The sequence below is a fragment of the Pseudomonas sp. H1_A03 genome, assembly GCF_054685145.1.
This window is the reverse complement of sequence record NZ_CP162829.1, coordinates 914,746-970,324: the sequence shown is the minus strand read 5'-3', so window position 1 is coordinate 970,324 and position 55,579 is coordinate 914,746. Positions and strand designations below refer to the sequence as shown.

The 55,579-nt window shown below is 60.0% G+C and carries 55 protein-coding genes (2 of these 55 running past the window's edge); 38 read left to right on the top strand and 17 right to left on the bottom strand.

What is annotated here, in order from left to right; all coding sequences use genetic code 11:
* Window positions 1–520: the beginning of a GspE/PulE family protein gene (locus AB4O35_RS04590; RefSeq protein ID WP_065946133.1), read on the bottom strand. The gene continues 1,160 nt to the left of window position 1, outside the view; the window shows 520 of its 1,680 coding nt (coding positions 1–520); it begins with the start codon at window positions 518–520; the stop codon falls past the left edge of the window.
* An 84-nt stretch (window positions 521–604) separates the two neighbouring features.
* Entirely contained in the window at window positions 605–943 is a 339-nt protein-coding gene (locus tag AB4O35_RS04585) for a hypothetical protein (protein WP_065874429.1), read from the bottom strand.
* A gap of 127 nt (window positions 944–1,070) precedes the next feature.
* Between AB4O35_RS04585 and AB4O35_RS04580 the strand changes: the two genes are divergently transcribed.
* Window positions 1,071–1,541 carry an Lrp/AsnC family transcriptional regulator gene (locus AB4O35_RS04580; RefSeq protein ID WP_010207358.1) on the top strand — a complete coding sequence of 157 codons (471 nt, stop codon included), beginning with the start codon at window positions 1,071–1,073 and terminating at the stop codon, window positions 1,539–1,541.
* Between the two features lie 86 nt (window positions 1,542–1,627).
* Here the strand turns inward: AB4O35_RS04580 and AB4O35_RS04575 are convergent, their stop codons facing one another.
* Window positions 1,628–2,995, bottom strand: coding sequence for a CYTH domain-containing protein (locus AB4O35_RS04575; protein ID WP_065874428.1), 1,368 nt, complete (start codon window positions 2,993–2,995; stop codon window positions 1,628–1,630).
* A 158-nt stretch (window positions 2,996–3,153) separates the two neighbouring features.
* Here AB4O35_RS04575 and argE point away from each other — a divergent pair, with 158 nt between their 5' ends.
* From argE to AB4O35_RS04555, 4 genes are all read left to right on the top strand, one after another.
* Entirely contained in the window at window positions 3,154–4,302 is a 1,149-nt protein-coding gene (gene argE / locus AB4O35_RS04570; RefSeq protein ID WP_065874427.1) for an acetylornithine deacetylase, read from the top strand.
* A gap of 133 nt (window positions 4,303–4,435) precedes the next feature.
* The gene (gene argA / locus AB4O35_RS04565; RefSeq protein WP_049711030.1) at window positions 4,436–5,734 is read left to right on the top strand and encodes an amino-acid N-acetyltransferase; all 1,299 of its coding nucleotides are present in this window, start codon (window positions 4,436–4,438) and stop codon (window positions 5,732–5,734) included.
* Window positions 5,735–6,357: 623 nt separating this feature from the next.
* Window positions 6,358–7,713: an OprD family porin gene (locus AB4O35_RS04560; protein WP_065874426.1), complete on the top strand. Its 1,356-nt coding sequence runs from the start codon at window positions 6,358–6,360 to the stop codon at window positions 7,711–7,713.
* 291 nt (window positions 7,714–8,004) lie between these two features.
* Window positions 8,005–8,643, top strand: coding sequence for a peroxiredoxin (locus AB4O35_RS04555; protein ID WP_065880219.1), 639 nt, complete (start codon window positions 8,005–8,007; stop codon window positions 8,641–8,643).
* A gap of 75 nt (window positions 8,644–8,718) precedes the next feature.
* Here AB4O35_RS04555 and AB4O35_RS04550 read toward each other — a convergent pair whose 3' ends face one another.
* Window positions 8,719–8,952, bottom strand: a complete 234-nt coding sequence (locus AB4O35_RS04550) for a hypothetical protein (protein WP_139132519.1) — start codon at window positions 8,950–8,952, stop codon at window positions 8,719–8,721.
* Here AB4O35_RS04550 and ssuE point away from each other — a divergent pair.
* The 6 genes from ssuE (at window position 8,951) to AB4O35_RS04520 (ending at window position 13,627) form a co-directional block, all read left to right on the top strand.
* Window positions 8,951–9,544, top strand: coding sequence for an NADPH-dependent FMN reductase (ssuE, locus tag AB4O35_RS04545; RefSeq protein WP_065874424.1), 594 nt, complete (start codon window positions 8,951–8,953; stop codon window positions 9,542–9,544). The two genes, AB4O35_RS04550 and ssuE, sit on opposite strands and share 2 nt — an antisense overlap.
* Window positions 9,545–9,639: 95 nt before the next feature.
* Window positions 9,640–10,608 (top strand): sulfonate ABC transporter substrate-binding protein, encoded by a 969-nt coding sequence (locus AB4O35_RS04540; protein ID WP_065946132.1) that lies wholly within the window; start codon window positions 9,640–9,642, stop codon window positions 10,606–10,608.
* Between the two features lie 25 nt (window positions 10,609–10,633).
* Entirely contained in the window at window positions 10,634–11,782 is a 1,149-nt protein-coding gene (ssuD, locus tag AB4O35_RS04535) for an FMNH2-dependent alkanesulfonate monooxygenase (protein WP_065946131.1), read from the top strand.
* A 9-nt stretch (window positions 11,783–11,791) separates the two neighbouring features.
* Window positions 11,792–12,580, top strand: coding sequence for an aliphatic sulfonate ABC transporter permease SsuC (ssuC, locus tag AB4O35_RS04530; RefSeq protein ID WP_065874421.1), 789 nt, complete (start codon window positions 11,792–11,794; stop codon window positions 12,578–12,580).
* Window positions 12,577–13,383, top strand: a complete 807-nt coding sequence (gene ssuB / locus AB4O35_RS04525) for an aliphatic sulfonates ABC transporter ATP-binding protein (protein WP_065880217.1) — start codon at window positions 12,577–12,579, stop codon at window positions 13,381–13,383. Before ssuC ends, ssuB begins: the two co-directional genes overlap by 4 nt.
* Window positions 13,384–13,411: 28 nt before the next feature.
* Window positions 13,412–13,627 (top strand): TOBE domain-containing protein, encoded by a 216-nt coding sequence (locus tag AB4O35_RS04520; protein WP_065946130.1) that lies wholly within the window; start codon window positions 13,412–13,414, stop codon window positions 13,625–13,627.
* A 118-nt stretch (window positions 13,628–13,745) separates the two neighbouring features.
* Here the strand turns inward: AB4O35_RS04520 and AB4O35_RS04515 are convergent, their stop codons facing one another.
* Together AB4O35_RS04515 and AB4O35_RS04510 are read right to left on the bottom strand one after the other, a co-directional pair.
* Window positions 13,746–14,387 (bottom strand): TetR/AcrR family transcriptional regulator, encoded by a 642-nt coding sequence (locus AB4O35_RS04515; RefSeq protein WP_065874420.1) that lies wholly within the window; start codon window positions 14,385–14,387, stop codon window positions 13,746–13,748.
* 247 nt (window positions 14,388–14,634) lie between these two features.
* Complete coding sequence (locus AB4O35_RS04510; protein ID WP_065874419.1) at window positions 14,635–16,011, bottom strand: glutamine synthetase family protein; 1,377 nt, start codon at window positions 16,009–16,011, stop codon at window positions 14,635–14,637.
* Window positions 16,012–16,619: 608 nt separating this feature from the next.
* Between AB4O35_RS04510 and AB4O35_RS04505 the strand changes: the two genes are divergently transcribed.
* From AB4O35_RS04505 to AB4O35_RS04475, 7 genes are all read left to right on the top strand, one after another.
* Window positions 16,620–17,978, top strand: coding sequence for a glutamine synthetase family protein (locus AB4O35_RS04505; protein WP_065874418.1), 1,359 nt, complete (start codon window positions 16,620–16,622; stop codon window positions 17,976–17,978).
* A 58-nt stretch (window positions 17,979–18,036) separates the two neighbouring features.
* On the top strand, window positions 18,037–19,401 hold the full coding sequence (locus AB4O35_RS04500) for an aspartate aminotransferase family protein (RefSeq protein ID WP_065874417.1): 1,365 nt from the start codon (window positions 18,037–18,039) through the stop codon (window positions 19,399–19,401).
* 195 nt (window positions 19,402–19,596) lie between these two features.
* On the top strand, window positions 19,597–20,691 hold the full coding sequence (locus tag AB4O35_RS04495; RefSeq protein WP_065874456.1) for a polyamine ABC transporter substrate-binding protein: 1,095 nt from the start codon (window positions 19,597–19,599) through the stop codon (window positions 20,689–20,691).
* 154 nt (window positions 20,692–20,845) lie between these two features.
* Window positions 20,846–21,940, top strand: coding sequence for a polyamine ABC transporter substrate-binding protein (locus AB4O35_RS04490; RefSeq protein ID WP_065874416.1), 1,095 nt, complete (start codon window positions 20,846–20,848; stop codon window positions 21,938–21,940).
* Window positions 21,941–22,004: 64 nt separating this feature from the next.
* The gene (locus AB4O35_RS04485) at window positions 22,005–23,147 is read left to right on the top strand and encodes an ABC transporter ATP-binding protein (protein WP_003176776.1); all 1,143 of its coding nucleotides are present in this window, start codon (window positions 22,005–22,007) and stop codon (window positions 23,145–23,147) included.
* Window positions 23,144–24,064 carry an ABC transporter permease subunit gene (locus AB4O35_RS04480; protein ID WP_065874415.1) on the top strand — a complete coding sequence of 307 codons (921 nt, stop codon included), beginning with the start codon at window positions 23,144–23,146 and terminating at the stop codon, window positions 24,062–24,064. The genes AB4O35_RS04485 and AB4O35_RS04480 overlap by 4 nt, the downstream gene beginning before the upstream one ends.
* On the top strand, window positions 24,061–24,945 hold the full coding sequence (locus tag AB4O35_RS04475; RefSeq protein ID WP_010207334.1) for an ABC transporter permease subunit: 885 nt from the start codon (window positions 24,061–24,063) through the stop codon (window positions 24,943–24,945). Before AB4O35_RS04480 ends, AB4O35_RS04475 begins: the two co-directional genes overlap by 4 nt.
* Window positions 24,946–25,077: 132 nt before the next feature.
* Here AB4O35_RS04475 and AB4O35_RS04470 read toward each other — a convergent pair whose 3' ends face one another.
* Complete coding sequence (locus AB4O35_RS04470) at window positions 25,078–25,719, bottom strand: HD domain-containing protein (protein ID WP_065874414.1); 642 nt, start codon at window positions 25,717–25,719, stop codon at window positions 25,078–25,080.
* 288 nt (window positions 25,720–26,007) lie between these two features.
* On the opposite strand from AB4O35_RS04470, the gene AB4O35_RS04465 reads away from it, so the two are divergent.
* Window positions 26,008–26,973, top strand: coding sequence for a GlxA family transcriptional regulator (locus tag AB4O35_RS04465; protein ID WP_065874413.1), 966 nt, complete (start codon window positions 26,008–26,010; stop codon window positions 26,971–26,973).
* Here AB4O35_RS04465 and AB4O35_RS04460 read toward each other — a convergent pair.
* Entirely contained in the window at window positions 26,951–27,304 is a 354-nt protein-coding gene (locus tag AB4O35_RS04460; RefSeq protein ID WP_065874412.1) for a carboxymuconolactone decarboxylase family protein, read from the bottom strand. The genes AB4O35_RS04465 and AB4O35_RS04460 overlap by 23 nt on opposite strands.
* A 99-nt stretch (window positions 27,305–27,403) precedes the next feature.
* On the opposite strand from AB4O35_RS04460, the gene AB4O35_RS04455 reads away from it, so the two are divergent.
* The gene (locus tag AB4O35_RS04455; RefSeq protein ID WP_065880212.1) at window positions 27,404–28,306 is read left to right on the top strand and encodes an AraC family transcriptional regulator; all 903 of its coding nucleotides are present in this window, start codon (window positions 27,404–27,406) and stop codon (window positions 28,304–28,306) included.
* Window positions 28,307–28,418: 112 nt separating this feature from the next.
* Here the strand turns inward: AB4O35_RS04455 and AB4O35_RS04450 are convergent, their stop codons facing one another.
* Both AB4O35_RS04450 and AB4O35_RS04445 read right to left on the bottom strand, forming a co-directional pair.
* Complete coding sequence (locus AB4O35_RS04450) at window positions 28,419–30,773, bottom strand: penicillin acylase family protein (protein ID WP_065946129.1); 2,355 nt, start codon at window positions 30,771–30,773, stop codon at window positions 28,419–28,421.
* 31 nt (window positions 30,774–30,804) lie between these two features.
* A complete protein-coding gene (locus AB4O35_RS04445; protein ID WP_065880211.1) occupies window positions 30,805–31,380 on the bottom strand; it encodes a DUF6436 domain-containing protein in 576 nt (191 codons plus the stop codon).
* 99 nt (window positions 31,381–31,479) lie between these two features.
* Between AB4O35_RS04445 and bipL the strand changes: the two genes are divergently transcribed.
* Window positions 31,480–32,421 (top strand): phospholipase BipL, encoded by a 942-nt coding sequence (gene bipL / locus AB4O35_RS04440; RefSeq protein WP_065946128.1) that lies wholly within the window; start codon window positions 31,480–31,482, stop codon window positions 32,419–32,421.
* Window positions 32,422–32,464: 43 nt separating this feature from the next.
* Here bipL and AB4O35_RS04435 read toward each other — a convergent pair whose 3' ends face one another.
* Complete coding sequence (locus AB4O35_RS04435; protein ID WP_065874407.1) at window positions 32,465–33,217, bottom strand: DUF2059 domain-containing protein; 753 nt, start codon at window positions 33,215–33,217, stop codon at window positions 32,465–32,467.
* Between the two features lie 131 nt (window positions 33,218–33,348).
* On the opposite strand from AB4O35_RS04435, the gene AB4O35_RS04430 reads away from it, so the two are divergent.
* Together AB4O35_RS04430 and AB4O35_RS04425 are read left to right on the top strand one after the other, a co-directional pair.
* On the top strand, window positions 33,349–33,981 hold the full coding sequence (locus tag AB4O35_RS04430) for a 2OG-Fe(II) oxygenase (RefSeq protein WP_065946127.1): 633 nt from the start codon (window positions 33,349–33,351) through the stop codon (window positions 33,979–33,981).
* Between the two features lie 2 nt (window positions 33,982–33,983).
* Window positions 33,984–34,478, top strand: coding sequence for a 2-thiouracil desulfurase family protein (locus tag AB4O35_RS04425; RefSeq protein WP_065946126.1), 495 nt, complete (start codon window positions 33,984–33,986; stop codon window positions 34,476–34,478).
* Window positions 34,479–34,516: 38 nt separating this feature from the next.
* Here AB4O35_RS04425 and AB4O35_RS04420 read toward each other — a convergent pair whose 3' ends face one another.
* Window positions 34,517–35,011, bottom strand: a complete 495-nt coding sequence (locus AB4O35_RS04420; protein WP_065946125.1) for a transporter substrate-binding domain-containing protein — start codon at window positions 35,009–35,011, stop codon at window positions 34,517–34,519.
* 134 nt (window positions 35,012–35,145) lie between these two features.
* Between AB4O35_RS04420 and AB4O35_RS04415 the strand changes: the two genes are divergently transcribed.
* The gene (locus tag AB4O35_RS04415) at window positions 35,146–35,586 is read left to right on the top strand and encodes a DUF4399 domain-containing protein (protein ID WP_065874403.1); all 441 of its coding nucleotides are present in this window, start codon (window positions 35,146–35,148) and stop codon (window positions 35,584–35,586) included.
* A gap of 64 nt (window positions 35,587–35,650) precedes the next feature.
* Here the strand turns inward: AB4O35_RS04415 and serA are convergent, their stop codons facing one another.
* Complete coding sequence (gene serA / locus AB4O35_RS04410; RefSeq protein WP_049711054.1) at window positions 35,651–36,880, bottom strand: phosphoglycerate dehydrogenase; 1,230 nt, start codon at window positions 36,878–36,880, stop codon at window positions 35,651–35,653.
* A gap of 205 nt (window positions 36,881–37,085) precedes the next feature.
* Between serA and AB4O35_RS04405 the strand changes: the two genes are divergently transcribed.
* From AB4O35_RS04405 to AB4O35_RS04390, 4 genes are all read left to right on the top strand, one after another.
* Window positions 37,086–38,480 carry an FAD-binding oxidoreductase gene (locus AB4O35_RS04405; RefSeq protein ID WP_065874402.1) on the top strand — a complete coding sequence of 465 codons (1,395 nt, stop codon included), beginning with the start codon at window positions 37,086–37,088 and terminating at the stop codon, window positions 38,478–38,480.
* 22 nt (window positions 38,481–38,502) lie between these two features.
* Entirely contained in the window at window positions 38,503–39,168 is a 666-nt protein-coding gene (locus AB4O35_RS04400; protein ID WP_049711056.1) for a fumarylacetoacetate hydrolase family protein, read from the top strand.
* 247 nt (window positions 39,169–39,415) lie between these two features.
* Window positions 39,416–40,342 (top strand): SdiA-regulated domain-containing protein, encoded by a 927-nt coding sequence (locus AB4O35_RS04395; protein ID WP_065891341.1) that lies wholly within the window; start codon window positions 39,416–39,418, stop codon window positions 40,340–40,342.
* Between the two features lie 120 nt (window positions 40,343–40,462).
* Complete coding sequence (locus tag AB4O35_RS04390; protein WP_065874400.1) at window positions 40,463–41,377, top strand: SdiA-regulated domain-containing protein; 915 nt, start codon at window positions 40,463–40,465, stop codon at window positions 41,375–41,377.
* 64 nt (window positions 41,378–41,441) lie between these two features.
* On the opposite strand, the gene rpiA is transcribed toward AB4O35_RS04390, so the two are convergent.
* The gene (rpiA, locus tag AB4O35_RS04385) at window positions 41,442–42,113 is read right to left on the bottom strand and encodes a ribose-5-phosphate isomerase RpiA (protein ID WP_065874399.1); all 672 of its coding nucleotides are present in this window, start codon (window positions 42,111–42,113) and stop codon (window positions 41,442–41,444) included.
* 136 nt (window positions 42,114–42,249) lie between these two features.
* On the opposite strand from rpiA, the gene ilvA reads away from it, so the two are divergent.
* Genes ilvA through AB4O35_RS04370 form a run of 3 tightly spaced genes read left to right on the top strand, consistent with a single transcriptional unit; the run spans window position 42,250 to window position 44,686 of the window.
* Window positions 42,250–43,764: a threonine ammonia-lyase, biosynthetic gene (ilvA, locus tag AB4O35_RS04380; protein ID WP_460149562.1), complete on the top strand. Its 1,515-nt coding sequence runs from the start codon at window positions 42,250–42,252 to the stop codon at window positions 43,762–43,764.
* Between the two features lie 40 nt (window positions 43,765–43,804).
* Entirely contained in the window at window positions 43,805–44,218 is a 414-nt protein-coding gene (locus tag AB4O35_RS04375) for a DUF2269 family protein (RefSeq protein ID WP_065874397.1), read from the top strand.
* Complete coding sequence (locus AB4O35_RS04370; RefSeq protein WP_065874396.1) at window positions 44,219–44,686, top strand: DUF2269 family protein; 468 nt, start codon at window positions 44,219–44,221, stop codon at window positions 44,684–44,686. It begins immediately after the preceding gene.
* Between the two features lie 131 nt (window positions 44,687–44,817).
* Here AB4O35_RS04370 and AB4O35_RS04365 read toward each other — a convergent pair whose 3' ends face one another.
* Window positions 44,818–45,474 carry a histidinol-phosphatase gene (locus tag AB4O35_RS04365; protein WP_065880203.1) on the bottom strand — a complete coding sequence of 219 codons (657 nt, stop codon included), beginning with the start codon at window positions 45,472–45,474 and terminating at the stop codon, window positions 44,818–44,820.
* Between the two features lie 143 nt (window positions 45,475–45,617).
* Between AB4O35_RS04365 and AB4O35_RS04360 the strand changes: the two genes are divergently transcribed.
* Together AB4O35_RS04360 and ptsP are read left to right on the top strand one after the other, a co-directional pair.
* Entirely contained in the window at window positions 45,618–46,097 is a 480-nt protein-coding gene (locus AB4O35_RS04360) for an RNA pyrophosphohydrolase (RefSeq protein ID WP_049713461.1), read from the top strand.
* Between the two features lie 22 nt (window positions 46,098–46,119).
* The gene (gene ptsP / locus AB4O35_RS04355; RefSeq protein ID WP_065874394.1) at window positions 46,120–48,399 is read left to right on the top strand and encodes a phosphoenolpyruvate--protein phosphotransferase; all 2,280 of its coding nucleotides are present in this window, start codon (window positions 46,120–46,122) and stop codon (window positions 48,397–48,399) included.
* Window positions 48,400–48,546: 147 nt separating this feature from the next.
* On the opposite strand, the gene AB4O35_RS04350 is transcribed toward ptsP, so the two are convergent.
* A complete protein-coding gene (locus AB4O35_RS04350; RefSeq protein WP_065874393.1) occupies window positions 48,547–49,293 on the bottom strand; it encodes an NRDE family protein in 747 nt (248 codons plus the stop codon).
* 121 nt (window positions 49,294–49,414) lie between these two features.
* On the opposite strand from AB4O35_RS04350, the gene AB4O35_RS04345 reads away from it, so the two are divergent.
* The 3 genes from AB4O35_RS04345 (at window position 49,415) to AB4O35_RS04335 (ending at window position 51,961) form a co-directional block, all read left to right on the top strand.
* Window positions 49,415–50,197 carry a sulfite exporter TauE/SafE family protein gene (locus AB4O35_RS04345; RefSeq protein ID WP_065874392.1) on the top strand — a complete coding sequence of 261 codons (783 nt, stop codon included), beginning with the start codon at window positions 49,415–49,417 and terminating at the stop codon, window positions 50,195–50,197.
* A 65-nt stretch (window positions 50,198–50,262) separates the two neighbouring features.
* On the top strand, window positions 50,263–51,075 hold the full coding sequence (gene lgt, locus AB4O35_RS04340) for a prolipoprotein diacylglyceryl transferase (RefSeq protein WP_065874391.1): 813 nt from the start codon (window positions 50,263–50,265) through the stop codon (window positions 51,073–51,075).
* Window positions 51,076–51,127: 52 nt separating this feature from the next.
* On the top strand, window positions 51,128–51,961 hold the full coding sequence (locus AB4O35_RS04335; RefSeq protein ID WP_065874390.1) for a thymidylate synthase: 834 nt from the start codon (window positions 51,128–51,130) through the stop codon (window positions 51,959–51,961).
* A gap of 127 nt (window positions 51,962–52,088) precedes the next feature.
* Here the strand turns inward: AB4O35_RS04335 and cadR are convergent, their stop codons facing one another.
* Window positions 52,089–52,529 carry a Cd(II)/Pb(II)-responsive transcriptional regulator gene (gene cadR, locus AB4O35_RS04330; protein WP_049711068.1) on the bottom strand — a complete coding sequence of 147 codons (441 nt, stop codon included), beginning with the start codon at window positions 52,527–52,529 and terminating at the stop codon, window positions 52,089–52,091.
* 85 nt (window positions 52,530–52,614) lie between these two features.
* Between cadR and AB4O35_RS04325 the strand changes: the two genes are divergently transcribed.
* On the top strand, window positions 52,615–54,867 hold the full coding sequence (locus AB4O35_RS04325; RefSeq protein WP_065946124.1) for a heavy metal translocating P-type ATPase: 2,253 nt from the start codon (window positions 52,615–52,617) through the stop codon (window positions 54,865–54,867).
* A 16-nt stretch (window positions 54,868–54,883) separates the two neighbouring features.
* A protein-coding gene (locus tag AB4O35_RS04320; RefSeq protein WP_065874388.1) for a LysR family transcriptional regulator crosses the window boundary here: on the top strand, window positions 54,884–55,579 show its 5' portion. It continues 168 nt past the right edge of the window; 696 of the gene's 864 nt are visible here — the first part of the coding sequence; it begins with the start codon at window positions 54,884–54,886; its stop codon lies off the right edge, out of view.

Genomic DNA, 55,579 nt, shown 5'->3' with positions numbered 1-55,579 from the left:
CGCTGGCGCCAAGGTTGAGCAGGTCGACATTGCCAGGGGCCGCGACCTTTTGATCGGCGCCGCTGACGGACTTGGCCAGCCGGTAAAACTCGCCGATACAGCGGGCGATGTCCTGGGGGTTGGCGACCACCCGCTTGATCGAGCGCTTGAGTACCTGGGCGAGCCCGGCTTCCCAGCTGGTGATGTGAGGCTGGGCGCTGGCGACGGTGACGGTCTGTGCGTCCACCGCCACCGCCAGGATGGCATGGCGTTGAGCGAAGGCGTGGGACATCAGCGGCACGACCGTCGCGACGTCGATCTTCAACGGGTCGATGCGCAGGTAAGGTTGCCCGGCATGCTGGGCAAGCCATTCGGTCAGTGTTTCCAGGTTGGGGCCAAGGGCTGCGATGCTTTCCAAGGGATGCTGGGTGTTGCTGGCCGGTAGCGCCGACAAGCGTTGCGCTATCTCGGGTGTGATCAGTTTTCCGTCGACCAAAGCCGGCAACAGCTGGTGCAGTTCCAATCGTTGGTCAGCGGGCATGAAGATTTTCCTGGATGGCAGTGGGCGTAAATCCCAGGCTAGCCAGCCCCTGAATATCTGCCTCTCAGGGTGTATTGCAGATTTTTACCGAGCGACCGCCACCATCGCTTGAGGCCCCGTAGAGTCAGCTGACCACACATTCAGCGCGCACACGTTGATCAGGTTTCGAATCTTTTCACCGATTACCTGAGCGCGGTGCCAGCTCAGGCCGTCCATCACAATGCCGATGTTCAGCAGGTCATGCTCCCTGTTCACTGTGACGTGTCGCGGTGTCAAAAACTGCAGCGCGAAATAGTTGAGCACTCGGCACAGCACATCCGGCTCCGCCTCGGCGACGATCTGGTAATGCGCCTGACAATGGGCGTTGTTGACGGCCCAAGCGTCGACGCGAGTGACAGGGTGAGTGGTTTCGACGGCGTGCATGGGAAAGCTCCAGATTCGACTGGAGAAATTTTTACATTCGCCATGGGAGATTTCTTATCTAAGATGAGCCTGTTTTGCGAATAATCGAATCAATCAATTCAAGATAAGCGCCATAGAAGGTATTTATATGCACAGCGAGCTGGACGCCTACGACCGCCGTATCCTGGCCCTGCTGCAAGAGGACGCCTCGCTTTCCAGTGCACAAATTGCCGAACAGGTGGGCCTGTCCCAGTCGCCCTGCTGGCGGCGCATCCAGCGGCTCAAGGAAGAGGGGGTGATTCGCGGCCAGGTCACCTTGCTCGATCGCAAGAAGATCGGTCTCAATACGCAGATATTCGCCGAGGTCAAACTCAACGCCCACGGCCGTTCCAACTTCACTGAGTTCACCGACGCGATTCGCGGCTTTCCGGAAGTGCTGGAATGTTATGTGCTGATGGGGGCGGTGGATTTTCTGTTGCGAATTGTCACTTCGGACATTGAGGCGTATGAGCGGTTTTTCTTCGAGAAGTTGTCGATGGTGCCGGGGATTCAGGAGGTTAATTCGATTGTGGCGCTATCCGAGATCAAGTCCACGACCAGCCTGCCAGTATTGCGCTGATCGAGCCGGCCTCATCGCGGGCAAGCCCGGCTCCCACAGGGAATGCATTCCAAATGTGGGAGCCGGGCGTGCCCGCGATGGCGATATTACAGACGCAGAAGGGTCTTCCAGGCACGGTTCTGATACACCGCAATCGCCTGATGCATCCGCGCATCCAGCGACTCATCGGTGATCGGCTGGTTGGCCAGTTGCGCCAACTTGTTCAGCTCGCCATACAGGCGGTCCAGTTCCGGAACGTCGACCACGTTACGCGCATGGTGCAGCCAGGCCTGGATGCGTTCGATACGCGGCAGTTGCTCAGCCAGGTCTTCCGGCTGCTGCTGGTAGCGCGGCAGTTGCAGGGCGACAGCATCGTCGGCCAGCAGGCGCGGCAGCCAGTTGGTGATTTGCGCAGCGCCCTGGCGATTGCCGCGCACGTTGCGGTCGGCGGTCCAGGTGCGGGCCAGCAGCCAGCGCGAAGTGCTCAGTGAGAACAGGCCCCAACGCACGTCTTCCAGTTCTTCGGCGAACTGTTCCGGCGCGGCTTTACGGATGTCTTCATCGTCGTCACCGGCTTGTACCAGTGGGCGCCAGTCTTCCAGAAGAGCATCGAGTGCGCTGCGCAGTTCGCTGGTGGATTGACGCGGCGCGGCCTGGCCGAGGCTTCCGATCAGGGCACGCAGTTCGCCGAGGGTGTCGACCCAGTCTTGCAACAGGCGCCAGTGGCCATTGAAACGGTATTGCTCGGCCAGGCGTTGGCTGCTGCCGAGCAGGTGCCACATGATCGCAGCGAAGGCATCGTCCAGCGGCATTTCGGCGTGGATCTGCGGCGCCGGCAGGCTCAACGAGTAGCTGCTGGCGTCATACAGACGGTAGCCACGCTCGGCCTTGCTGATGTCGCAAGGCATCAGCGCCAGGGTCGCGGCCAGTTCGGCGGCCAGTTCCAGCAGGGCAGCCGGATCGCCTTCGCGCAGTTCCAGTTCCAGCTCGCAGATTTCTTCTTTCTGCTTGCCGACTACCACGTGGCCCAGGTCCAGGGCGGCTTCGATCACCACCTTGGCCTTGCCACGGCCCCAGGCGATCTCGGCGCGTTCACGCACGAAATCGGTGGTGAAGATCGGCTTGAGGGTCTTTTTGTCCAGCTCAGCCAGTTGCTCGGGCCAGCATTCTCCGTCGAGTTTCTTCACGTCGAGCTTGGCTTTGGGCAGGTCCCAGTTGTATTCGTTACGTTCCGACAAACCGGCGACGCTCTGACCACGGGTCTTGAGGGTCTGGATGATGTCGTCACCGTCCTTGCGCAGGCGCAGGGCGACTTTGGCCTGGGCCAGGTCGCGCTCAGGGGTGTCGAAATACTGGTTCATCAATTCACGGCGTTCCCAGCCACTTTTGTTGCGTTTTTTCAGTAGCGGGTGCTCACGCAGCGCGGCGAGTGTTTCGCGGCTGACGCGGAGCTTGATTTCGGTTTCTTTCTGCATGGCCGGAAAATCCAGGATCGGGAGCGCAGCCGGGAAAAAGAGTGGCTGCCAAGGTCGTGCAGTGTACAGGACTGAGCCCGGCAACGTGCCGCAACGGTTTATTGTGTCGTGCAGATGGCTCTATAGTGGGGCTCATCCGTGAAGTTGAGAGACCGCGCATGCCGTTACCCTCCATGAAAGAGCAGTTTGCCGCGCTGATTGCCGCGCCTTCGGTCAGTTGCACCCAAGCGGCTCTCGACCAGACCAACCGCCCGGTGATCGATTTGCTCGCCAGTTGGCTGGGTGACCTGGGTTTCGCCATCGACATCCAGCAAGTCAGCCCTGGCAAGTTCAACCTGCTCGCCAGTTACGGCAGCGGCCCCGGTGGGCTGGTGCTGGCCGGTCATAGCGATACCGTCCCTTATGACGCCGCGCTGTGGAAGACTGATCCGCTCAAACTGACGGAAGTCGACGGCCGCTGGGTAGGACTGGGCAGTTGTGACATGAAGGGCTTTTTTGCTCTGGCGATTGAAGCGGTGCTGCCGCTACTGGATCAACCGTTCAAGCAACCGCTGCTGATTCTCGCCACCTGCGATGAAGAGAGCTCTATGTCCGGCGCCCGCGCGCTGGCCGAGGCAGGGCGCCCGTTGGGCCGCGCGGCGGTGATCGGTGAGCCGACCGGGCTCAAGCCGATCCGCCTGCACAAAGGCGTGATGATGGAGCGCATCGACATCCTCGGCCAGAGTGGCCATTCGTCGGACCCAAGCCTGGGCCACAGTGCCCTCGAAGCCATGCACGACGCCATGGGCGAACTGCGCGGGCTGCGCCTGGCCTGGCAACGTGAGTACCGCAATCCGCAATTCAGTGTGCCGCAGCCGACCCTGAATTTTGGCTGCATCCATGGCGGCGACAACCCCAACCGCATCTGCGGCCAGTGTTCCCTGGAGTTCGACCTGCGGCCCTTGCCGGGCATGGACCCGCAAGTGTTGCGCGCGGCCATCCGGCAGAAGCTTGAGCCCTTGGCCGAGCGGCATAAGGTCAAGATTGACTACGCGCCGTTGTTCCCCGAGGTGCCGCCGTTTGAGCAAGCCGAAGACGCCGAGCTTGTGCGGGTTGCGGAACGATTGACCGGTCATCGTGCTGAAGCAGTAGCGTTCGGCACCGAAGCGCCTTATCTTCAGCGCCTTGGTTGCGAAACCCTGGTACTTGGCCCTGGCGACATCGCTTGCGCCCATCAGCCGGGCGAGTACCTCGAAATGTCACGCTTGACGCCTACAGTGCGTCTATTACGGGAACTGATCGAACATTACTGCCTGAAACCTGCATAAATTAACCTCTGCCCATTCGTACATAAGGAGAGTGAGCGTGTCGCCAAGCCTGTTCCGACGATAACCATCAGCCCGCTGTGCGCTTTCACGATTCATCCTTTTTCGGCTGCTTTTTATTACAGGCCCAGGTTCTATGCCCGACTACGTTAATTGGCTTCGTCACGCGTCCCCTTACATCAACGCCCACCGCGACTGCACCTTTGTAGTCATGCTGCCCGGCGATGGTGTGGAACATCCCAACTTCGGCAATATCGTCCACGACCTGGTGCTGCTCCACAGCTTGGGCGTGCGGCTGGTGCTGGTGCACGGTTCGCGCCCGCAGATCGAAGTGCGCCTTGAAGCGCGTGGCCTGACCCCTACTTACCACGAAGGCATGCGCATCACCGACGCGGCGACGCTGGAGTGCGTGATCGACGCGGTCGGCCACCTGCGTATCGCCATTGAAGCGCGCCTGTCGATGGACATGGCCTCGTCGCCGATGCAGGGCTCGCGCCTGCGCGTAACCAGCGGCAACTTCGTGACCGCGCGCCCTATCGGCGTATTGGACGGCGTGGACTATCACCACACCGGCGAAGTGCGCCGGGTCGACCGCAAGGGTATTAATCGCCTGCTGGACGAGCGCTCCATCGTGCTGTTGTCGCCGCTGGGGTATTCGCCCACTGGTGAGATCTTCAACCTGGCCTGCGAAGACGTCGCCACGCGCGCCGCCATCGACTTGGGTGCCGACAAGCTGCTGCTGTTCGGCGCCGACTTGGGCCTGATCGATGAAAATGGTCGCCTGGTGCGTGAACTGCGCCCGCAACAAGTGCCGGCCCACCTGCAGCGCCTGGGCAGCAACTACCAGGCCGAATTGCTCGACGCCGCCGCAGAAGCTTGCCGGGGTGGAGTAGGGCGCAGCCATATCGTCAGCTACGCCGAAGACGGCGCTTTGCTCACCGAGCTGTTTACCCGTGACGGCGGCGGTACGCTGGTGGCCCAGGAGCAATTTGAACTGGTGCGCGAAGCGGCGATTGAAGACGTGGGCGGCTTGCTCGACCTGATCAGCCCGCTGGAAGAGCAGGGCATCCTGGTGCGCCGTTCGCGGGAAGTGCTGGAGCGTGAGATCGAGCAGTTCAGCGTGGTTGAGCGCGAAGGCATGATCATCGCGTGTGCAGCGCTGTATCAGATCGCGGATTCGGATGCGGGTGAGCTGGCGTGCCTGGCAGTGAACCCGGAATATCGCCACGGTGCGCGGGGTGATGTGTTGCTGGAGCGCATCCAGACCCGAGCGCGGGCGCAGGGCTTGAAGACGTTGTTTGTCCTCACCACCCGTACCGCCCACTGGTTCCGTGAGCGGGGGTTTGTACCGAGCAGCGTGGATCGTCTGCCGTCGGCGCGGGCTTCGCTGTACAACTACCAGCGTAATTCGAAGATTTTTGAGAAGGCGTTGTAGGCCCGATTTCGGCGGTCAAGCAGGTCAACGTGTGAGAGGGGGCTTGCTCCCGATGGCGGAGTGTCAGTCGATAGTACTTGACTGGCTCACCGCTATCGGGAGCAAGCCCCTTCTCATTTCTATTCCTTCAGAAGTATTGATCAGGGCCGATACGATGGCAGGCACACCGTGAAACCAGCGGTGTTGACATCAAAAGAAAGTATTAGCGATACAAAAACTGTAACAAATTGACGGGAGGATGTGCGTTTCGCCATCATGGCGTCGCTTTTTTGATCGTGAGTGACGTATGAAGCCGTACAGTCAGACTAAACGGTCTAAAAAAGCGCTGGTAAATACCCTTTAGGAATAGCTTGTGTAACGTTCAGTCTACGTAGATTGGGTCGTTTCGCGAAAATGCTTATTCCTGAATCGTATGAAAAAGAATGAAATAATTCTTTTTGGGTGTATGAAAAACTCATTACCCTGCAGGGACCAAATCAACTGCGATTAGACGAAGGTAGTAGACACACAAGGTTACGATTGACTTGTCAGTCACTATGCGGCGCTAATCGCGCATCTGTGGATCGAGGGCGTCAGACCCGAGACCAAAGAAATACAAAAATTAGAAACGAGAGGAGCGGTACATGAATAAGTCCACCTTGGCTTTGGCTGTAGCTTTGGGCGCAATCGCCCAGCAAGCAGGCGCTGCCGGTTTCATCGAAGACAGCAAGGCCACCCTGGGTCTGCGTAACTTTTACATCAACACGGATAACCGTGACGGCTCTGCAAACCCGTCCAAGAACGAAGAGTGGGGCCAAGGCTTCGATCTGCGTTTTATTTCGGGCTATACCCAAGGCACCGTTCAGTTCGGCGTTGATGCAATCGGCTTGTACGGCGTTCGCCTCGATTCGGGCCGTGGCACCAGCGGTAACATCGCCGGTACTTCGTCCGGCGGCACTGTGTTCCCAAGCGACGGCAACCGTGCGGTCCACGATTTCGCCAGCCTGGGCGTGACCGGTAAGGTGAAGGTCTCCCAGACCGAGCTGAAGCTGGGCACCTTGCAGCCTAAGCTGCCAGTTATCGTGACCAACGATGGTCGTATGCTGCCGCAAACCTTCCAAGGCGGTCAGATCACCACCAACGACATCAAGGACTTGACCCTGGTTGCCGGCCAAGTCGAGAAGGCCAAGGGTCGTAACTCCAGCAACAACGAAAACCTGTCGATCGGCGGCGCCAACGGTGGCTCCAACTACAATGCCGGCAAGTTCAGCAACAAGTTCTACTACGCCGGTGGTGACTACAAGCTCACCAAGGACCTGACTGCCCAGTACTACTACGGCAATCTGGAAGACTTCTACAAACAGCACTTCCTGGGTCTGACCCACAACTGGTCGATCGGCCCGGGCGTATTGAAGTCTGACCTGCGTTATTTCAACAGCTCGGACGATGGTAAAAACGGCGACACCGCCGCTTACTTCTCCAGCGGTAACTACAACAACTTCAACGCCGGTAAAGGCAAGGTCGACAACAACCTGTACAGCGGCCTGTTCCTGTACACCGTTGCCGGTCACACCTTCGGTGGTGGTTATCAAGTCAGCAATGGCAGCAGCGACTTCCCTTGGTTGAACCAGGGCGATGGTTCGTCGGCTTACCTGACTACCGACATGCAGATCCAGAAGTTCGCCCGTGCTGGCGAGCGTACCTGGCAAGCACGTTACGCTTACGACTTCGCAAAAGTCGGTGTACCTGGCCTGACCGCTGGTGTTGTCTACCTCAAAGGTAGCGACATCGACACCATCGCCAACAACGCTGGTCGTGCTGAAACTACCGGCCAGTCCGAGTGGGAACGCGACATCACCGTTGCCTACGTGATCCCAGAAGGCCCGCTGAAAAACCTCGGCGTCGCCTGGAAAAACGCGATGTGGCGTACCGACCTGGCGAACACCCGTTCCCAGGACGAAAACCGCCTGATCGTCAGCTACTCGCTGCCACTGTTCTAGTAGCGTGAAGCTGTTGTAACTGTGTAAAACCTTGCCCGGTGCAACACCGGGCAAGGTGTCTTACTTTCAAGTCGGGCTAAACCCCCGCAAGCCCTTCCTGAACCCCTCTGTGTACAGCGTCTCAAGGCCTTCTCGAACCTTGGAATCGATGTTGCTCCTCGCCTGCTCCCACGTCCAATGAACAGATTTTTAATATTCCTTTATCGTCTAGATAAATCGATATTTATTCTTTTTAAATAATCCGCAATCCATGCACAGTGGGATCCATAAGCACTCACCAGGAGCACCACCATGAGCCTAAGACTGGGCGATATCGCCCCCGACTTCGAGCAGGATTCCAGCGCCGGTACGATTCGTTTCCACGAATGGCTGGGCGATAGCTGGGGTGTGTTGTTTTCCCACCCAGCGGACTTCACCCCGGTGTGCACCACCGAGCTGGGCTTCACCGCCAAGCTCAAGGACGAATTTGCTCAGCGCGGCGTCAAGGCAATTGCCCTGTCGGTCGATCCGGTGGACTCGCACCACACGTGGATCGAAGACATCAACGAAACCCAGAACACCATCGTCAACTTCCCAATCCTGGCGGATGCCAATCGTAAAGTGTCCGACCTCTACGACCTGATCCACCCGAACGCCAGTGACACCCTCACCGTGCGCTCTTTGTTCGTGATCGACCCGAACAAGAAGATCCGCCTGACCATCACCTATCCGGCCAGTACCGGCCGTAACTTCCACGAAATCCTGCGGGTCATCGACTCGCTGCAGCTGACCGACAACCACAAGGTCGCCACGCCCGCCAATTGGCAGGACGGTGATGAGGTGGTGATCGTGCCGTCGCTCAAGGATGAGGAAGAGATCAAGAAGCGATTTCCGAAGGGGTATCGCGCGGTGAAACCGTATCTGCGGCTTACCCCTCAGCCTAACCGCTGATACCGAATCGCGGGCAAGCCCGCTCCCACAGGGGAATGCGATCGACTGTGGGAGCCGGGCTCGCCCGCGATGGCGTCAGTCCATGCACCACAGAATTTGAGTTATACCGAAACACATAGCAGGGGTTTTCAGGCCGTTTTTACGGCCTTTTTTTTCGCCCGGAGATTCATAATCTGTATATGCATTTAAAGAATAAACAAATGAAAAAATAAGATTTAAAGATATATAAATCTGCTGATAAGGTCTGTTCCATCTTGGCGCCATCGCCACACAGCGAACCGCTGACACCTGCTCAAGGAAATCCTGCATGTTGGTCGTAACACTTGGAGGCAGTCCCAGCCAGCGTTCGCGCTCCGGGGTGTTGCTGGATAAAACCCGTCAGTGGTTGCAAGACAAAGGCGTGGAAGTGGTGAGTTACCAGATACGGGACTTCCCGGCTGAAGACTTGCTGCACGCTCGCTTCGACAGCCCCAAGGTCATCGACCTGCTGCAACAGGTGGCGAATGCGGATGGCCTGGTGATTGCCACGCCGGTCTACAAGGCTTCGTTTTCCGGCGCGCTGAAAACCGTGCTCGACCTGCTGCCCGAACGCGCCCTGGCCCACAAGATCGTGTTGCCGATGGCGACTGGCGGCAGCATCGCCCACATGCTGGCGGTGGACTACGCCTTGAAGCCGGTGTTGTCGGCGCTGAAAGCCCAGGAATTGCTCCACGGAATTTTTGCCGAGGACAGCCAGATCGCTTATGCCGAAGGCAGCGCACAAGCGCAGCTGGTGCCGGTGCTCGAACACCGGTTGCACGAAGCTCTTGAGCAGCTCCTCAGCGCCATGGCTCGTCGCCCGAAACCGCTGGACCCGCATGTGTTGAATGAACGTTTGTTGAGTGCTCGCTGGAGCATTTAAGCGGTACCCGACATCAAGTAACACTCACCTTACTCAGCCGCCAACGGCCAAGCAGGTGCAGCCAAAACCCTATTCGCATATTTGGAGAGAGCGCCATGCGCACTGTCATCTTGCGTCGTGGTCTGGTCGCACTGTTTGCTGCGGCTGTGTCCTTCGGCGCCATTGTTCAAGCTCAAGCCGCCGAGACCTTGCGTATCGGTTACCAGAAGTACGGCACGTTGGTGCTGCTCAAAGCCAAGGGCACCCTGGAAAAACGCCTGGCCGCCCAAGGCGTGAACGTGCAATGGACCGAGTTTCCCGGTGGGCCGCAATTGCTCGAGGGCCTGAACGTCGGCTCCATCGACTTCGGCGTGACCGGCGAAACCCCACCGGTGTTCGCCCAGGCGGCTGGTGCCGACTTGCTCTACGTGGCCTACGAGCCACCCGCGCCGACCAGCGAAGCGATCCTGGTGCCGAAAGATTCGCCGATCAAATCAGTGGCCGAACTCAAGGGCAAGAAAATCGTGCTCAACAAAGGCTCCAACGTGCACTACCTGCTGGTACGTGCGCTGGAAGACGCCGGCCTGAAATACACCGACGTGCAGACTGTGTTCCTGCCGCCCGCCGATGCACGTGCCGCCTTTGAGCGTGGCAGCGTGGATGCCTGGGTGATCTGGGACCCGTACCAGGCTGCCGCCGAGAAACAATTGCAAGCGCGCACCCTGCGTGACGGTACCGGCATCGCCGACAACCATCAGTTCTACCTGGCGACCAAGCCGTACGCCGAACAACACCCTGAAGTGGTCAAGGCGCTGATCGAAGAAGTCCGCGCCGTGGGCGAATGGTCCAAGGCCAACCCGCAGGAAGTGACTGAACAAGTCGCTCCGCTGCTCGGCGTGCCGGCTGACATCACCCTGACCTCGGTGAAGCGCCAAGGCTACGGTGCGCTGTTCCTGACCCCACAAGTGGTGGCGGCCCAGCAGAAAATCGCCGACACCTTCTACCAACTCAAATTGATCCCCAAGCCCTTGAGCATCAAGGACGTGATCTGGACACCACCCGCCGCCGTTGCCAAAGCGCCGTAATCCGATTTTTTCAGGAGACAACTCCATGAGCCTCAATATTTTCTGGTTCCTGCCTACCCACGGCGACGGCCATTACCTTGGCACCGCCGAAGGCGCTCGCGCCGTTGACCACGGTTACCTGCAGCAAGTGGCCCAGGCCGCTGACCGCCTGGGTTTCGGCGGGGTGCTGATCCCTACCGGTCGCTCCTGCGAAGACTCGTGGCTGGTGGCGGCCTCGCTGATTCCGGTGACCCAGCGTCTGAAATTCCTTGTCGCGTTGCGCCCCGGGATCATTTCCCCGACGGTGGCCGCGCGTCAGGCTGCGACCCTGGATCGCCTGTCTGGCGGCCGTGCGTTGTTCAATCTGGTCACCGGTGGTGACCCGGAGGAATTGGCCGGCGACGGTCTGTTCCTCAGCCATGAAGAGCGCTACCAGGCTTCTGTCGAGTTCACCCGCATCTGGCGCCGCGTGCTGGAAGGCGAAACCGTGGATTACGACGGCGAGCACATCAGCGTCAAAGGCGCCAAGCTGCTTTACCCGCCTATCCAGCAACCGCGCCCGCCGCTGTACTTCGGCGGTTCCTCCGAAGCGGCCCAGGACCTGGCTGCCGAACAAGTGGAAATGGTGCTGACCTGGGGCGAGCCACCGGCTGCCGTCGCTGAAAAGATCGAGCAGGTACGGGCCAAGGCCGCGAAACTCGGGCGCACTGTGCGTTTTGGTATTCGCTTGCATGTGATCGTGCGTGAAACCAACGATGAGGCGTGGAAAGCCGCCGACAAACTGATCTCTCATCTGGACGACGACACCATTGCTCGTGCCCAGGCCTCCTTGGCGCGTTTCGATTCCGTCGGCCAGCAACGCATGGCTGCCTTGCATGGCGGCAACCGCGACAACCTCGAAGTCAGCCCCAACCTGTGGGCCGGCGTTGGCCTTGTCCGAGGCGGCGCGGGTACGGCGCTGGTGGGCGATGGCCCAACGGTTGCTGAACGTGTGAAGGAATACGCAGCGCTCGGCATCGACACGTTTATCTTCTCTGGTTACCCACACCTGGAAGAGTCGTATCGCGTCGCCGAGCTGCTGTTCCCACACCTGGATATCGAGCGTCCCGAGCTGCCAAAAAGCGCCGGGTACGTCAGCCCGTTCGGCGAGATGGTCGCCAACGACATCCTTCCCAAAGCTGCGTCACAGAGCTGAGGCAGCGCCATGAACTTTGAAAAACTAAGCCATCGTGTGGCGCCCTGGGTACTGCCGATTCTCTTGCTGGCGGTGTGGCAGTTGTCGGTGTCGGCGGGCTGGTTGTCGACGCGCATTCTGCCGGCGCCCAGCGCCGTGATTGCAGCCGGCGTCCACCTGGTGGCCAGCGGCGAAATCTGGACACACCTGGCCATCAGCGGCTGGCGTGCGGGCCTGGGTTTTGTGATCGGCGGCAGCATCGGCCTGGCCCTGGGCTTTATCACCGGCCTGTCGACATGGGGCGAACGCCTGCTGGACAGCTCGGTGCAGATGATCCGAAACGTGCCGCACCTGGCGCTGATCCCGTTGGTAATCCTGTGGTTCGGCATCGACGAGACGGCGAAGGTTTTCCTGGTCGCCCTTGGCACGCTGTTCCCGATCTACCTCAACACGTATCACGGCATCCGCAATGTCGACCCGGCGCTGGTGGAAATGTCGCGCAGCTACGGCTTGTCCGGGTTCAGCCTGTTCCGTCAGGTGATCCTGCCCGGCGCGCTGCCGTCGATCCTGGTGGGGGTGCGGTTTGCCCTGGGCTTTATGTGGCTGACGCTGATCGTGGCGGAAACCATCTCGGCCAGTTCCGGTATCGGTTACCTGGCGATGAACGCCCGTGAATTCCTGCAAACCGATGTGGTGGTACTCGCGATTGTGATGTACGCGATCCTCGGCAAGCTGGCCGACCTGGCCGCGCGTGGCCTGGAGCGTGTGTGGCTGCGCTGGCACCCGGCGTATCAAGTGAATAAAGGAGGTGCGGCATGACAGCTCAACAACCCCCGCGCCTGCTGAAGGGGATTCCCTTGGCGGTGCGCAAACTGCGCAAGGCTTTTGGTGCGCGCGAAGTGCTCAAGGAAATCGACCTGCACATTCCTGCTGGCCAGTTCGTGGCGGTGGTCGGTCGCAGCGGTTGCGGCAAAAGTACGTTATTGCGCCTGCTGGCCGGCCTGGACAAAGCCAGCGGCGGCGAGCTGCTGGCCGGCTCCGCGCCGCTGAGCGAAGCGATTGAAGACACGCGGTTGATGTTCCAGGAAGCGCGCCTGCTGCCGTGGAAAAAGATTATCGATAACGTCGGCCTGGGCCTTAAAGGCAACTGGCGCCCCAAAGCGCTGGAAGCCCTGGAAGCAGTCGGCCTGGCCGAACGCGCCAATGAGTGGCCGGCGGCGCTGTCCGGTGGGCAGAAGCAACGCGTGGCCCTGGCGCGCGCCTTGGTCCATCAACCGCGCCTGCTGTTGCTTGACGAGCCCTTGGGCGCGCTGGATGCCCTGACTCGTATCGAGATGCAGCAACTGATCGAAAACCTCTGGCAGAAGCACGGCTTTACCGTGTTGCTGGTGACCCACGATGTCAGCGAAGCCGTGGCCATTGCCGACCGGGTGATCCTGATCGAAGACGGCGAAATCGGCCTCGACCTGATCGTCGACCTGCCACGCCCACGGGCCCGCGGCTCGCATCGCTTGGCGGCGCTGGAAGCCGAAGTGCTCAACCGTGTGTTGTCGTTACCCGGCACGCCGCCGGAACCTGAACCTGTTTCACCGCTGCCTACGCAATTGCGTTGGGCTCAATAACTCACTTGTCCTACGAAGAGAGAACACCATGACTATTAAAGCCATCAACGTGCGTAACCAGTTCAAAGGCACGATCAAGGAAATCGTCGAAGGCGACGTGCTGTCGGAAATCGATGTGCAAACTTCGTCCGGCATCGTTACTTCGGTAATCACTACTCGCTCGGTCAAAGAGCTGGAGCTGGTGATTGGCAGCGAAGTGATTGCCTTTGTTAAGTCCACCGAGGTGTCGATTGCCAAGTTGTAATTGGCGTTGTTCTTGAGGCCGCTATCGCAGGCAAGCCAGCTCCCACATTTGACCGAGTTCCAAGGTTGGAATGCATTCAAATGTGGGAGCTGGCTTGCCTGCGATAGAGCCGGCCCTGTCAAACCAGGACTTGGCGCTTAGGCAAATACGCCGGCAAATAAAGCCCCACATACGCATCAAACACCCGCATCCCTTCCTCCGCCATGCGCGGCGTAATCAACCCATGTTGATGCACTGAGCGCGCATACACGCGGTCGCTCAGCTCCAGCGCTAACGCAAACACATCCACATCGCTGGGCAACGTCGGCACTTCAAAGTGACGGTTGAACACGGTGAGCATCAGGTCGCCCAATTCCAGATCATGCTGACGGTCGGCCTGGGTCACTTCGGTGAGCCCGTGCTGCGCCAGGATCAACTGTCGCGCGGCGGCGTCATGATCATAGATGGTGAGCATGCGCTGTTCGACGATGCAGGACAGGTCGCGCCAGTGTTTGAGTGAGTCATGCTCGATGGGTGCCTGGATGGCTGCCCGGAATGCGGCGTGCACGTCTGCGGTCAACGCCTCCAGCAATGCCGGCACGCTGGCGAAGAAGTGATAGACCGACGAAGGGGGAATCTGCGCCCGTTCGGCCACGCTGTAGATCGACAAACCGGCCACGCCTTCAGCGGCCAGCAAGGTGCGGGCGGCGTCGAGGATCGCGTCGATCCGGGCCTGGCTACGGGCGCGGGGTTTGCGAGGGGCGGCGGGACGGGTGGTCATGGAAGTCTCCTACAAGGCAGCGGGCATTGTATGAGCAGGGAGGTGTGTTGTCTGCCAGGCCGCCTTCGCGAGCAAGCCCGCTCCCACATTCGAACCGGTTTCTTCAGGAGAACTCGGTCAAATGTGGGAGCGGCGGTGCGACGATTCGACTTGCTCGCGAAGGGGCCAACTCGGTCTCCCGGAATAAACCCATAAAAAAACGCCGCAGGCCATTAAGCCTGCGGCGTTCTCTTATTGCAGCCACCGCTTACACGGTATGCAGGTACCAGTTGTACTCAAGGTCGGAGATAGAGTGTTCAAACTCCTCCAGCTCACTTTCCTTACAGGCAACGAAGATATCGATGTATTTAGGATCGATGTACTTGGCCATCACCTCGCTGTCATCCAACTCGCGCAGGGCATCGCGCAGGTTGTTCGGCAGGCTTTGCTCGTTCTGCTCGTAGCTGTTGCCTTCCACCGGTGCGTTCGGCTCGATCTTGTTGGTCAGGCCGTGATGCACGCCTGCCAAAACCGAAGCCATCAGCAAGTAAGGGTTGGCGTCGGCGCCAGCCACACGGTGTTCGATCCGCACGGAATCGGCCGCGCCAGTCGGTACGCGGATCGCCACGGTGCGGTTATCCAGGCCCCAGCACGGCGAGTTCGGCACGTAGAACTGTGCGCCGAATCGACGGTAGGAGTTGACGTTGGGGCACAGGAACGCCATTTGAGCGGGTAGGGTCTCCAGCACACCGCCGATCGCGTGACGCAATGCGGCGTTCTGCTCGGGATCCTCGCTGGCAAAGATGTTCTTGCCGTCTTTGTCCAGGATCGAAATGTGTACGTGTAAACCGTTGCCTGCCTGGCCTGGGTAAGGCTTGGCCATGAAGGTGGTGTCCATCTCATGGTCGTAGGCGATGTTCTTGATCAGGCGTTTGAGCAATACGGCGTAGTCACACGCCTTGATCGGGTCGGCCACGTGGTGCAGGTTCACTTCGAACTGCGCCGGGGCACTTTCCTTGACGATGGCGTCGGCCGGGATGCCTTGCTCTTTGGCACCTTCCAGGATGTCCTGGAGGCAGTCGACGTATTCGTCGAGGTCGTCGATCAGGTAGACCTGTGTCGAATGCGGGCGTTTACCGGAGATCGGCGAGCGGGGCGGTTGCGGGCGGCCGTTCACGTTCTCCTGGTCGATCAGGTAGAACTCAAGCTCGAAGGCAGCGCAGATGGTCAGACCGAGGTCGTCAAATTTGCTGACAACTTGCCGGAGCACTTCGCGCGGATCGGCGAAGAACGGCTCACCTTCTAGTTCGTGCATGGTCATCAGCAGTTGCGCGGTAGGGCGCTTTTGCCACGGCTCATTGCACAGGGTGTCGGGGATTGGATAACAGATTCGGTCAGCATCACCGATGTCCAGGCCCAGGCCGGTGCTTTCCACCGTAGAGCCATTGATATCCAGGGCAAATAAAGAGGCAGGCAGGTTAATGCCCTTCTCGTAAACCTTGTGGAGGCTGGTGCGTTCGATGCGCTTGCCGCGCACCACACCATTCATATCCGCAATTAGAAGGTCTACGTACAGAACCTCAGGATGATCCTTAAGGAACGCGTTCGCTTCGTTAAGCTGAACGGCACGCGGGGGTACCGACATGATGCAACACCTTTGTTGTTAAAAATATCAATCATTGATCTTTTCTGGTTTCAGTCAACCCGAACGGCATGCCGAAGTCAAGCGAGGCCTTTTTTGCCCTAAAAAAGCGCCCTGAGGGCTTTTTTGAGGCTTTTTGGGGCGTTTTTTTGGGTTTGAAAGGCTTGGGACTCGCAGGCTTGAGCGGGCCGTGTTGTATTTTTTACGGGGGTGTTGTGTAAAAAAATGAACAAGGCTAAGCTCGATTCAAACCCATAACAGCAATAATACCGGGGTGCTTCATGTTTCGCCTGCCTCCACTTGGCGTCTCTGCCTGCTTCAGACAGGCTTTGTCATCATTCCATTCTTCCTGTGTAAACACCCGCAGCCCGGTCAATATTCTTGACGCCTCGGCTGACCTCGTCTTTGCCCATTCGCTTTCCTCTTGCCTGCTTCTGAGCGGCTCCCGTGCAGGGTGCTGCTCATGATTCTGCACGAGTTTGGCCTGAGGAATGCAACGCTGCAGCAAATGGCAGGTAAGCTCCTACCCTGAATGAAAAAACGACGCGGATGCTGCGTCAAACAACGCCTGGCCTTTAACGGATGCCAGGAAACCCAGCCCAGAGGCATTTATGAGTAACAACCTCGACCAGCTCACCGATTGGTTGAAAGACCACAAGATCACAGAAGTCGAATGCATGATTGGCGACCTTACGGGTATCACCCGTGGCAAGATCTCGCCAACCAACAAATTCATTGCTGAAAAAGGCATGCGCCTGCCCGAGAGCGTTCTGTTGCAGACCGTGACTGGCGACTATGTCGAAGACGACATCTATTACGAATTGCTCGACCCGGCCGACATCGACATGATCTGCCGCCCCGACCAGAACGCGGTATTCCTGGTGCCCTGGGCCATCGAGCCCACCGCCCAGGTGATCCACGACACCTACGACAAGCAAGGCAACCCGATCGAGCTGTCGCCGCGCAACGTGCTCAAGAAAGTCCTCAAGCTTTACTCCGACAAAGGCTGGCAGCCCATCGTGGCACCGGAGATGGAGTTTTACCTGACCAAACGTTGCGAAGACCCGGACTTCCCGCTGCAACCGCCGATTGGCCGGTCCGGTCGCCCGGAGACCGGTCGGCAGTCCTTCTCTATAGAAGCGGCCAACGAATTCGACCCTTTGTTCGAAGACGTCTACGACTGGTGCGAGCTGCAGGAACTGGACCTCGACACGCTGATTCATGAAGACGGCACGGCGCAGATGGAAATCAACTTCCGTCACGGCGATGCGCTGTCCCTGGCCGACCAGATCCTGGTGTTCAAGCGCACCATGCGTGAGGCCGCACTCAAGCACAACGTGGCCGCCACCTTTATGGCCAAGCCGATGACCGGCGAGCCTGGCAGCGCGATGCATTTGCACCAGAGCATCATCGACATCGCCACCGGCAAGAACGTCTTCTCCAATGAAGACGGGAGCATGAGCCAGCTGTTCCTCAACCACATTGGCGGCCTGCAGAAATTCATTCCTGAATTGCTGCCGCTGTTTGCCCCCAACGTGAACTCGTTCCGCCGCTTCCTGCCCGACACCTCGGCGCCGGTGAACGTGGAATGGGGCGAAGAAAATCGCACGGTCGGCCTGCGCGTACCGGATGCCGGCCCGCAGAACCGCCGTGTGGAAAACCGCCTGCCGGGCGCCGACGCCAACCCGTACCTGGCGATTGCCGCCAGCTTATTGTGTGGCTACATCGGCATGGTCGAAGGCCATGAGCCGAGCGCGCCGGTGGTGGGTCGTGGTTACGAGCGACGCAACCTGCGCCTGCCGTTGACCATCGAGGACGCCCTGGAACGTATGGAAAACAGCAAGACCATCGAAAAATACCTGGGTCAGAAATTCATCACAGGCTACGTCGCGGTCAAGCGGGCCGAGCATGAAAACTTCAAGCGCGTGATCAGTTCGTGGGAGCGGGAATTCCTGCTCTTTGCCGTCTGATGCGCCGGGCGTGTGGGGCAACCCGCGCGCCCTTCACTGAAAAGTCTAGGAGATTGGTATGTCCAGCAACAACCCGCAAACCCGTGAATGGCAAGCCTTGAGCAGCGATCACCACTTGGCGCCGTTCAGCGACTTCAAGCAATTGAAAGAGAAAGGCCCACGGATCATTACCAAAGCCCATGGCGTTTACCTGTGGGACAGCGAAGGCAACAAGATCCTCGACGGCATGGCCGGCCTGTGGTGCGTGGCGATCGGTTACGGTCGCGATGAACTGGCTGACGCCGCCGCCAAGCAGATGAAAGAACTGCCGTACTACAACCTGTTCTTCCAGACCGCTCACCCGCCGGTGCTGGAATTGGCCAAGGCGATTTCCGACATCGCGCCTGCCGGCATGAACCATGTGTTCTTCACCGGGTCCGGCTCCGAAGGCAACGACACCATGTTGCGCATGGTCCGCCACTACTGGGCGATCAAAGGCCAGCCCAACAAGAAAACCATCATCAGCCGCAAGAATGGCTACCACGGCTCTACCGTGGCCGGCGCCAGCCTGGGCGGCATGACCTATATGCATGAGCAGGGTGACTTGCCGATCCCGGGCATTACCCACATCGCCCAGCCGTACTGGTTTGGCGAAGGCGGCGACATGAGCCCGGAAGAATTCGGCGTGTGGGCGGCCAATCAGTTGGAAGAGAAGATCCTTGAACTGGGCGTGGACAACGTCGGTGCCTTTATTGCCGAGCCGATCCAGGGCGCCGGTGGCGTGATCGTACCGCCCGCCAGCTACTGGCCGCGCATCAAGGAAATCCTCGCCAAGTACGACATTCTGTTTGTGGCCGATGAAGTGATCTGCGGTTTCGGCCGTACCGGCGAGTGGTTCGGCAGCGATTTCTACGACCTCAAGCCGCACATGATGACCATCGCCAAGGGCCTGACCTCGGGTTACATCCCCATGGGTGGCCTGATCGTGCGCGATGACGTGGTGGAAGTACTCAACGAAGGCGGTGATTTCAACCACGGCTTCACTTATTCCGGTCATCCGGTGGCCGCTGCGGTGGCGCTGGAGAACATCCGCATCATGCGCGATGAAAAAATCGTCAGTCGCGTTCATGACGAAACGGCACCGTATTTGCAGAAACGTCTGAGGGAGCTGGCTGATCATCCGCTGGTGGGTGAAGTGCGCGGCGTGGGCATGCTCGGTGCGATTGAGCTGGTGCAGGACAAAGCCACGCGCAAACGTTACGAAGGCAAGGGCGCCGGCATGATCTGCCGCACGTTCTGCTTCGAGAATGGCCTGATCATGCGCGCCGTGGGCGACACCATGATCATTTCGCCGCCGCTGGTGATCAGCAACGCCGAAATTGACGAGCTGGTGACCAAGGCTCGCCACTGCCTGGACCTGACTTTGGCGGCATTGCAGGGCTAAGTGCTAGGCTCAGTGCGCAGCGGCTTTCGAGCGTTGCGCATCGAGCAGTTATAAATGAGGCTTTGGTTGAAAGCTGGCCTCAGAACTTGCCAGACTGTCGCCCTGTTTTGTTGCCCTTTAGACGGGCCGCAGAACCTTGTAAGAACGTGGCCCAAAAAAGAAAAATTGGAGCATCACCAAATGAAGGCATTAGGTTTGAAGAACGCTGGCAAGACCCTCCTCGCCTTGTCCCTGATGGGCGCAATGGCGGGCGCGGCCCAGGCAGACGATAAAGTGCTGCACGTCTACAACTGGTCCGACTACATTGCACCGGACACCATCGCCAACTTTGAAAAAGAGTCGGGCATCAAAGTGGTGTACGACGTTTTTGACAGCAACGAAACCTTGGAAGCCAAGTTGCTGGCAGGCAAGTCCGGCTACGACATCGTCGTACCGTCGAACAACTTCCTCGCCAAGCAGATCAAGGCCGGTGTGTATCAGGAGCTGGACAAGTCCAAGCTGACCAACTACGACAACCTGAACAAATCCCTGCTCAAGGCCGTGTCGGTCAGCGACCCGGACAACAAGCACGCCTTCCCGTACATGTGGGGCTCGATCGGCATCGGCTACAACCCGGAGAAGGTCAAGGCCGCGCTGGGCGTGGACAAGATCGAATCGTGGGATGTGCTGCTCAAGCCTGAGAACATCGCCAAGCTGAAAAGCTGCGGCGTGAGCTTCCTTGATTCGCCAACCGAAATGTTGCCGATCGCGCTGCACTACCTGGGCCTGCCGACTGACAGCCAGAAGAAAGACGACCTCAAGCAAGCCGAGGCGCTATTCCTGAAGATCCGTCCTTCGATCGGCTATTTCCACTCGTCCAAGTACATCTCGGACCTGGCCAACGGCAACATCTGCGTCGCCGTGGGTTACTCGGGTGACATCCAGCAGGCCAAGTCCCGCGCGGCTGAAGCCGGTGGCAAGGTGAAAGTGGCCTACGACATTCCTAAAGAAGGCGCCGGCAGCTTCTTCGACATGGTCGCCATCCCTAAAGATGCCGAAAACGTCGACGCGGCCTACAAGTTCATGAACTACCTGCTGAAGCCGGAAGTGATGGCTTCGATCACCAACAGCGTACGTTTCCCGAACGGTAACGAGAAGGCGACCGCACTGGTCGACAAGGACATCACAAGCGATCCAGGCATTTACCCGTCAGCAGAGGTGCAGGCCAAGCTCTACGCTATTGCTGACTTGCCGGCGGCGACCCAGCGTGAAATGACACGCAGCTGGACCAAGATCAAGTCCGGTAAGTAACCGGTCTTCATTAACCACCGCGCCTGGCGCGGTGGTTAATGAAACAAATAAATGACAGAAAGTTTTGCCGGATCGGTTTATCGAGGGTAAGTTGCGCGCCGGTTTTGTTGCCGTGCAACAACTTTAAGGCCCAACTATTTAAGAGGACCTCCACTTGCCAATTTCTTTATTTCGCAAAGCCTTGCTGGTGGGTGCAGGTATCACGCTGGCTGTCAGCGTGCAGGCCGCACCGGCTGTGCATATTTATAACTGGTCGGACTACATCGGCGACGACACCCTGGCCAACTTTGAAAAGGCCAGCGGCATCAAGCCCGTGTACGACGTGTTCGATTCCAACGAAACCCTGGAAGGCAAGCTGCTGGCCGGGCGTACCGGCTACGACGTTGTGGTGCCGTCCAACCACTTCCTCGGCAAGCAGATCAAGGCCGGGGCGTTCCAGAAGCTCGACAAGTCATTGCTGACGAACTACGCCAACCTTGACCCGGTGCTGCTCAAGCGTCTGGAAAAAAACGACCCGGGCAACCAGTACGCCGTGCCGTACCTGTGGGGCACCAACGGCATTGGCTACAACGTCGATAAAGTGAAGGAAGTGCTGGGTGTCGACAAGATCGATTCCTGGGCCGTGCTGTTCGAGCCGGAGAACATGAAGAAGCTGGCCACGTGCGGTGTGTCGTTCATGGACTCGGCGGATGAGATGCTGCCCGCGGTGCTCAACTACATGGGCCTGGACCCCAACAGCACAAACCCGGCCGACTACAAGAAAGCCGAGGAAAAACTGCTGAAAGTGCGTCCTTACGTGACCTACTTCCATTCGTCCAAATACATCTCCGACCTGGCCAACGGCAACATCTGCGTGGCCGCCGGTTTTTCCGGTGATGTGTTCCAGGCCAAGGCCCGCGCGGCCGAGGCGGGCAAGGGCGTGAACATCGCCTACGCGATTCCGAAAGAAGGCGGCAACCTGTGGTTTGACGTACTGGCGATCCCCAAGGATGCCGCCAACGTCAAGGAAGCCCACGCCTTCATCAACTATTTGCTGCAGCCTGAGGTGATCGCTCAGGTCAGTGATCACGTCGGTTACGCCAACCCTAACCCAGGGGCGGACAAGCTGATGGAGCAATCGATACGCACCGACGAAGCGGTTTACCCACCGCAGGCGGTTCTCGATCGGACATTTGTCAATTTCGAGCTACCCCCGAAAGTGCAACGTTTGATGACCCGTAGCTGGACCAAGGTCAAGACGGGCAAGTAAGGCTCAGACTATCCAAGGTTCGCCCACATCGGGTGAGCTGCAAATTTTGTTGGGAGTTTCGTAAATGGCAGTTGCCTCCGGCGCCTATAAGAAAGCCCTCGAGGGCGACCAGACACCGAAAAAGGTGCTGGTCAAAATCGACCGGGTCACGAAGAAGTTCGACGAGACGATTGCCGTGGACGATGTGTCCCTGGAAATCAAGAAAGGCGAAATATTCGCCTTGCTCGGCGGTTCGGGTTCGGGCAAGTCCACCTTGCTGCGCATGCTCGCAGGTTTCGAGCGCCCGACTGAAGGGCGCATCTACCTCGACGGTGTGGACATTACCGACATGCCGCCCTACGAGCGGCCGATCAACATGATGTTCCAGTCCTACGCCTTGTTCCCGCACATGACGGTGGCGCAGAACATTGCGTTCGGCCTGCAACAGGACAAGATTCCCAAGGCCGAAGTCGACGCCCGCGTGGCCGAGATGCTCAAGCTGGTGCAGATGAGCCAGTACGCCAAGCGCAAGCCGCACCAGTTGTCCGGTGGTCAGCGTCAGCGTGTGGCCCTGGCGCGGTCCCTGGCCAAGCGCCCGAAACTGCTGCTGCTCGATGAGCCCATGGGCGCCCTCGACAAAAAGCTGCGCTCGCAGATGCAGCTGGAGCTGGTGGAGATCATCGAGCGCGTGGGCGTGACCTGCGTGATGGTGACTCACGACCAGGAAGAGGCCATGACCATGGCCGAGCGCATCGCGATCATGCACCTGGGCTGGATCGCCCAGATCGGCAGCCCGATCGACATCTACGAAACCCCCACCAGCCGCCTGGTGTGCGAGTTCATCGGCAACGTCAACATCTTCGACACCCAAGTGGTGGATGACGCCGAAGGCCACGCGGTGCTCAAGTGCCCGGACCTGGACCGCGACATCTACGTGGGCTACGGCATCGCCACCGCGGTGGAAGACAAGTCGGTGACCTACGCCATCCGCCCGGAAAAGCTGCTGGTCACCACCGAAATGCCGACCTGCGAGCACAACTGGTCCAGCGGCAAGGTGCACGACATTGCTTACCTGGGCGGCCACTCGGTGTTCTATGTGGAGCTGCCGAGCGGCAAGCTGGTGCAGTCTTTCGTCGCCAACGCCGAGCGCCGTGGGCAGCGTCCGACCTGGGGTGACCAGGTCTACGTCTGGTGGGAAGACGACAGCGGCGTGGTACTTCGCTCATGAATATGAAGAAGTTCAAGCGGCGCTTGGATCGTATAATCCCCAGTGGCAAGCAGGTGGTCATTGGGATTCCTTTCCTGTGGCTGTTCCTGTTTTTCGCACTGCCGTTTTTCATCGTATTGAAAATCAGCTTTGCCGAAGCCGATGTGGCGATCCCGCCGTACACCGAGATCTACACCTACGTTGAGCAGAAGCTGCAACTGGTGCTGAACCTGGCGAACTACAGTTTGCTGGCGGGCGATGAGCTGTATATCGCCGCGTACCTGGGCTCGCTCAAGATGGCGTTTTTCAGCACGCTGCTGTGCCTGCTGATCGGCTATCCGATGGCCTATGCCATTGCTTCTGCGCGCAAAGAGATGCAGACCGTGCTGGTGCTGCTGATCATGATGCCGACCTGGACTGCGATCCTGATCCGCGTGTACGCGTGGATGGGCATTCTCAGCAACAACGGTTTGCTCAATGGCTTCCTGATGTCCATGGGGTTTATCAACGAACCGCTGCAGATCCTTAATACCAACATTGCGGTGTACATCGGCGTGGTCTATTCGTACCTGCCGTTCATGATCCTGCCGCTGTATGCCAACCTGGTGAAACATGACCAGAGCCTGCTGGAAGCCGCATCGGACCTGGGTTCGAGCACCTTCAATAGCTTCTGGAAAATCACCGTGCCGCTGTCCAAGAACGGCATCATCGCCGGCTGCATGCTCGTATTCATCCCGGTGGTGGGCGAGTTTGTGATCCCGGAACTGCTGGGCGGCCCGGAAACCCTGATGATCGGTAAAGTGTTGTGGCAAGAGTTCTTCAACAACCGTGACTGGCCGGTGGCGTCTGCCCTGGCGGTGGTGATGCTGGCGATCCTGATTGTGCCGATCATCCTGTTCAACCGCAGCCAAGCCAAAGAGTTGGAGGGCAAGATATGAAGCGCTTCAGTTTCTCGAGTTTCATGCTGGTAGCGGGGTTGTTGTTTATCTACCTGCCGATGCTGATCCTGGTGATCTACTCGTTCAACGAATCCAAGCTGGTGACGGTGTGGGGCGGTTGGTCGATCAAGTGGTACGTGGGCCTGCTCGACAACACCCAGTTGATGGGGTCGGTGGCGCGTTCCCTGGAAATCGCCTGCTACACGGCGGTGGCTGCGGTAGCGCTGGGCACGTTGGCAGCGTTTGTGCTGACGCGCATCAGCCAATTCAAGGGCCGCACGCTGTTCGGCGGCCTGGTGACCGCGCCGTTGGTGATGCCGGAAGTGATCACCGGTCTGTCGCTGTTGCTGCTGTTTGTGGCGATGGCGCAGATGATCGGTTGGCCGCAAGAGCGTGGCATCGTCACCATCTGGATCGCCCACACCACGTTCTGCGCAGCCTATGTGGCGGTGGTGGTGTCGGCGCGCTTGCGTGAGTTGGACCTGTCGATCGAAGAAGCGGCGATGGATTTGGGTGCGCGGCCGTGGAAGGTGTTCTTCCTGATCACCATCCCGATGATTGCACCGTCGCTGGCTGCGGGCGGCATGATGTCGTTCGCGCTGTCGCTGGATGACTTGGTACTGGCCAGCTTTGTGTCGGGGCCGGGTTCGACCACCTTGCCGATGGAAGTGTTCTCGGCGGTGCGCCTTGGGGTTAAGCCCGAGATTAACGCCGTGGCGAGCTTGATCCTGTTGGCGGTGTCGTTGGTGACCTTCCTGGTGTGGTTCTTCAGCCGCCGTGCCGAAGAACACCGCAAGAAGGCTATCCAGCAAGCGATTGAAGAAGCGGCGGCGGATGGCTGGAAACAGCCGGACAAGCGCCGGGCGCCTGCACCGGTCTAACTGACGGAACGCGGTAAAAAATGTGGGAGCTGGCTTGCCTGCGATAGCGGTGTATCAGTCGACTCATCTGTCGACTGATACACCGCTATCGCAGGCAAGCCAGCTCCCACAGTTGATTGCATTTCAGGTCAACTAAGCCACCCACGGCGACTTGCGGATCACCTCCACAAAATTCATCGGCTTGAACCCCGGCTCCTGATCCACCAACACATCAGTCTTCACGTTGCCAAACGTGGTCTGCGGGCGATGGCGCAAGCCGTCGGCAAACGCGCAAATGATGCACTCCTTGAACCCTTCCCCACGTGGATGCGCATGCACCACGGCTTCGCGCTGCACGCTGGAAAACGCGGCGTAGTCCATGCCCAGCACGTCCATCTCCACGCCGGCCGTCACCAGCGCCACGGTCGGGCGCAGATGCTGCGGCACGCCCGGTGTGGTGTGCAGGGCGATGGATAACCACACCTGTTCGATGTCGTCATCGCCCAGGCCGTAAGGCTTGAGGAAGGCCGCGGCTGCGTTGGCGCCGTCCACTTCAAAGCGCTCGTTGTCACTGCGATGGCCTTCGACCAAGCCAAGGTCATGAAACATTGCGCCAACGTAGAGCAACTCCGGGTTGTAGGCGAGTTGCTTGCGTTCACCGCTCAATGCGCCAAACAGGAACACCCGGCGAGAGTGGTGGTAGAGCAGGTCGGATTCGACGTCGCGGATGTATTCGGTGGTGGCCTTGGCCAGGGCGCTGTCAGGGATCTGGATGCCGGCGATGGTGGTGGTCATGGTCGTTCTCCTCTGGGAAGCATCCAGTCTGGTCGTGTGCTCGTGGAGGGGCTAGCACGGCGAGGGAGCGATGTCGGCCAATGTGCAGCCACATCGTGCCAAGGCAAAATCAGCTAGGGTGTAGCAGGCGATTGATCCCTTGAAGCCTGCGAAAATCAAAAATGTGGGAGCGGGCTTGCTCGCGAATGCGGTGGTTCAGTCACCGAATTTATTGGCTGATCCACCGCATTCGCGAGCAAGCCCGCTCCCACAGGGGTTTGTGTTCATCCAATCAAAGGTGTGTTGTTCATGGGCAAAACCGTTGCCATCCTGATTTTCCCCGGCGTCCAGTCACTGGACGTGACCGGCCCCATGGATGTGTTTTGCGAGGCCAACCGGTTTCTAGCGCCTGAGGACCATTACCAGCTTGAAGTGATTGGCCTTGGCCTCGGCACCATGGCCGCCTCCAACGGTCTGTCATTGCAGGCCCACCGGCACTACAGCGAAGCCCTGCACGCCTATGACCTGCTGCTGGTCGCTGGCGGCCCGCAGTTACCCTTCGAGGACTTCGGCACGCAGTTCGATGATTGGTTGCGGGGCGCCGCTGCAAGGGCACAACGCTTCGGTTCGATCTGCAACGGCGCGTTCATGCTGGCCCGAGCCGGGCTGCTGGATGGGAAAACCGTCACCACCCATTGGAACGACGCGGCTGATCTGGCGCGCCTGTGCCCCACCGCCCAGGTTGAGGCCGACCGCCTCTACGTGCAGGACGGCAACCTCTACACCTCGGCCGGGGTCACGGCGGGTATCGACTTGTCGCTCTATTTGCTGGCTCAGGACCACGGCCCGGAAGTCGCGCTGAGCGTGGCCAAGCGCTTGGTGGTGTTTACCCAGCGTTCGGGCGGGCAGTCGCAGTTCAGCCCGTTCCTCACGCCCCACGCCGAAACCACCTCGGCGGTGGCGTTGGTGCAGCTGTACGTATTGGCGAACCTGACCGGCGACCTGAGCATTGCCGACCTGGCCGAGGCGGCCAATATGAGCCCGCGCAATTTCTCTCGGGTGTTTGCCCGTGAGGCGCGGATTACGCCGGCGGAGTTTGTCGAGCGGGCGCGGGTGGACGCGGCGCGGGTGCTGCTCGAAAGCAGCCACGCACCGCTCAAGACGGTGGCTTATCAATGCGGGTTTCGCGACGCCCAGCACATGCGCAGTGTGTTCAACCGCCGGCTGGGCGTGACGCCACAACAGTTCCGGCTTAACTTTGCGGCGCCGGTTTGAGCGTGTCGTAGGCTTCCAGCGCACGCAGCGAGTAGATGTATGCCGCGCCGGCATTCAGCGAAATCGCGGTGGCCAATGTGGCGGCAACCTCTTCGCGGGTCGCGCCGGCCTTGATCGCGGCGTCGGCATGCACGCCGATGCAACCGTCGCAGCGGGTGGTGATGGCCACGGCAATGGAGATCAGCTCACGGGTCTTGGCGTCGAGTACGTTGTTTTCCTCGGCAGCCTCGCCCAGCGCCATGTAGGCTTTGACCATCTTCGGGTTGCTCTTGCCCAGCGCGCCAAAGGCTTTCTTCACGGTAGGCAGCAAGTGGGACCAGTTATTGAACATTGCGGTAACTCCTCAACAGGTTGGGTGTGAAGCCAGTCTGTTCTGTTTGAGGTTGGGGTTATTGTTCAATCCGCTCATCTTTTTGACCGATGCTCGCAAATGAATTCGATCGACACCCTTATCGCGCTGGCCAACCTGCGCGGCAGTCTGGATTTGCGGTGCCAGTTCCAGGGCGCCTGGGCGCTGGAGCATGCCCCCGAGAATCTCGGTGTGGCGCCGTATCACATCGTGCTCAGTGGCAGCTGCCGCGCGGAATTGTCGGGCGGGCAACAAGTGACCCTGGAGGAGGGTGACATCCTGCTGATGCCTGGCGGCGCCACGCACTTGCTGCGCAGCCAGGGCGCGAGGATCAGGCCGATGCAGCCCCGGGTGGTCGAAGGCGGCGTACTCAAGGTGCACCGCCTGGGCGGTGACCAGCCGGATTTGGACATGCTCTGCGGCAGTTTTCACTACAACCGCCAATCGCTGTTGTTCGGTGCGTTGCCGGAGCACTTGGTGGTGTCCAGCCGCGAATGGCAGGCCGATGGGCAATTGGCAGCGTTGATTGGGTTGCTGCGCAGCGAAGCGGACGGCGAGCAGCTCGGCGCACGTTCGTTTATCGATGCACTCTCTTCAGCGCTGTTCACCCTGATCCTGCGTGCCTGGCTGACCCGTCAGGCGCCAGTTGCCGGCACCTTCGCGCTGCTCGCTGACAAGCGCCTGAGCAAGGCCTGGCAGGCGATGCTGGCCGATCCCGGGCACGAGTGGACCATCGACAGCCTGGCCACCGCCGCGACGATGTCGCGCGCTACGTTCATGCGCGCGTTTGTAAAAGTGGCGGGCGTATCGCCCTGGGTGTTGCTGACCCAGTTGCGCATGGAGCTGGCATTCAACCTGCTGCGCGAGTCACGCCTGAGCCTGTTGGATATCGCCGCCCAGGTGGGTTACCAGTCCCAGGCGGCGTTCAGCAAGAAATTCAAGGAAACCTATGGTGAGGCGCCGGGACGGGTGCGGGCACGGTAGCCGCCGCACCACCGGTCAAAATGTGGGAGCTGGCTTGCCTGCGATGGCGGTGGTTCAGTCACATCGCTATCGCAGGCAAGCCAGCTCCCACGTTGATCGGGTGTACAGGCCGCTATCTCGCCGGTAGTAATTTAAGCGTGCCTCGGGTGTTGGCCGTCACTTCCTCATCACTGAAATGCGCCTGCTCATACCCGCCTTCGATGTAGGTTTCTGCCTGGTCGCCATAGTGTTTGTCGAACGGCACCCCACTTTGCCCGACCGGGTTGATGGTCAGTGCGTGAGCCGCATCGGCGAAGTCGATCAGGCGGCGGGTAGAAGGCCCGTAGGTCACCGGCCACGGTGCCGGGCCGATAGGGGCCGACTGGTTGTTGGGCACTTCGTGGGTTCCCGGCGCCGGGAACGGGCCGACATTCACGATCAGGTCCAACGGTTTCTGCGAGCCCAGCGGGTGGCCATGGGTCAGGGTGTGGGCCTTGCCCCACTGCCATTGGCTTGGGTCATCGCCGAAAGTGGCTTTGAGGTGTGCGAGGCTGTTGTCCCAGGCGAGTTTGACCGACTCCGCGCGCTTGCCGTCCCACCACGGCGAATCCGGCGCGGCGGCCAGGCGTGGCAGCGCGGCGTCGATCACGCGGGTGCTGAGCAGGGTCTTGAACATGGCGTCGCCGAGTTTCGGATGGAAGGCGGCGTCGGCCAGGTTGAACAGGAACTGGTTGAACAGCGTGGCGCTGGTGGAGTCCAGCGGGTAGTCACCTTTCCAGGCGGCCAGTTGCTCCACCAGTTTCAACTGCGCCGGGTCCTTGACCACTTCACGCAGCACCGGCAACAGCGGCGCCAGCAGGCGCGGGCCGAAGGCGGTGGCGGTGCCCAGTTGCAAGGCCTGGCTGTTGTCGACATCCCACTTCACGCTCTTGTCGCTCAACTGCGCGTTCAACTGTTGGCCACGGTCGGCCAGGTTGTAATAACCGGGGATCTCCATGCCGGTGGGCGAGACGGGTTGCGCGTTGGCCGACACCACGTAGCCACGCGCGGGGTTTTCTTCCTGGGGGTTGGCGCTGAAGGGGTAGAAGCCCAGCTTGTCGGCCTGTGTGCTACTGCCGTCGAGGATAAAGCCGGCATTGGTACCGGCCGGACGAATCGGCAATTGCGCCGCCGCCCACCAGCCGATATCGCCCTTGGCATTCGCCCACACAATATTCAGCCCCGGCGCAGACACCTTCGACGCCGCCGCGCGCGCCTTGGCCAGGGTGTCGGCGCGGTTGAGCTGGTAGAAACCTTCGAGGATCGGGTTCTGGGTGTCGAGGAACGCCCACCACATGGCAATCGGCGTCTTGCCGGCACTTTCGCCGAGCACGTCATTAATGACCGGGCCGTGGGGTGATTGGCGCAGGGTCAGCGTGACGGGCGCCTGGCCTTTCACCGCAATCTGTTGCTCGGTGCTGGTCATATCGACCCACTGGTCGTGGTACCAGACCTGATTGGCGTTTTCCGGGTTGACCTTCTCGGCGATGAGGTCGAGGTCATCGTTCTGGAACATGGTCAGGCTCCAGCCGAAATCCAGGTTGTGCCCCAGGAACGCCACCGGCACCAGCGCGTTGTGATAGCCATACAGCTCAAAGCCCGGCGCCGACAGCTGCGCCTCGTACCACACCGACGGCACCGAGAAGCGAATATGCGGGTCACCGGCCAGCAACGGTTTACCGCTCTTGGTGCGGTTGCCGCTGATGGCCCAGGCGTTGCTGCCTTCGAACTGCGGCAAGCCATTGTCGGCCAAGGCCTGTTCGCTCAGGGCGGCGATGGCGCCGAGGGTTTGCCAATCGCTGGCGGCGAGGTTGAGGGCGCCCTGAGGTTGCCAGTCGAGGTCGAAGACTTTCAGGTAGTCGCTGCCCAGTTGATCGCGTACGTAAGTCAGCAGAGGCTCGGTACGAAATGCGGCAGCAAAGCTGTAGGCCATATACCCGGCGACGCTGATGCTGTCCTCGGCGGTGAACGGCCGCTTGGGGATGCCCAGCACGTCGAACTCCATCGGGCGGGCGTGGCTGTCTTGATATTGGTTGATCCCGTCCAGGTAGGCTTGCAGGGCCTTCCAGTGCGCCGAATCATGATCCAGCTGCGCCACATAAGTGGCGGCGCGGTCACGAATGCGCAGGCTACGGAACAGCTTATCGGTCTCCAGCAGCTTGGGCCCAAGCACCTCGGCCAGCTCGCCACGGGCCAGGCGCCGCATGATCTCCATCTGGAACAAGCGGTCCTGGGCGTGCACGTAGCCCAGGGCGCGATACAGGTCGGTTTCGTTCTCGGCACGAATATGCGGCACGCCACGGTCGTCGTAGCGCACGGTGACCGAGCCTTGCAGGTTGGCCAGCTCAACCGTGCCCTGGCGGGTCGGCTGCTTGCTGTACACGTACCAGCCGGCGCCGAGAGCCGCCAGCACTACAAGAACCGCGAGAGTCCGCAAGACGCGCTTCATGAACATTCCTTACCAAGAGAGGGGTGGCGAGTTACGAGCCTTTTGGCCAGGAACAATAGCAGCCCACCGCCAGGGTGTGCGTGGCATTCACCTCGCGCCCCGCTCCAAGGGCCTTCAAGATCGGCTCAATAAAACTGTTGCTGGAATTGCACGTCAGGCCTTCGCTGTAGGGCCCGAAATACGCGAGTTTGCCGCTGCGATCCCAAATGCCCACCGCCGGGCTGGCGGGCACTTGGTCGGCGCCGGGCAGGGCGGTGAGGGTTTTCATTGTGCGCAGGTTGTCAGGCAGTTGGCCGTGGCTGCCGGGTTTTTGCAGCGCATAGAACTCGACGCCTTGGGGGGCGTAGTGCTCGATCAGTTCGCCCAGGTGTTGTTGGTTGCCGACATTGCACGGGCAGGCCGGGTCCCAAAAGTGGACCAAGCGGATCGGGCCTGGGCCGGCGAGCTCGGCCGGCAGCTTCAATGGGTCGCCGGAAAACACCGCCGTGTGTTCGCTGAAGGCGCGCAGGTAGCGGCCCTGGAACCAGTCATACGCGGCCCACAGCACGCCGGTGCAGATAACCACGATAAGGCTGGCGAACAGGGCGGTGCGGTAGGGCTGTCGCATTCAGATGTATCCTCAGAGGTCGCGTAGCTTGCCATGCTTGTCCTGACAGATGAATATCGCAGCTCGATATTCATCTCTGCCGTAAGTCTGGAACCCTTTATGCCTGTGACCTTTGACCCCGATCATCTGCGCGAAAGCTTGCGGCCCCTGGTGGATGCGCAACCGCTTTCAGCTGAGGCGCGGGTCTACCAGCGTTTCTACGGGCTGGATCTGGCCGCGCGCGCAGTACCGGCGGTCAGCCGTCTGGGGCGTTTCGAGGTGGATGGGTTTCAGGTGGTCGCGCAGGTGTGGTGGCCGCCCAAGCCTGTGGCGACGATGTTTATGTTCCACGGCTTCTACGACCATATGGGGCTGTATCGCCATGTGGTGGACTGGGCGCTGGACCAGGGGTTTGTGGTGATCGCGTGCGATTTGCCGGGCCACGGGTTGTCCAGTGGCGAGCGCGCCAGCATTGATGATTTTGCGGTGTACCAGCATGTGGTGCAGGCACTGTTCGCCGAGGCCCAAGCGCTGCAACTGCCGCAACCCTGGCACCTGTTCGGGCAAAGCACCGGCGGGGCGGTGGTGGTGGATCACTTGCTCAACCATGGCGCCGACAGCCCGGCCCAGGGCAAGACCTTTCTGCTGTCACCGTTGGTGCGACCGCGTGCCTGGGGTTGGTCGCAAGTCAGCTATTACGTGCTGCGGCCGTTCGTCAAAGGCATTGCGCGGCGCTTCAGCGAGAACACCCACGATCCCGAGTTCAAGCCGTTTCTTGAGGCTGATCCGCTACAGCCGCGCCAACTGCCTACCGCCTGGGTCGGTGCATTGGCGCGCTGGATCAAGCGTATCGAGGCTGCACCGCGCAGTTTGCGGCGCCCGGTGATTGTGCAGGGTGAGGAAGACATGACGGTGGACTGGCAGCACAACCTGCAGGTGCTGCGCGGCAAGTTCGACAGGCCCGAGGTGTTGATGCTGCCGCGTGGCAGGCATCATTTGGCGAATGAGATTGCGGAGATTCGTGAGGCGTACTTCCGCTATTTAACGGACCACCTGAAGTAACGCGATGCAAATGTGGGAGCAGGCAAGCCAGCTCCCACACTTGTTACGGTGCCAGGCTTGAAGTGCTTTGGCCGACTGCCAGCCCTGCACGAATCGCCGCCAACGCCGCCTGGTAATACGCCTTACCTTCCGACGACTCCGCAAACGTAGCGAATTCTTCCAACTCAGGGTCAGATAAATCCCGATAAACGTACAGCAGCGTGTTGTTCAGATCCTTGTCGATCTGCTGCATCAACCGCTCACGCTGGCCATTCAACATGCCCTGGGCCTGACCGCCGCCCAACAGGCCGGGGATCATCTGGCTCAGGCTGTCGGCCGCCACGCCGGCAATCGCCAGGCTGACTTCCGCACCGGCCTCACGGGCTGGCAAGGCCTGGGCCAGGTGGCCGATGATCAGGCTGCGGGTGGCGTCGGCTTGGATTTTTGGCAGGCCCTGAGCGTTTTTCGCCAGTTGGTCGCGGCGCGTCGCCAGCAACTCGGCGGCGACAATCTTGCGGCCCAAGGGCGATTGAAAAAACGCCAGGGCAGGCTTCGGGTCCGCCAGGTTCTTGCGCAATTGCGCCTCGGCACGCTGGTCCATGGCCTGGGCGGCAAAGCGTTTATTGCTGTTGTCCACCAGCGCCTGATACACCGCTGGCGGCAGGCTGTTGCGGTAGCGTTGCTGGGCCGCACTGAGGGCGTCATTGAAATGCGCACGTTGTTCGGCCCAGCCGGCGACCTTGTACAACTGGTCATGGCCGTCTGCCCAGGCGGGCAAAACGCAGAACATCAGCAAGGAAAAAAACAAACGACGCATATGGACTCCTGTCAGTCGGCCACTATTGTCCGTGTCGGGCGTAGGATTTGTCGAGAAGTCCTATCGGTCACCTGACTAAAGTGTATTCAGACGCTCGGCGGCTCTGTCGGATTCACAAGCGTATGGATACTATGCGCGCCATGCAAATACCCCTCGATCACCCGCTGTTGCAACGCATTGTCGACGACCTGGCCGAAAAAGGCTGGTCCCGACAAGACGGCTTTCTGCCCCAGGCTCTGACCCTGGAACTGGCGGCTGAGTGCCGTAAACGTGCGGCCGAAGGTGAATTGGCCCCGGCGGCGGTCGGGCGCGGACCGGCCCAAGAGATTCGCGAAGGTATTCGCGGTGACCATATCCAATGGCTGGAAGAGGGCGATGCAGCAGTCTGCGACACCTATATGGCGTTGATGGACAGCCTGCGCCTGGCAATGAACCGTGGCCTGTTTCTCGGCCTCGAAGACTTCGAAAGCCACTTCGCGATGTACCCGCCGGGCGCGTTTTACCTCAAGCACCTGGACCGGTTCCGTGACGATGATAGGCGCATGGTCTCGGCGGTGATCTACTTGAACAACGCCTGGCTGCCCGAGCATGGCGGCCAGTTGCGCATGTACCTCAAGGACGGCGTCGAATACGACGTGGTGCCCACCGGTGGTAGCCTGGTGGTGTTCCTGTCGGGCGAGGTGCCCCACGAAGTCATGCCCGCTAAGCGCGAACGCCTGTCCCTCACTGGCTGGTTTCGCCGGCGGGGCAACGAGCCGTTTTGAGCATGCAAAAGATTCTGGTCAGCCGTTGCCTGCTTGGGCACAAGGTGCGCTACGACGGCGCGGCGAGCGGGCCGTTCGACCATCTGGCGGCGTGGCAAGCCGAAGGGCGAGTGGTTGCGATCTGCCCCGAAGTGTCCGGTGGATTGCCAACGCCGCGTCCACCCGCCGAAATCTCGGGCGGGCAAGGTGTAGAGGTGTGGGAAGGCCGCGCCCAGGTGCTGACCGCCGAGGGCGAAGACTTCAGCGCTGCCTTTCTCGAGGGTGCGCGCCAGGCCTTGGCGCTGGTGCAGCGCCATGACATCCGCATCGCCGTGCTCAAGGCGAATAGTCCGTCTTGTGGAAACTTGCTGACGTACGACGGCACCTTCAGCGGCGTGAAGGTGAGCGGCGAAGGCGTGACGGCAGCGCTGCTCAAACAGCATGGCGTGCAGGTGTTCAGTGAGTTGGAGTTGCCTGAGGCGTTAGTAGCGCTGGCGCAGCTATCGAAACCTGTGTAGGTCAAAATGTGGGGGCTGACCGAGTCAAATCCGAAAAATCACTGTGCCTTGGCTACCGGAGTCTCGCTCTCAAGCCACTTCTGGGCCAACGCCTTCAATCGGCCATCGGCCTTCACCCGCCCCAGCGCCTTATTCAGACTCGCCTTGAATGCCGGGTTACCTTTCTGGAACGGGATCGCCAACTCAGGCTTATCGCTGTAAGGCTCACTGAAATCGAACCGATCCTGCAGCTCGGCAGTCATAGCGATATGGTTGATCGCTACGTCGTACTTGCCGCTTTCCACACCTGGCAACAGGTCGGCATCATCGGTGGTGATAAATGACGGGCGCACGTCCATCTCTTTAGCCAGTTGTTCACCCAGTTCCACTTCGAAGCCGGTGAGTTTGTCGCCTTCCTTGAAGTTGAAGGGCGGGGTATTGGCTTCAAGGGCGATGCGCAGTTCGCCACGGTCATTGACGTCGTCGATCAGTTCGGCATGAGCCAAAGGGCTCAGAAGGGGAAGCAAAAGTAACAGGCCAGGCGAAAAGCGCATGGTCACTCCTAGAGAATTCGAATGTGCGAGGCGCCGTTCAGCATCGCTTTGCTATGGTGTTGAGTGCCTTGGACAGCAATTTGTCGCGAAGTTGTCATCAACCTACAGATTTCATGGAAAAACTGGAGAAGCGAATGAAAGCCTTTTTGTCCCGTGCCACCCTGGCCTCCTTGATGCTGGGTGCGTCTATGTTGGCTACCGCCGCAGACGGCATTCCGCGCAGTGCGCCGCCTGAAGGCGCCAAAGTATTCATCGTGTCGCCAAAAGACGGCGCCACTGTCGATAAAACCTTCACCGTCAAATTCGGCATGGAAGGTTTGAAACTCGCGCCTGCCACTGACCAGGCGCCAGGCACTGGCCACCACCACCTGCTGATCGACCAAAAAGAACTGCCTGACGCCAGCGTGCCCATCCCGGCCACCGACACCGTGATCCACTACGGCAAGGCCCAGACCGAAACCGAACTGACCCTCACCCCAGGCAAGCACACCTTGCAACTGGTGGCCGGCGACAAACTGCACATGCAGTTCAACCCGACTGTAGCGTCGAAAGTCATCACGGTTAACGTTAAGTAAGATTTGTTCAGATGAAAAAAAGGGAGCCCCGAGGGGCTCCCTTTCTCGTGGTGCGATCGAAACCTTAGAACAACACGCGGCTACGAATCGTGCCGTTGATGTGCTGCAGCTTCTCTTGCGCCAGGTCCGAGTACTCGGCGTCGACGTCGATGACCACGTAGCCGACCTTCTCGTTGGTCTGCAGGAACTGACCGGAGATGTTGATGCCGTTTTCCGCGAAGACCTTGTTGATCTCCATCATCACGCCAGGAATGTTCTGGTGGATGTGCAGCAGACGGTGCTTGCCAGGGTGGGCCGGCAGCGCCACTTCCGGGAAGTTGACCGAGGACACGGACGTACCGTTGTCGCTGTACTTGACCAGTTTTTCCGACACTTCCAGGCCAATGTTGGCTTGGGCTTCAGCGGTGGAACCGCCGATGTGCGGGGTCAGGATCACGTTGTCCAAGCCACGTAGCGGGCTTTCGAAGATGTCGTCGTTGGAGCGCGGCTCCACCGGGAACACGTCGATAGCGGCGCCGATCAGGTGCTTGTCCTTGATCGCGTCGGCCAGGGCGTCCAGCTCGACCACAGTGCCGCGCGCTGCGTTGATCAGGATGCCGCCTTTCTTGATAGCGCGGATTTCCTTCTCGCCGATCATCCACTGGGTCTCAGTGGTTTCCGGAACGTGCAGGGTCACGATGTCGGACATACCCAGCAGCTCGGTCAGGCTCGACACTTGAGTGGCGTTGCCCAATGGCAGCTTGGTCAGGGTGTCGTAGAAGAACACCTGCATGCCCAGGCCTTCCGCCAGTACCGACAACTGCGTACCGATCGAGCCGTAACCGACGATACCCAGCTTCTTGCCGCGGATTTCGAAGGAGTTGGCTGCGCTCTTGATCCAGCCGCCACGGTGGCAGGAAGCGTTCTTCTCAGGAATGCCACGCAGCAGCAGGATGGCCTCGGCCAGCACCAGCTCCGCAACGGAACGGGTGTTGGAGTACGGTGCGTTGAACACCGCGATGCCGCGCTCGCGCGCTGCGTTGAGGTCGACCTGGTTGGTACCGATGCAGAAACAACCGACAGCCACGAGCTTTTTGGCGTGGTCGAAGATCTCTTCGGTCAGCTGAGTGCGGGAGCGAATGCCGATAAAGTGCGCGTCGGCGATCTTTTCCTTTAACTGGGCTTCCGGCAGAGAACTGGTGATGTACTCAATGCTGGTGTACCCGGCAGCTTTCAGAACGTCGACAGCCGATGGGTGGACGCCTTCCAGAAGAAGGAACTTGATCTTGCTCTTATCGAGAGAAGTCTTGCTCATCTGCGTAAACCTGTATCCCGGAGAAAAATGGCAGGGAATCGGATCGAGTAAGCTGACCCGGACGGCAGGAAAGCCGTCACCGCAGAAACGCCCTTGGGCTCTGTCCTGCGGGGGCGGTATGCTAGCATACGCGCCCCGCTAAACACCTATTCCTGCGACGTGAAGCGTTCTCAGGATGACCATGAATTGTTCGAGAGTTCTGTCGATGACCCATCCTGCCCTGATTGATGAGCTGAAGACCCTGGTTGAGCCCGGCAAAGTGCTGACCGATGCAGACTCCCTGGAGGCTTACGGCAAGGATTGGACCAAGCATTTCGCACCCGCGCCGACCGCCATCGTCTTTCCCAAGACCATTGAGCAGGTCCAGGCCATCGTGCGTTGGGCCAATGCGCACAAGGTGGCGCTGGTGCCGTCCGGTGGGCGTACTGGCTTGTCGGCAGCCGCTGTGGCGGCCAACGGCGAAGTGGTTGTGTCATTCGACTATATGAACCAGATCCTCGACGTGAACCTCACTGACCGCACCGCCGTGTGCCAGCCGGGCGTGGTTACCAAGCAATTGCAGAACGTCGCCGAAGAAAAAGGCCTGTACTACCCGGTGGACTTCGCTTCGTCCGGTTCCAGCCAGATTGGCGGCAATATCGGCACCAATGCCGGTGGGATCAAGGTGATTCGCTACGGCATGACCCGTAACTGGGTGGCCGGCATGAAGGTCGTCACTGGCAAGGGTGATGTGCTTGAACTGAACCGCGACCTGATCAAGAACGCCACCGGCTACGACATGCGCCAGCTGTTTATCGGCGCCGAGGGCACCTTGGGCTTTGTGGTCGAAGCCACCATGCGCCTGGACCGTGCGCCGAAAAACCTGACGGCCATGGTGCTGGGGACCACCGATTTCGACTCGATCATGCCGGTATTGCACGCGTTCCAGAGCAAGCTGGACCTGACCGCCTTCGAGTTCTTTTCCGACAAAGCCCTGGCCAAAGTCCTCGGCCGTGGCGACGTGCCGGCGCCGTTCGAAACCGAATGCCCGTTCTATGCGCTGCTGGAATTCGAAGCCACCACCGAAGAAGTCGCCAACCATGCGCTGGAAACGTTCGAACACTGCGTCGAGCAGGGTTGGGTGCTGGACGGCGTGATGAGCCAGAGCGAAACCCAACTGCACAACCTGTGGAAACTGCGCGAGTACATCTCCGAGACCATTTCCCACTGGACGCCGTACAAGAACGACATCTCGGTCACCGTCTCCAAAGTACCGGCTTTCTTGAAGGAAATCGACGCGATCGTCGGCGAACACTACCCGGATTTCGAAATTGTCTGGTTCGGTCACATTGGCGACGGCAACCTGCACTTGAACATCCTCAAGCCGGAAAACCTCAGCAAGGATGAGTTCTTCGCCAAGTGCGCCACCGTGAACAAGTGGGTGTTTGAAACCGTCGAGAAGTACAACGGCTCAATCTCCGCTGAACACGGCGTGGGCATGACCAAGCGCGATTACCTGACCTACAGCCGCTCGCCGGTTGAAATCGAATACATGAAAGCAGTGAAAGCGGTGTTCGACCCGAACGGGATCATGAACCCCGGCAAGATTTTCGCTGTTTAACCGCCCCTGAAGGAGTCGTTTCATGAGCTACCAGCACAAGTATGTCGACGGCACCAACATCCACTTTCCGGTCGGTAAAGTGGTGTGTATCGGGCGTAACTACGCCGAACATGCCAAGGAACTGGACAACCCGGTGCCTACCGAGCCGTTGCTGTTCATCAAGCCGGGCAGTTGCGTGGTGCCGTTGGAAGGCGGTTTCAGCATTCCAACCGAGCGCGGCTCGGTGCATTACGAAGCGGAAATCGCGGTATTGATCGGCAAGCCTTTGTCGAACAAGCCCAGCCGTGAAGAAGTGCTCGACGCCATCTCCGGCTTCGCCCCGGCCCTGGACCTGACCCTGCGCGACAAGCAGGCCGAGCTGAAAGCCAAGGGCTTGCCGTGGGAAATCGCCAAGTCTTTCGACGGCGCGGCAGTCATCGCACCGTTCGTGGTGGGCAGTACGTTCCCGGACGTGACCGATATCGGCATCCGCCTGACCATCAATGGCGAAGTGCGCCAGGATGGCAACAGCGCGCAAATGCTCAACCCGATCATTCCGATGATCCAGCACATGGCCGGCTGCTTCTCGCTGCAAGCGGGTGATGTGATCCTCACCGGCACCCCGGCCGGCGTGGGCCCGCTGAATGTGGGTGATGAGCTGGTGCTGGAGCTGTCGGGTGTGAATCGCTTCGAAAGCAGCGTTCGCTAAACCCTGGCGAAACGCGGTTAAAAATGTGGGAGCGGGCTTGCCCGCGATGCAGGCACCTCGGTCATCTGACGTACCGAGTCGCCTGCATCGCGGGCAAGCCCGGCTCCCACAGGGTTTTGTGTGCGCCTGGAGTTTCCAGTTTTTTGCATTTTTTTCACACATCATCCGGATAATCCTCAGCCACTTGCACACGGGCACCTCGATCCTGTGCTATCACCTAACGCTGACTTTCCGGAAAAAGCACCCAATGGCCGTGCCCCTGCCTACCGTCACCCCCAAGCTGCGTTCCCGCCTTGCCCTGCGCTGGTATTCCTGGCTATTGCTGGCGGGCGTGATTGTGTACGGCGTTGCCTGGGCCATGCACTGGGATGATCGCGGCGTACTGTGGATGCTGGAACGCTTCGAAACCCCCGCCGAGCGCCAAGAGAGCGTGTGGCTGCCGGACTATCATGCCGTCATCGATGGCAAGCTTTTGCCGGGGATGGAGAAGGACGAGGCTTCGGACGTCTCCTACAACCCTCAGACCAAAACCCTGTTTTCCGTGATGGGCAAAAACCCATTCCTCGTCGAGTTGAGCCTGCAAGGCGATGTGTTGCGCAAGATGCCGCTCAATGGCTGGGATAACCCGGAAGGTATCACCGTGATGGAAAACGGTTTGATGGCGGTGGTCGATGAGCGCCAGCACACGGTGACCCTCGTCAAGGTCGTCGCCACCACCCAGCAATTGAACAAGGCTGACTTCCCGAGTTACGACCTGGGCCCCTCCAAGGATCAAAACAAAGCGTTTGAGGCCGTGGCTTGGGACAAGCCTAACCAGCAACTGGTGTTCGGTGAGGAACGCCCGCCGGCACTGTTTACCTGGAAAAGCGACGGCAGCCAGGCCCTGGTCGGCAGCAAGCAAAAGCTCGCCAGCACCGAGCTGGATATGCGTAACCTCTCGGCCCTGGCCGTCGACCCGCGGACCGGCCATTTACTGGTGCTGTCGGCTGATTCCCACCTGTTGCTGGAGCTGGACGAGAAGGGCGGGCAAGTCAGCTTCATGACCTTGCTCGGCGGTTTCAACGGCCTTAAAAACACCATTCCCCGTGCAGAGGGCGTGACCATGGGCGACGACGGCACGCTGTACATGGTCAGTGAGCCAAACTTGTTCTATCGCTTCGAAAAACAGAAATAACGGACAGATTGCGTCGGATATTTCTCTATCAGCGGCATTCGCCAGACACTGGGCTGCGTTTAAGTTTAAATTCAGACAGGCGTGATATTCATTCGCCACTTTTGAACTTGAGCCCCTCCGATGCGACGACTAGCCCGCCCCAAACCTATGTTCTTTATTCTTGCACTGATCGCCCTGGTCAGCGCCGGGGTCGTTGCGCAGCATTTTCGCCTGTTCGAGCGCGCTTGGTTCAACTGGCAAGTGTGGCGCAAGCCGGTGAATGAGCGCTCCATCGGCCTGGCGGACTATCGGGTAGCCCTGGAGGCCCAGGTGATCGAGGGGCTCAACGACGACGTCTCGGCTCTTACCTACGACCCAGTGCGCAAAAGCCTGTTTACCGTCACCAATAAAAACGCCGAACTGATCGAGTTGTCGCTGGAGGGCAAGATCCTGCGGCGTATTCCCTTGGTGGGATTTGGCGATGCCGAGGCGGTGGAATTTATCAGCGACAACACTTATGTCATCAGCGATGAGCGCCAGCAGCGCTTGATCAAGGTCCATGTGGATGACGACACCCAATTCCTCGACGCCGCCGATGCGGAGCAAATGACGCTGGGCCTGCACGTTGGCGGCAATAAGGGGTTTGAAGGCCTGGCGTACGACTCGGTGGGCAAGCGCCTGTTCGTCGCCAAGGAGCGCGACCCGATGCTGATCTATGAGGTCCATGGCTTTCCCCATTTCAAACCGGAAAAAACCTACTCGGTGCACGTGATCAACAACCCCAAGCGTGACGCCGGGCTGTTTGTGCGTGACCTCTCGAGCCTGCAATACGACGAGCGCAGCGGCCATCTCTTGGCGCTGTCGGATGAGTCGTTTCTGGTGCTGGAACTGGATATTGACGGTCGCCCGTTGAGCAGTCTGTCGCTGCTGAATGGGCGCCATGGCCTGAAGAAGCGCGTGCCCCAGGCGGAAGGGATCGCGATGGATGATGACGGTAACTTGTACCTGACCAGCGAGCCGAACCTGTTCTACGTGTTCAAGAAACCAAATCCCTGAAGCACCACAGAACCAAATGTGGGAGCTGGCTTGCCTGCTCCCACATAAAGCACAGCCGATGGGGTTAGGCCTTGAGGGTTTTCACACCGTCGGAAGTGCCCAGCAACAACACATCCGCCGGACGCGCCGCGAACAAACCATTGGTGACCACACCAACGATCGCATTGATCTGCGTCTCAAGCGCCACCGGATTGGTGATCTGCATGTTGAACACGTCGAGGATGATGTTGCCGTTGTCAGTCAACACGCCTTCGCGGTACACCGGGTCGCCGCCCAGTTTCACCAGCTCGCGGGCCACGTGGCTGCGGGCCATCGGGATGACTTCCACCGGCAGCGGGAACGCGCCGAGTACTGGCACCAGCTTGCTGGCGTCGGCGATGCAGATAAAGGTCTTGGCCACGGCCGCGACGATTTTCTCGCGGGTCAGGGCTGCGCCGCCGCCCTTGATCAGGTTCAGGTGTTCGTCGCTTTCATCGGCGCCGTCAACGTAGAACTCCAGGTCGCTCACGGTGTTGAGCTCATACACCGGAATCCCATGGCCCTTGAGGCGCGCGGCGGTGGCTTCGGAGCTGGCCACGGCGCCGTCGAATGCGCCCTTGTGCTGAGCCAGTGCATCGATAAAGCAGTTGGCGGTGGAGCCGGTGCCGACACCGACGATGCTCTTGTCGTCGAGTTTAGGAAGGATTAAATCGACGGCGGCCTGGGCCACTGCCTGTTTGAGTTGATCCTGGGTCATGCGGGCTCCGGAACGGGCGGGGAGTAAAGAGGGGCGCGAGTATAACCCAACAAAACCTCTGGATTCGTGTGGTCGCCCGGCCGAACGCTGGGTTAGACTCCTTGGCCCTGCCCATCCCGCCCAGTGATTTCCGCCGATGCTTGAACAGTACGTCAAAAAGATCCTCACCTCGCGCGTTTACGACGTTGCCGTAGAAACCCCGTTGCAGACCGCCCGCCAGCTTTCCGAACGGCTGGGCAACAAGGTCTGGCTCAAGCGTGAAGACTTGCAGCCGGTGTTCTCGTTCAAGATTCGCGGCGCCTACAACAAGCTGACCCAACTGAGCGCCGAAGAGCGTGCGCGCGGTGTGGTCACGGCGTCGGCGGGCAACCATGCCCAGGGCCTAGCCCTGGCGGCCAAGGTACTGGGGGTGAAAGCCACTATTGTCATGCCCAAGACCACTCCGGAGATCAAGGTCGAAGGCGTGCGCTCGCGTGGCGGCAAAGTGGTGCTGCATGGCGATTCCTTCCCGGAAGCTCTGGCCTACTCGCTGAAACTGGTCGACGAAAAAGGCTACGTCTACATTCACCCCTACGATGATCCACACACCATTGCCGGGCAGGGCACCGTGGCGATGGAAATCCTGCGCCAGCACCCGGGGCCGCTGGACGCGATTTTTGTACCGGTGGGCGGCGGCGGGCTGATCGCGGGTATTGCGGCCTATGTGAAATACCTGCGCCCAGAGATCAAAATCATTGGCGTCGAACCGGACGATTCCAATTGCCTGCAAGCCGCGATGGCGGCGGGTGAGCGCGTGGTGCTGCCGACCGTGGGCCTCTTTGCCGATGGCGTGGCGGTGGCACAGATCGGCCAGCACACCTTCGACATCTGCAAGGACTACGTCGATGAAGTGATCACCGTGAGCACCGATGAAATCTGTGCGGCGATCAAGGATATCTACGACGACACCCGCTCCATCACCGAACCAGCGGGCGCCTTGGGCGTGGCAGGTATCAAGAAATACGTCGAGACCCGTGGCGTTACCGGGCAGACCCTGGTGGCGATCGACTCCGGCGCCAACGTCAACTTCGACCGCCTGCGCCATGTGGCCGAGCGCGCCGAGTTGGGTGAAGGCCGCGAAGCCATCATCGCCGTGACCATCCCCGAAAAGCCCGGCAGCTTCAAGGCGTTCTGCGAGGCTGTGGGCAAGCGCCAGATCACCGAATTCAACTATCGCTTCCACTCCGGCAGTGAGGCACACATTTTTGTCGGCGTGCAGACCCACCCGGAAACCGACCCGCGCAGCGCGCTGATCACCAGCCTCACCAGCCAGGGTTCCCCGGTGCTGGACCTGACCGAGAACGAGCTGGCCAAGTTGCACATCCGCCACATGGTCGGCGGCCATGCGGCCCACGTCAGCAATGAAGTGGTGTTTCGCTTCGAATTCCCGGAGCGTCCGGGCGCCTTGTTCAACTTTCTTAACAAATTGGGCGGGCGTTGGAACATCTCGATGTTCCACTATCGCAACCACGGCGCAGCAGACGGCCGTGTGGTCGCCGGCCTGCAAGTGCCGGCGGACGAGCGCCACCTGGTACCGGCAGCCCTGGAAGCCATCGGCTACCCGTACTGGGATGAAAGCGATAACCCGGCCTACACACTGTTCCTCGGATGAGCGACTACGCTGATTGGGGCGGCCTTAAGGAAGACGACACATGGAAACCCTGACCACCCTGAAAGTTATCCACATCGCGGCCACCGTATTGCTGCTGCTCAGCGGCCTGGGCTTGGCGTTGCTGGCCTGGCGCAAGCGCAGCGCCGGCCCGGCGGTGACCGTGCAACGCCCGTGGGCGTTCGTCTGGTTGTTGATGGGCATTTGCGTCGTCAGCATGCCGTTTACCGGTTGGTGGCTGGTGCACCTGACCGGCTGGCCGCTGGGCCAGACCTGGATCCTCGGTTCCAGCATCCTCTACACCGTGGCGGCGCTGGCGTGGTTCTGGCTGGTGGCGCGGCTTAATCGCCTGCGTAAGGGCGAGGGCGGCAGCTTGAACTTCACGTTGGTGCTGGCGGTAATCAGCCTGGTGGGGTTTGTGGCGATTGCCGGTTTGATGGGTGCCAAGCCTGTCTGAATGAGTGCCTACCTGCTGCTGAAAACCCTGCATATTCTCTCGTCGACCGTACTGTTCGGGCTGGGCGCGGGCTCGGCTTACTACGCGTTACGCGCCTGGCGCACCGGCAACGTGGAAGTGATCGCCGTGACCTTCAAGCACTTGGTGTTCGCCGATTGGGCGTTTACCGCGACCACGGCGGTGTTCCAGCCGTTGAGCGGGATTGGCTTGATGCATCTGGCGGGCTGGTCGCTGCAGCAGAGTTGGTTGCAGTGGACGTTCGGTTTGTATGTGCTGGCGGGGATCTGCTGGCTGCCGGTGGTGTGGTTGCAGATTCGCGTACACAAGATGGCGGAGCGGGCGTTGCGGGAGGGGACGGCGATGCCGATCAAGGCCACGACCTATATGCGCTGGTGGTTTGGCCTGGGGTGGCCGGCGTTCCTGGCGTTTATGGCGATTTTCTACTTGATGGTGGCCAAGCCTATGTAGTGAGCGGGCTTGCCCCGCGCTGGGTGGCGGAGCCGCCCCAAACCAGGCGAATTGGATTCATCTGGAATTCGGCATTGTCTGTATTAGGGCTGCTTCGCAGCCCAGCGCGGGGCAAGCCCGCTCACTACAGGTCAGCTGCGCAACGTGATGACCGGCCAGCCACGCTTCTCGGCCTCGGCCCGCAAATTCGGGTCCGGATCCACTGCCACCGGATGAGTCACTTGCTCCAGCAGCGGTAAATCATTCATCGAGTCGCTGTAGAAGTAACTGTCTTCCAGGCTGAACCCGGTCTCTGCCAGCCAGCGATTCAAACGTGTCACCTTGCCCTCGCGAAAGCACGGCACGTCGGTGCTGCGCCCGGTATAACGGCCGTTTTCCATCTCGCACTCGGTGGCGATCAGGGTTTCCACGCCCAGGCGTGCGGCAATCGGCGCGGTGACGAAACGGTTGGTGGCGGTGATGATCACCAGCGTGTCACCGGCGGCGCGGTGCTTGGCCAGCAGTTCGGCGGCCAGCGGCAGCATCAGCGGCTCGATGCAGTCGCGCATGAAGTCATTGTGCCACTCATCCAGTTGGGCCATCTCGGTACGGCCGAGGATTTCCAGGCTGAAGTTCAGGTAGGCGGCATTGTCCAGCTTGCCGGCCAGGTAATCCTGGTAGAACTCGTCGTTGCGCGCCTTGTAGGCGACGGGGTCGAGAATCCCGCGTTCACAGAGGTAATCGCCCCAGGCGTGATCGCTGTCACCGCCAAGAAGGGTGTTGTCCAAGTCGAATAAAGCCAGGCGCATTGCAGTTACTCGCTGAAAAGTCTGTAAAAAGGCGTCCAGAATACGGTCTTTTCACAAGAGTGCACATAAGGTAAGAAGCCTCGTTGCCGCTGGAACAACCTTTGTGGAACAATGCGGCGACATGCGTTTGCGAGGTTGTTGCCGTGATCGACCCCGATGGTTTCCGTCCTAATGTCGGGATTATTCTTACGAATGATGCCGGACAGGTGCTATGGGCTCGCCGAATCAACCAAGATGCCTGGCAGTTTCCTCAAGGCGGAATCAACCCCGACGAAACCCCTGAAGACGCCTTGTACCGTGAGTTGAATGAAGAAGTCGGCCTTGAGCGTGAAGATGTGCAGATTCTGGCCTGTACCCGTGGCTGGTTGCGCTATCGTTTGCCGCAACGCCTGGTGCGTACCCACAGCCAACCGCTGTGCATCGGCCAGAAGCAGAAATGGTTTCTCCTGCGCCTGATCTCCGACGAGCAGCGGGTGCGGATGGATTTGACCGGTAAACCGGAGTTCGATGGCTGGCGCTGGGTCAGCTATTGGTACCCGTTGGGCCAGGTGGTGACATTCAAGCGCGAAGTGTATCGTCGCGCTCTCAAAGAGCTTGCCCCGCGCCTTTTAGCGCGCGACTGACGACGGAGTTCGACCCCGAGCCATGCTCAATACGCTGCGCAAGATCGTCCAGGAAGTTAACTCCGCCAAGGATCTCAAGGCGGCGTTGGGGATTATTGTGTTGCGCGTCAAGGAAGCCATGGGCAGCCAGGTCTGCTCGGTTTACCTGCTGGACCCCGAGACCAACCGTTTTGTGCTGATGGCCACCGAGGGCCTGAACAAGCGCTCCATCGGCAAGGTCAGCATGGCGCCCAATGAAGGTCTGGTGGGCCTGGTGGGGACGCGTGAAGAACCCCTGAACCTCGAACATGCAGCCGATCACCCGCGTTACCGCTACTTTGCCGAAACCGGCGAAGAGCGTTACGCCTCGTTCCTCGGCGCACCGATCATTCACCACCGCCGCGTTGTGGGCGTGTTGGTCATCCAGCAAAAAGAGCGCCGTCAGTTCGACGAAGGTGAAGAAGCCTTCCTGGTGACGATGAGTGCGCAATTGGCCGGGGTTATCGCCCACGCCGAGGCGACGGGCTCGATTCGCGGCCTGGGGCGTGAAGGCAAGGGCATCCAGGAAGCCAAGTTCGTCGGCGTGCCGGGCTCGCCGGGCGCTGCGGTTGGTACGGCGGTGGTCATGTTGCCGCCGGCGGACCTGGATGTGGTGCCGGACAAGACCGTCAAAGACATCGACGCCGAAATCAAACTGTTCAAGACCGCCCTGGAAGGCGTGCGCGCCGACATGCGCAACCTCTCGACCAAGTTGGCGACCCAGCTGCGGCCCGAAGAGCGCGCGCTGTTCGACGTGTACCAGATGATGCTCGATGACGCGTCCCTGGGTAACGAAGTCAAGACTGTGATCAAGACCGGCCAGTGGGCCCAGGGCGCGTTGCGCCAAGTGGTCACCGATCACGTCAACCGTTTTGAAATGATGGACGACGCCTACCTGCGCGAGCGCGCCTCGGATGTGCGTGACCTCGGTCGCCGTCTGCTGGCCTACCTGCAGGAAGACCGCACCACCAACCTGGTCTACCCCGACAACACCATCCTGATCAGTGAGGAGCTGACCGCCACCATGCTCGGCGAAGTGCCGGAGGGCAAGCTGGTGGGCCTGGTCTCGGTACTCGGTTCGGGTAACTCCCACGTCGCGATCCTGGCCCGTGCCATGGGTATCCCGACGGTGATGGGCCTGGTGGACCTGCCGTATTCAAAAGTGGATGGCATCGACATGATCGTCGATGGCCATCGCGGCGAAGTGTTTACCAACCCCAGCGACGTGCTGCGCAAGCAATACGCCGAAGTGGTTGAAGAAGAGAAACAGCTGGCGCTGGGCCTCGACTCATTGCGCGAACTGCCGTGCGTGACCACCGATGGGCATCGTGTGCCGCTGCTGGTCAACACGGGCTTGCTGGCGGATGTAGCCCGTGCGCAACAGCGCGGCGCCGAAGGGGTGGGCCTGTACCGCACCGAAGTGCCGTTCATGATCAATCAGCGTTTTCCGAGCGAGAAGGAGCAGCTGGCGATTTATCGCGAGCAACTGCAGGCCTTCCACCCGCTACCGGTGACCATGCGCAGCCTGGACATCGGCGGCGACAAGTCACTGTCGTATTTCCCGATCAAGGAAGACAACCCCTTCCTTGGCTGGCGCGGCATTCGCGTCACGCTCGACCATCCTGAAATTTTCCTCGTACAAACCCGCGCCATGCTCAAGGCCAGCGAAGGCCTGAATAACCTGCGCATCCTGCTGCCGATGATTTCCGGCACCCATGAGCTGGAAGAGGCGCTGCACCTGATTCACCGTGCGTGGGGCGAAGTGCGCGATGAAGGCGCCGACGTACCGATGCCGCCGATTGGCGTGATGATCGAAATCCCGGCGGCGGTGTACCAGGCTAAAGAGCTGGCGCGGCAGGTGGATTTCCTTTCGGTGGGTTCCAACGACCTGACCCAATACCTGCTGGCCGTGGACCGTAACAACCCACGGGTGGCCGACCTCTACGACTACCTGCACCCGGCGGTGCTGCAAGCCTTGCAACACGTGGTGCGCGACGCCCATGCCGAAGGCAAGCCGGTGAGCATCTGCGGTGAAATGGCCGGCGACCCCGCGGCGGCGGTGCTGTTGATGGCGATGGGCTTTGACAGCCTGTCGATGAACGCTACCAACTTGCCGAAGGTGAAGTGGATGCTGCGTCAGGTCGAACTGAGCATGGCCAAGGATCTGCTGGCAGAGCTGATGACCATCGATAACCCGCAAGTTATCCACAGCTCGCTGCAACTGGCGCTGAAGAACCTGGGGCTGACGCGGATGATCAACCCGGGCTCCGCGAAGAGCCTCTGACTTCAGATGGTGGGCTTTTGTAGTGAGCGGGCTTGCCCCGCGCTGGGCTGCGAAGCAGCCCTAATACAATCACCGCATGCTTTCAGATAGAGCCGGTTAGCTGGTTTTGGGGCGGCTTCGCCACCCAGCGCGGGGCAAGCCCGCTCACTACAAGCTGAGTTCTACCTCGCCAAGTCGCCCACCATGCGGCCCAAAACTGCGCTCCACCATCCGCCGCGACCCATCTGCATTCACAATCAACGCCGTACTCGCCCGCGTGCCGTAACTCGGGCTGGCAATAAACACGCTCGACAACAAACTCTCAGTCGCCAAGCCCACCCCGGTATCCGGCAAATCCGCAAACGGCGCCGTCTGCGGATCACTCAAAATATCCAACAACGCCTCAGGCTGCGGGTCCTCCAGCATCTCGCTCAACGCCGCTTTGGCCTTGATCAGCTTGGGCCACGGCGTGTCCAGCCCGGCATTGGACAACCCATACACCCCGGCCTCCAAACGCGTCGGCTCAGTGTGATTAGCGTTGTAGTGCCACAACTCATTGCGCGTACCCACCAGCAGGTTAAACCCGGCATATTCAATCGATCGACCGTTAACATCGGCCAGATACGCTTCAATCGGCAACGAACCACTGAGAAACCGCGCCACTAACTCCCCGCGCGACTTACGTGCCGGCGGCTGGTGCGGGTCGCGGATATTGGTCAAGGCGGCAAAGCGCCCGTCGGCATTCACCCCCAGCCAGGTACCGCCTGCTTCCTGATCGCGGCCGGCGAAGACTTCGGGCACGTCCGGCCATTGGGCCAGCGGCAGGCTGGGGCGGGCGTAGAACTCATCACGGTTGGCCGCGACGATCAGCGGTTGGGCGTGGCCCGGCCGCCAGGCGAAAACAATCAGGCACATCAGGCGATTCCCTTTTGTGTTTTTTGCCACTCTACCGGCAGCAACGCAGGCGTTCCATCGTATCCAGTTGGGTTGCATGCCTTCCATCCGTTAACATGCCGGACTTGGTCTGGGGGCTCCCATGGAATTTCTGCTGTATTTGCTGCTCGGCGCCTGTGCGGGCGTGCTCGCCGGGCTGTTTGGCGTGGGCGGCGGGATTATCATCGTGCCGGTGCTGGTGTTCAGCTTCACCTTGCAGGGCTTTGATCCGCAAGTGCTGACCCACCTGGCCGTGGGCACTTCCCTGGCGACGATCATCTTTACCTCGGTGAATGCCGTGCGTGAGCACCATCGGCGTGGCGCGGTGCGTTGGCCGATCTTTGTGTGGATGACCGTGGGTATCCTGATCGGCGCAGGCTTTGGTGCACTGACCGCCGAGGCGATTTCCGGCCCCCACCTGCAAAAGATCATCGGCGTGTTTGCCTTGTTGGTGGCCGTGCAACTGGCCCTGGAGGTCAAGCCCAAGGCCAACCGAACGGTGCCGGGCAAGGTTGGCCTGACCATCGCCGGCACATTTATCGGCTGGGCTTCGGCGATTTTCGGGATTGGCGGCGGCTCGCTGACCGTACCGTTCCTGACCTGGCGCAGCGTGCCGATGCAGCAGGCCGTGGCCACTTCATCGGCTTGTGGCCTGCCGATTGCGCTGGCCAGTGCATTAAGTTTCATGATTCTGGGCTGGCATGACCCGCTGTTGCCCGCTCATAGTCTAGGGTTCGTGTATTTGCCGGCACTGTTGGGCATTGCCCTGACCAGTATGGTGTTCGCCCGTTTCGGCGCACGCCTGGCGCATCGGTTGTCGCCGCGTTTGCTCAAGCGGTTGTTCGCCGGGCTGCTGTTCTGTGTCGGTTTAAACTTTTTGTTGTAATGCAGGCTTAATCGCGCCCGGGCATGGTCCGGGCGCTATAACGAATGATTTAACGAGGAGTCGCAATGCTGCCTTACCCGCAGATCGACCCGGTGGCCTTGGCTATCGGTCCGCTGAAAATCCACTGGTACGGGTTGATGTACCTGATCGGCATCGGCGGTGCCTGGTTTCTGGCTTCCCGACGCCTGAACCGTTTCGATCCGACCTGGACCAAGGAGAAGCTCTCCGACCTGATCTTCTGGTTGTCGATGGGCGTTATCGTCGGCGGGCGCCTGGGGTATGTGCTGTTCTACGACCTCTCCGCGTACATCGCCAACCCGACGCTGATTTTCGAAGTGTGGAAGGGCGGCATGGCGTTCCACGGTGGGTTTATCGGCGTGATGATCGCCGCCTGGTGGTTTGGCCGGCGTAACGGCAAGTCGTTCTTCCAACTGATGGACTTCATCGCACCGATGGTGCCGATCGGCCTGGGCGCTGGGCGTATCGGTAACTTCATCAATGCCGAACTCTGGGGCAAGCCGACCGACCTGCCGTGGGCGATGGTGTTCCCGCCGTTCAGCGACCCGGCGCAATTGCCGCGCCACCCGTCGCAGCTCTACCAGTTCGCGTTGGAAGGCGTGGCACTGTTCCTTATCCTGTACCTCTTCTCGCGCAAGCCGCGCCCGACCATGGCCGTGTCCGGCATGTTCGCGTTGTTCTACGGGATCTTCCGATTCATCGTCGAGTTCGTGCGCGTGCCGGATGCGCAATTGGGCTACCTGGCGTTCGGTTGGGTGACCATGGGGCAGATCCTTAGCCTGCCAATGATCCTGGGCGGCCTGGGCTTGCTGTGGTGGGCCTACAACCGCCCGCAGCCTTTGAAGAACACCGCGCTTTAAATTCGAATGCCGAGGCCTGCAAGGTCTCGGCTTCAACGATACGGGTAAACAAATGAAGCAATATCTCGAACTACTGAACGACGTCGTGACCAATGGATTGACCAAGGGCGATCGCACCGGCACCGGCACCAAGGCCGTGTTTGCCCGTCAGTATCGGCATAACTTGGCCGACGGCTTCCCGCTGCTGACCACCAAGAAGCTTCACTTCAAAAGCATCGCCAACGAGCTGATCTGGATGTTGAGTGGCAACACCAACATCAAGTGGCTCAACGAAAACGGCGTAAAGATCTGGGACGAATGGGCGACCGAAGAAGGTGACCTGGGCCCGGTGTACGGCGAGCAGTGGACCGCCTGGCCGACCAAGGATGGCGGCACGATCAACCAGATCGACTACATGGTCCACACGCTCAAGACCAACCCGAACAGCCGCCGCATCCTGTTCCACGGCTGGAACGTCGAGTACCTGCCGGACGAGACCAAGAGCCCGCAGGAAAACGCGCGCAATGGCAAACAAGCCTTGCCGCCGTGCCACCTGCTGTACCAGGCATTCGTGCACGACGGTCACCTGTCGATGCAGTTGTATATCCGCAGTTCCGACGTATTCCTCGGCTTGCCGTACAACACCGCCGCGCTGGCATTGCTGACCCATATGCTGGCCCAGCAATGCGACCTGATCCCCCACGAGATCATCGTCACCACCGGCGACACTCACGCGTACAGCAACCATATGGAGCAGATCAAGACCCAACTGGCGCGCACGCCGAAGAAGCTGCCGGAACTGGTGATCAAGCGTAAGCCTGCGTCGATCTATGACTACAAGTTCGAAGACTTCGAGATCGTGGGCTACGACGCCGACCCAAGCATCAAGGCCGACGTCGCGATCTAAAGATTATCTCGATCAAATGTGGGAGCGGGCTTGCTCGCGAAAGCTGTACATCAGATACACATTCAGTTACTGACACACCGCCTTCGCGAGCAAGCCCGCTCCCACATTTGGTCCGTGCTCACTTGAGTTAATGGCCGTGGCTTCTGCCCACATGTGAGGGCTCAGCCTCGCTCGCCGCCACACTCCCACTGACTTCCAGCCGCTGCAGAATCCCGCATTCCGGCCCGCCGCCACAGCGTTGGCGCAGGTCCAGCAACTGCTCCTGCAATGCCAACAACCCATCAATCCGCGCTTTCACGTGGTGGATATGCTCATCGATCAACGCGTTCACGTTTTCGCACTGGTCTTGGGGGCTGTCGCGTAGCCCAAGCAGGCTGCGGATTTCTTCCAAGGTCATGTCGAGGCTGCGGCAATTGCGGATAAAGATCAGCCGCTCGGTGTGTGCCTGGGTGTACACACGGTAGTTGGCCTCGGTGCGTGCCGGGGGCGGCAACAGGCCTTCCTTCTCGTAATAACGGATGGTTTCAACCGGGCAGTCGGTCAGTTTGGCCAGTTCGCCGATCTTCATTGCGGCAATCTCCAAATGGGTGCTTGACCCTATAGTGGCTACAGGGTCTTTACTTGGCAACAGGCACCTTTATGGACGCGACAGAATGAGCGATTCCCTCCACACCCCGCATAAACACGACCATGACCACGATCATGGCCCGAAAAAACTCACGCCTGTGCATGATCATGGCCACGGAGGCTCTTGCTGTTCCGGCACCCCAGCCCCTGCGCGGGTGCAACTGAGCGAAGCGCCCACCGCCGGCTCGCGCCTGAGCATTTTTCGCATCGAAGCCATGGACTGCCCCACCGAGCAGACGCTGATCCAGAACAAACTGGGCAAGCTGGCTGGTGTGCAGCAGCTGGAATTCAACCTCATCAATCGCATCCTTGGCGTCACCCACGACCTGCCAAGCACTGCGCCGATCATCGACGCGATCAAATCCATCGGCATGCAGGCTGACCCCATCGAGGAAGGCACTCCGGCCGCCGCGCCGCCCGCCAAGAAACCCTGGTGGCCGCTGGCGTTGTCCGGTGTGGGCGCGTTGGGCGCTGAAGTGCTGCACTTCACCAATGCCGCGCCCACCTGGGTGATCGCGGTGGTGGCGCTGATCTCGATTCTCAGCGGCGGCCTCACCACCTATAAAAAGGGCTGGATTGCCCTGAAAAACCTCAACCTCAACATCAATGCCCTGATGAGCATCGCGGTGACCGGCGCGATCCTGATCGGCCAATGGCCGGAAGCGGCGATGGTGATGTTCCTGTTCACCGTGGCCGAGTTGATCGAAGCCAAGTCCCTGGACAGAGCGCGCAACGCCATCAGTGGCTTGATGCAGATGACACCAGAGCAGGCCACGGTGCAGCAGGTTGATGGATCATGGGCTGAAAAAGAGGTCAAAAGCATTGATCTGGGTGCAATCGTGCGGGTAAAGCCCGGCGAGCGCATCGGCCTGGACGGTGAAGTCACCGCTGGCCAATCCACCATCGATCAGGCACCGATCACCGGTGAAAGCCTGCCAATTGAAAAGACCGTGGGCGATAAAGTCTTCGCCGGCACCATCAACCAGGCCGGTTCCCTGGAGTACAAAGTCACCGCAGCGGCGAACAACTCCACTCTGGCGCGCATCATTCACGCGGTGGAACAGGCCCAAGGCGCACGGGCACCGACCCAGCGTTTCGTCGACCGCTTCTCGAAGATCTACACCCCGGCCGTGTTCCTGTTCGCGCTGGGCGTAGCGGTGATTCCGCCGCTGTTCATGGCCGGCGTGTGGTTCGACTGGATCTACCGCGCCCTGGTCCTGCTGGTGGTTGCGTGCCCCTGTGCCTTGGTGATTTCCACGCCTGTGACCATCGTCAGTGGCCTGGCGGCGGCGGCGCGCAAAGGCATCCTGATCAAGGGCGGCGTGTACCTGGAGGGTGGTTACAAGCTCGACTACCTGGCCCTCGACAAGACCGGCACCATCACCCACGGCAAACCGGTGCAAACCGATTACTTGGCGCTCTTCCCCAACATCGAAGACAGCGCACCGGCGCTGGCCGCCAGTTTGGCCGGGCGTTCCGATCACCCGGTGTCGCTGGCGATTGCCAACGCGGCTGTGGATAAAAACCTGCCGATGCACGTTGTGGATAACTTCGAAGCCTTGGCCGGGCGTGGCGTGCGTGGCGATATCAACGGCGAAACCTACCACCTGGGCAACCACCGCCTGGTAGAAGACCTGGGCCTGTGCTCACCGGAGCTGGAAGAGAAACTCTTCGCCCTGGAAAAACAGGGCAAGTCCGTGGTGCTGCTGCTCGACAAGTCCGGCCCGCTGGCGCTGTTCGCCGTCGCCGACACGGTCAAGGACAGCAGCCGTGAAGCGATCCAGCAGTTGCATGACCTGGGCATCAAAACCCTGATGCTCACCGGCGACAACACCCACACCGCCCAGGCGATTGCTGCCCAGGTCGGCATCGACCAGGCCCAGGGCGACCTGTTGCCTACGGATAAGCTGCAAGCCATTGAAGCCCTGTATGGCCAAGGGTTCCGCGTGGGCATGGTCGGCGACGGTATCAACGATGCGCCAGCCCTGGCCCGCGCCGAGATCGGTTTTGCCATGGCTGCAGCCGGCACCGACACGGCCATTGAGACCGCCGATGTGGCGCTGATGGACGATGATTTGCGCAAGATTCCGGCATTCATTCGTCTGTCGCGGCAAACGTCGAGTATCCTCAAGCAGAACATCGCCCTGGCGCTGGTGATCAAGGCGATCTTCCTCGCGGTCACTTTCCTGGGCATGGCCACCATGTGGATGGCGGTGTTCGCCGACATGGGCGTGAGCCTGCTGGTGGTGTTCAACGGCCTGCGCCTGTTGCGCAAATAATTGAGGTGAGGGTGGTGTGCTGAGTGCCGAGTTGAAGGCTTTTTTCATGGTCGCCCGCCTGGGCAGTATTACCCAGGCGGCGAAGAAGCTCGGCCTGAGCCAACCCACCGTTACCACCCAGATCCGCAATCTTGAAAGCCAATACGGTGTTGAGCTGTTCTACCGGGGCGGCCGTCGCCTCACTGTCAGCGACGAAGGTGCGCGCCTGCTGCCGATGGTCAAGGCGCTGTTGCAGCAGGAAGCGGACATCGAGTTTTTCCTGCGCAACAGTGGCCAGGTCCAGGGTGCGCTGAGGATCGCCGCGACGGCGCCGTATTACATCCTCGACCTGGTCAAAGCCTTTCGCGAACGCCTGCCGCAGGTGGAGGTGTCGGTGGAAATCGGCAACTCCCAGCAGGTGCTTGAAGCGCTGGACGATTACCGCGTTGATGTCGCTGCGTCGTCGCAGCTGCTGGAAGACCCGCGCCTTATTCGCCGCGTGCTGGGCACCGACCCTTTGGTGCTGGCGGTGCATCGCAATCATCCACTGGCCAAGCTCGATCATGTACCGCTCACTGCGTTGGCCGGGCATACCTTGTTGATGCGTGAAGCCGGCTCCACCACGCGGCGCCTGACCGAAGAAATGCTACAGGGCGCAAGCGTAAGTTACGGCCCGCTGTTGGAAATCGGCAGCCGGGAATCGATTCGCGAGGCGGTGCTGCGCAATATTGGC

Bases quoted from the DNA above. Each gene is read 5' to 3' on its own strand.
- AB4O35_RS04585 (WP_065874429.1), bottom strand. From the start codon at position 943: ATGCACGCCGTCGAAACCACTCACCCTGTCACTCGCGTCGACGCTTGG.
- AB4O35_RS04580 (WP_010207358.1), top strand. From the start codon at position 1,071: ATGCACAGCGAGCTGGACGCCTACGACCGCCGTATCCTGGCCCTGCTG.
- AB4O35_RS04575 (WP_065874428.1), bottom strand. From the start codon at position 2,995: ATGCAGAAAGAAACCGAAATCAAGCTCCGCGTCAGCCGCGAAACACTC.
- argE (WP_065874427.1), top strand. From the start codon at position 3,154: ATGCCGTTACCCTCCATGAAAGAGCAGTTTGCCGCGCTGATTGCCGCG.
- argA (WP_049711030.1), top strand. From the start codon at position 4,436: ATGCCCGACTACGTTAATTGGCTTCGTCACGCGTCCCCTTACATCAAC.
- AB4O35_RS04560 (WP_065874426.1), top strand. From the start codon at position 6,358: ATGAATAAGTCCACCTTGGCTTTGGCTGTAGCTTTGGGCGCAATCGCC.
- AB4O35_RS04555 (WP_065880219.1), top strand. From the start codon at position 8,005: ATGAGCCTAAGACTGGGCGATATCGCCCCCGACTTCGAGCAGGATTCC.
- ssuE (WP_065874424.1), top strand. From the start codon at position 8,951: ATGTTGGTCGTAACACTTGGAGGCAGTCCCAGCCAGCGTTCGCGCTCC.
- AB4O35_RS04550 (WP_139132519.1), bottom strand. From the start codon at position 8,952: ATGCAGGATTTCCTTGAGCAGGTGTCAGCGGTTCGCTGTGTGGCGATG.
- AB4O35_RS04540 (WP_065946132.1), top strand. From the start codon at position 9,640: ATGCGCACTGTCATCTTGCGTCGTGGTCTGGTCGCACTGTTTGCTGCG.
- ssuD (WP_065946131.1), top strand. From the start codon at position 10,634: ATGAGCCTCAATATTTTCTGGTTCCTGCCTACCCACGGCGACGGCCAT.
- ssuC (WP_065874421.1), top strand. From the start codon at position 11,792: ATGAACTTTGAAAAACTAAGCCATCGTGTGGCGCCCTGGGTACTGCCG.
- ssuB (WP_065880217.1), top strand. From the start codon at position 12,577: ATGACAGCTCAACAACCCCCGCGCCTGCTGAAGGGGATTCCCTTGGCG.
- AB4O35_RS04520 (WP_065946130.1), top strand. From the start codon at position 13,412: ATGACTATTAAAGCCATCAACGTGCGTAACCAGTTCAAAGGCACGATC.
- AB4O35_RS04515 (WP_065874420.1), bottom strand. From the start codon at position 14,387: ATGACCACCCGTCCCGCCGCCCCTCGCAAACCCCGCGCCCGTAGCCAG.
- AB4O35_RS04510 (WP_065874419.1), bottom strand. From the start codon at position 16,011: ATGTCGGTACCCCCGCGTGCCGTTCAGCTTAACGAAGCGAACGCGTTC.
- AB4O35_RS04505 (WP_065874418.1), top strand. From the start codon at position 16,620: ATGAGTAACAACCTCGACCAGCTCACCGATTGGTTGAAAGACCACAAG.
- AB4O35_RS04500 (WP_065874417.1), top strand. From the start codon at position 18,037: ATGTCCAGCAACAACCCGCAAACCCGTGAATGGCAAGCCTTGAGCAGC.
- AB4O35_RS04485 (WP_003176776.1), top strand. From the start codon at position 22,005: ATGGCAGTTGCCTCCGGCGCCTATAAGAAAGCCCTCGAGGGCGACCAG.
- AB4O35_RS04480 (WP_065874415.1), top strand. From the start codon at position 23,144: ATGAATATGAAGAAGTTCAAGCGGCGCTTGGATCGTATAATCCCCAGT.
- AB4O35_RS04475 (WP_010207334.1), top strand. From the start codon at position 24,061: ATGAAGCGCTTCAGTTTCTCGAGTTTCATGCTGGTAGCGGGGTTGTTG.
- AB4O35_RS04470 (WP_065874414.1), bottom strand. From the start codon at position 25,719: ATGACCACCACCATCGCCGGCATCCAGATCCCTGACAGCGCCCTGGCC.
- AB4O35_RS04465 (WP_065874413.1), top strand. From the start codon at position 26,008: ATGGGCAAAACCGTTGCCATCCTGATTTTCCCCGGCGTCCAGTCACTG.
- AB4O35_RS04460 (WP_065874412.1), bottom strand. From the start codon at position 27,304: ATGTTCAATAACTGGTCCCACTTGCTGCCTACCGTGAAGAAAGCCTTT.
- AB4O35_RS04455 (WP_065880212.1), top strand. From the start codon at position 27,404: ATGAATTCGATCGACACCCTTATCGCGCTGGCCAACCTGCGCGGCAGT.
- AB4O35_RS04450 (WP_065946129.1), bottom strand. From the start codon at position 30,773: ATGAAGCGCGTCTTGCGGACTCTCGCGGTTCTTGTAGTGCTGGCGGCT.
- AB4O35_RS04445 (WP_065880211.1), bottom strand. From the start codon at position 31,380: ATGCGACAGCCCTACCGCACCGCCCTGTTCGCCAGCCTTATCGTGGTT.
- bipL (WP_065946128.1), top strand. From the start codon at position 31,480: ATGCCTGTGACCTTTGACCCCGATCATCTGCGCGAAAGCTTGCGGCCC.
- AB4O35_RS04435 (WP_065874407.1), bottom strand. From the start codon at position 33,217: ATGCGTCGTTTGTTTTTTTCCTTGCTGATGTTCTGCGTTTTGCCCGCC.
- AB4O35_RS04430 (WP_065946127.1), top strand. From the start codon at position 33,349: ATGCGCGCCATGCAAATACCCCTCGATCACCCGCTGTTGCAACGCATT.
- AB4O35_RS04425 (WP_065946126.1), top strand. From the start codon at position 33,984: ATGCAAAAGATTCTGGTCAGCCGTTGCCTGCTTGGGCACAAGGTGCGC.
- AB4O35_RS04420 (WP_065946125.1), bottom strand. From the start codon at position 35,011: ATGCGCTTTTCGCCTGGCCTGTTACTTTTGCTTCCCCTTCTGAGCCCT.
- AB4O35_RS04415 (WP_065874403.1), top strand. From the start codon at position 35,146: ATGAAAGCCTTTTTGTCCCGTGCCACCCTGGCCTCCTTGATGCTGGGT.
- serA (WP_049711054.1), bottom strand. From the start codon at position 36,880: ATGAGCAAGACTTCTCTCGATAAGAGCAAGATCAAGTTCCTTCTTCTG.
- AB4O35_RS04405 (WP_065874402.1), top strand. From the start codon at position 37,086: ATGACCCATCCTGCCCTGATTGATGAGCTGAAGACCCTGGTTGAGCCC.
- AB4O35_RS04400 (WP_049711056.1), top strand. From the start codon at position 38,503: ATGAGCTACCAGCACAAGTATGTCGACGGCACCAACATCCACTTTCCG.
- AB4O35_RS04395 (WP_065891341.1), top strand. From the start codon at position 39,416: ATGGCCGTGCCCCTGCCTACCGTCACCCCCAAGCTGCGTTCCCGCCTT.
- AB4O35_RS04390 (WP_065874400.1), top strand. From the start codon at position 40,463: ATGCGACGACTAGCCCGCCCCAAACCTATGTTCTTTATTCTTGCACTG.
- rpiA (WP_065874399.1), bottom strand. From the start codon at position 42,113: ATGACCCAGGATCAACTCAAACAGGCAGTGGCCCAGGCCGCCGTCGAT.
- ilvA (WP_460149562.1), top strand. From the start codon at position 42,250: ATGCTTGAACAGTACGTCAAAAAGATCCTCACCTCGCGCGTTTACGAC.
- AB4O35_RS04375 (WP_065874397.1), top strand. From the start codon at position 43,805: ATGGAAACCCTGACCACCCTGAAAGTTATCCACATCGCGGCCACCGTA.
- AB4O35_RS04370 (WP_065874396.1), top strand. From the start codon at position 44,219: ATGAGTGCCTACCTGCTGCTGAAAACCCTGCATATTCTCTCGTCGACC.
- AB4O35_RS04365 (WP_065880203.1), bottom strand. From the start codon at position 45,474: ATGCGCCTGGCTTTATTCGACTTGGACAACACCCTTCTTGGCGGTGAC.
- ptsP (WP_065874394.1), top strand. From the start codon at position 46,120: ATGCTCAATACGCTGCGCAAGATCGTCCAGGAAGTTAACTCCGCCAAG.
- AB4O35_RS04350 (WP_065874393.1), bottom strand. From the start codon at position 49,293: ATGTGCCTGATTGTTTTCGCCTGGCGGCCGGGCCACGCCCAACCGCTG.
- AB4O35_RS04345 (WP_065874392.1), top strand. From the start codon at position 49,415: ATGGAATTTCTGCTGTATTTGCTGCTCGGCGCCTGTGCGGGCGTGCTC.
- lgt (WP_065874391.1), top strand. From the start codon at position 50,263: ATGCTGCCTTACCCGCAGATCGACCCGGTGGCCTTGGCTATCGGTCCG.
- AB4O35_RS04335 (WP_065874390.1), top strand. From the start codon at position 51,128: ATGAAGCAATATCTCGAACTACTGAACGACGTCGTGACCAATGGATTG.
- cadR (WP_049711068.1), bottom strand. From the start codon at position 52,529: ATGAAGATCGGCGAACTGGCCAAACTGACCGACTGCCCGGTTGAAACC.
- AB4O35_RS04325 (WP_065946124.1), top strand. From the start codon at position 52,615: ATGAGCGATTCCCTCCACACCCCGCATAAACACGACCATGACCACGAT.